This is a genomic window from Arthrobacter sp., assembly GCF_031988865.1.
GTDB lineage: Bacteria > Actinomycetota > Actinomycetes > Actinomycetales > Micrococcaceae > Arthrobacter_B.
This window is the reverse complement of record NZ_DALZXY010000020.1, coordinates 1-43,068: the sequence shown is the minus strand read 5'-3', so window position 1 is coordinate 43,068 and position 43,068 is coordinate 1. Positions and strand designations below refer to the sequence as shown.

37 protein-coding genes are annotated in these 43,068 nt (G+C 66.1%); 21 read left to right on the top strand and 16 right to left on the bottom strand.

What is annotated here, in order from left to right:
- Positions 1 to 1,057, top strand: a 1,057-nt coding sequence (locus tag RTN46_RS05850; protein ID WP_312179772.1) for a PLP-dependent aminotransferase family protein, incomplete at its 5' end; no start/stop codon positions are given.
- A 37-nt stretch (positions 1,058 to 1,094) separates the two neighbouring features.
- Here RTN46_RS05850 and RTN46_RS05845 read toward each other — a convergent pair.
- The gene (locus tag RTN46_RS05845; protein ID WP_312179770.1) at positions 1,095 to 1,778 is read right to left on the bottom strand and encodes a TetR/AcrR family transcriptional regulator C-terminal domain-containing protein; all 684 of its coding nucleotides are present in this window, start codon (positions 1,776 to 1,778) and stop codon (positions 1,095 to 1,097) included.
- A gap of 172 nt (positions 1,779 to 1,950) precedes the next feature.
- Between RTN46_RS05845 and RTN46_RS05840 the strand changes: the two genes are divergently transcribed.
- The 6 genes from RTN46_RS05840 (at position 1,951) to RTN46_RS05815 (ending at position 10,350) form a co-directional block, all read left to right on the top strand.
- The gene (locus tag RTN46_RS05840) at positions 1,951 to 3,648 is read left to right on the top strand and encodes an amidohydrolase family protein (protein ID WP_312179768.1); all 1,698 of its coding nucleotides are present in this window, start codon (positions 1,951 to 1,953) and stop codon (positions 3,646 to 3,648) included.
- On the top strand, positions 3,645 to 5,312 hold the full coding sequence (locus RTN46_RS05835; RefSeq protein WP_312179766.1) for an ABC transporter substrate-binding protein: 1,668 nt from the start codon (positions 3,645 to 3,647) through the stop codon (positions 5,310 to 5,312). The genes RTN46_RS05840 and RTN46_RS05835 overlap by 4 nt, the downstream gene beginning before the upstream one ends.
- Before the next feature lies 1 nt (position 5,313).
- On the top strand, positions 5,314 to 6,345 hold the full coding sequence (locus RTN46_RS05830; protein WP_312179764.1) for an ABC transporter permease: 1,032 nt from the start codon (positions 5,314 to 5,316) through the stop codon (positions 6,343 to 6,345).
- Positions 6,342 to 7,202, top strand: coding sequence for an ABC transporter permease (locus tag RTN46_RS05825; protein WP_312179763.1), 861 nt, complete (start codon positions 6,342 to 6,344; stop codon positions 7,200 to 7,202). The genes RTN46_RS05830 and RTN46_RS05825 overlap by 4 nt, the downstream gene beginning before the upstream one ends.
- Positions 7,199 to 8,806 carry an ABC transporter ATP-binding protein gene (locus tag RTN46_RS05820; protein ID WP_312179762.1) on the top strand — a complete coding sequence of 536 codons (1,608 nt, stop codon included), beginning with the start codon at positions 7,199 to 7,201 and terminating at the stop codon, positions 8,804 to 8,806. The genes RTN46_RS05825 and RTN46_RS05820 overlap by 4 nt, the downstream gene beginning before the upstream one ends.
- A 125-nt stretch (positions 8,807 to 8,931) precedes the next feature.
- Positions 8,932 to 10,350 (top strand): FAD-dependent oxidoreductase, encoded by a 1,419-nt coding sequence (locus tag RTN46_RS05815; RefSeq protein WP_312179760.1) that lies wholly within the window; start codon positions 8,932 to 8,934, stop codon positions 10,348 to 10,350.
- A gap of 213 nt (positions 10,351 to 10,563) precedes the next feature.
- Here RTN46_RS05815 and RTN46_RS05810 read toward each other — a convergent pair whose 3' ends face one another.
- From RTN46_RS05810 to RTN46_RS05800, 3 genes are read right to left on the bottom strand one after another with little or no spacing between them, the layout of a single operon-like run.
- Positions 10,564 to 11,229, bottom strand: coding sequence for a GntR family transcriptional regulator (locus RTN46_RS05810; RefSeq protein WP_312179758.1), 666 nt, complete (start codon positions 11,227 to 11,229; stop codon positions 10,564 to 10,566).
- Between the two features lie 4 nt (positions 11,230 to 11,233).
- Positions 11,234 to 12,205: a hydroxymethylglutaryl-CoA lyase gene (locus tag RTN46_RS05805; RefSeq protein ID WP_312179756.1), complete on the bottom strand. Its 972-nt coding sequence runs from the start codon at positions 12,203 to 12,205 to the stop codon at positions 11,234 to 11,236.
- Positions 12,202 to 13,410 (bottom strand): CoA transferase, encoded by a 1,209-nt coding sequence (locus tag RTN46_RS05800; RefSeq protein ID WP_312179754.1) that lies wholly within the window; start codon positions 13,408 to 13,410, stop codon positions 12,202 to 12,204. The genes RTN46_RS05805 and RTN46_RS05800 overlap by 4 nt, the downstream gene beginning before the upstream one ends.
- A gap of 260 nt (positions 13,411 to 13,670) precedes the next feature.
- Between RTN46_RS05800 and RTN46_RS05795 the strand changes: the two genes are divergently transcribed.
- The 3 genes from RTN46_RS05795 to RTN46_RS05785 are packed head-to-tail and all read left to right on the top strand — an operon-like array spanning position 13,671 to position 18,230.
- Positions 13,671 to 15,746 (top strand): hydantoinase/oxoprolinase family protein, encoded by a 2,076-nt coding sequence (locus RTN46_RS05795; RefSeq protein WP_312179752.1) that lies wholly within the window; start codon positions 13,671 to 13,673, stop codon positions 15,744 to 15,746.
- Positions 15,747 to 15,750: 4 nt separating this feature from the next.
- On the top strand, positions 15,751 to 17,625 hold the full coding sequence (locus RTN46_RS05790; RefSeq protein ID WP_312179751.1) for a hydantoinase B/oxoprolinase family protein: 1,875 nt from the start codon (positions 15,751 to 15,753) through the stop codon (positions 17,623 to 17,625).
- On the top strand, positions 17,622 to 18,230 hold the full coding sequence (locus RTN46_RS05785; protein WP_312179749.1) for an isochorismatase family protein: 609 nt from the start codon (positions 17,622 to 17,624) through the stop codon (positions 18,228 to 18,230). Before RTN46_RS05790 ends, RTN46_RS05785 begins: the two co-directional genes overlap by 4 nt.
- An 18-nt stretch (positions 18,231 to 18,248) precedes the next feature.
- On the opposite strand, the gene RTN46_RS05780 is transcribed toward RTN46_RS05785, so the two are convergent.
- Both RTN46_RS05780 and RTN46_RS05775 read right to left on the bottom strand, forming a co-directional pair.
- On the bottom strand, positions 18,249 to 19,064 hold the full coding sequence (locus tag RTN46_RS05780; protein ID WP_312179748.1) for a transporter substrate-binding domain-containing protein: 816 nt from the start codon (positions 19,062 to 19,064) through the stop codon (positions 18,249 to 18,251).
- Positions 19,065 to 19,200: 136 nt separating this feature from the next.
- Complete coding sequence (locus RTN46_RS05775) at positions 19,201 to 19,839, bottom strand: LysE family translocator (protein ID WP_312179747.1); 639 nt, start codon at positions 19,837 to 19,839, stop codon at positions 19,201 to 19,203.
- 128 nt (positions 19,840 to 19,967) lie between these two features.
- On the opposite strand from RTN46_RS05775, the gene RTN46_RS05770 reads away from it, so the two are divergent.
- The gene (locus tag RTN46_RS05770; RefSeq protein WP_312179746.1) at positions 19,968 to 20,603 is read left to right on the top strand and encodes a peptidyl-tRNA hydrolase; all 636 of its coding nucleotides are present in this window, start codon (positions 19,968 to 19,970) and stop codon (positions 20,601 to 20,603) included.
- Between the two features lie 5 nt (positions 20,604 to 20,608).
- Here RTN46_RS05770 and RTN46_RS05765 read toward each other — a convergent pair whose 3' ends face one another.
- Positions 20,609 to 21,052 (bottom strand): hypothetical protein, encoded by a 444-nt coding sequence (locus RTN46_RS05765; RefSeq protein ID WP_312179745.1) that lies wholly within the window; start codon positions 21,050 to 21,052, stop codon positions 20,609 to 20,611.
- A 139-nt stretch (positions 21,053 to 21,191) separates the two neighbouring features.
- Here RTN46_RS05765 and RTN46_RS05760 point away from each other — a divergent pair, with 139 nt between their 5' ends.
- The 5 genes from RTN46_RS05760 (at position 21,192) to RTN46_RS05740 (ending at position 27,281) form a co-directional block, all read left to right on the top strand.
- Complete coding sequence (locus RTN46_RS05760) at positions 21,192 to 21,794, top strand: TetR/AcrR family transcriptional regulator (protein WP_066301910.1); 603 nt, start codon at positions 21,192 to 21,194, stop codon at positions 21,792 to 21,794.
- A gap of 258 nt (positions 21,795 to 22,052) precedes the next feature.
- Positions 22,053 to 23,576: an ABC transporter substrate-binding protein gene (locus RTN46_RS05755; RefSeq protein ID WP_312179744.1), complete on the top strand. Its 1,524-nt coding sequence runs from the start codon at positions 22,053 to 22,055 to the stop codon at positions 23,574 to 23,576.
- Between the two features lie 65 nt (positions 23,577 to 23,641).
- Positions 23,642 to 24,583, top strand: coding sequence for an ABC transporter permease (locus tag RTN46_RS05750; protein ID WP_312179743.1), 942 nt, complete (start codon positions 23,642 to 23,644; stop codon positions 24,581 to 24,583).
- Positions 24,580 to 26,406, top strand: coding sequence for a dipeptide/oligopeptide/nickel ABC transporter permease/ATP-binding protein (locus tag RTN46_RS05745; protein WP_312179742.1), 1,827 nt, complete (start codon positions 24,580 to 24,582; stop codon positions 26,404 to 26,406). The genes RTN46_RS05750 and RTN46_RS05745 overlap by 4 nt, the downstream gene beginning before the upstream one ends.
- Positions 26,403 to 27,281, top strand: coding sequence for an ATP-binding cassette domain-containing protein (locus RTN46_RS05740; protein ID WP_312179740.1), 879 nt, complete (start codon positions 26,403 to 26,405; stop codon positions 27,279 to 27,281). Before RTN46_RS05745 ends, RTN46_RS05740 begins: the two co-directional genes overlap by 4 nt.
- A gap of 134 nt (positions 27,282 to 27,415) precedes the next feature.
- On the opposite strand, the gene RTN46_RS05735 is transcribed toward RTN46_RS05740, so the two are convergent.
- The 4 genes from RTN46_RS05735 to RTN46_RS05720 all read right to left on the bottom strand — a co-directional run bounded on the left by RTN46_RS05735 (position 27,416) and on the right by RTN46_RS05720 (position 31,532).
- On the bottom strand, positions 27,416 to 28,642 hold the full coding sequence (locus RTN46_RS05735) for a multidrug effflux MFS transporter (protein WP_312179739.1): 1,227 nt from the start codon (positions 28,640 to 28,642) through the stop codon (positions 27,416 to 27,418).
- Positions 28,643 to 28,700: 58 nt separating this feature from the next.
- Positions 28,701 to 29,687, bottom strand: a complete 987-nt coding sequence (locus tag RTN46_RS05730; protein WP_312179737.1) for an alpha/beta hydrolase — start codon at positions 29,685 to 29,687, stop codon at positions 28,701 to 28,703.
- A 38-nt stretch (positions 29,688 to 29,725) separates the two neighbouring features.
- The gene (locus RTN46_RS05725) at positions 29,726 to 30,733 is read right to left on the bottom strand and encodes an alpha/beta hydrolase (protein ID WP_312179735.1); all 1,008 of its coding nucleotides are present in this window, start codon (positions 30,731 to 30,733) and stop codon (positions 29,726 to 29,728) included.
- Between the two features lie 64 nt (positions 30,734 to 30,797).
- Complete coding sequence (locus RTN46_RS05720; RefSeq protein WP_312179733.1) at positions 30,798 to 31,532, bottom strand: SDR family NAD(P)-dependent oxidoreductase; 735 nt, start codon at positions 31,530 to 31,532, stop codon at positions 30,798 to 30,800.
- A 203-nt stretch (positions 31,533 to 31,735) separates the two neighbouring features.
- On the opposite strand from RTN46_RS05720, the gene RTN46_RS05715 reads away from it, so the two are divergent.
- On the top strand, positions 31,736 to 32,740 hold the full coding sequence (locus RTN46_RS05715; protein WP_312179731.1) for a methyltransferase dimerization domain-containing protein: 1,005 nt from the start codon (positions 31,736 to 31,738) through the stop codon (positions 32,738 to 32,740).
- A gap of 33 nt (positions 32,741 to 32,773) precedes the next feature.
- Positions 32,774 to 33,523: an alpha/beta hydrolase gene (locus tag RTN46_RS05710; RefSeq protein WP_312179729.1), complete on the top strand. Its 750-nt coding sequence runs from the start codon at positions 32,774 to 32,776 to the stop codon at positions 33,521 to 33,523.
- A gap of 27 nt (positions 33,524 to 33,550) precedes the next feature.
- On the opposite strand, the gene RTN46_RS05705 is transcribed toward RTN46_RS05710, so the two are convergent.
- The 5 genes from RTN46_RS05705 to RTN46_RS05685 all read right to left on the bottom strand — a co-directional run bounded on the left by RTN46_RS05705 (position 33,551) and on the right by RTN46_RS05685 (position 39,004).
- Complete coding sequence (locus RTN46_RS05705; protein ID WP_312179728.1) at positions 33,551 to 34,624, bottom strand: aryldialkylphosphatase; 1,074 nt, start codon at positions 34,622 to 34,624, stop codon at positions 33,551 to 33,553.
- Positions 34,621 to 35,691: a hypothetical protein gene (locus RTN46_RS05700; protein WP_312179726.1), complete on the bottom strand. Its 1,071-nt coding sequence runs from the start codon at positions 35,689 to 35,691 to the stop codon at positions 34,621 to 34,623. Before RTN46_RS05700 ends, RTN46_RS05705 begins: the two co-directional genes overlap by 4 nt.
- 3 nt (positions 35,692 to 35,694) lie before the next feature.
- Entirely contained in the window at positions 35,695 to 36,519 is an 825-nt protein-coding gene (locus RTN46_RS05695) for a molybdenum cofactor biosynthesis F family protein (protein WP_312179725.1), read from the bottom strand.
- Between the two features lie 24 nt (positions 36,520 to 36,543).
- On the bottom strand, positions 36,544 to 37,497 hold the full coding sequence (locus RTN46_RS05690; protein WP_312179723.1) for an aldo/keto reductase: 954 nt from the start codon (positions 37,495 to 37,497) through the stop codon (positions 36,544 to 36,546).
- Positions 37,498 to 37,564: 67 nt separating this feature from the next.
- A complete protein-coding gene (locus tag RTN46_RS05685; RefSeq protein WP_312179722.1) occupies positions 37,565 to 39,004 on the bottom strand; it encodes an amidohydrolase family protein in 1,440 nt (479 codons plus the stop codon).
- A 59-nt stretch (positions 39,005 to 39,063) separates the two neighbouring features.
- Between RTN46_RS05685 and RTN46_RS05680 the strand changes: the two genes are divergently transcribed.
- The 3 genes from RTN46_RS05680 (at position 39,064) to RTN46_RS05670 (ending at position 42,909) form a co-directional block, all read left to right on the top strand.
- Positions 39,064 to 40,173, top strand: a complete 1,110-nt coding sequence (locus RTN46_RS05680) for a zinc-binding dehydrogenase (RefSeq protein ID WP_312179720.1) — start codon at positions 39,064 to 39,066, stop codon at positions 40,171 to 40,173.
- 17 nt (positions 40,174 to 40,190) lie between these two features.
- On the top strand, positions 40,191 to 41,168 hold the full coding sequence (locus RTN46_RS05675) for an aldo/keto reductase (RefSeq protein ID WP_312179719.1): 978 nt from the start codon (positions 40,191 to 40,193) through the stop codon (positions 41,166 to 41,168).
- A 67-nt stretch (positions 41,169 to 41,235) separates the two neighbouring features.
- Entirely contained in the window at positions 41,236 to 42,909 is a 1,674-nt protein-coding gene (locus tag RTN46_RS05670; RefSeq protein ID WP_312179718.1) for an amidohydrolase, read from the top strand.
- Positions 42,910 to 43,068: the final 159 nt, after the last annotated feature.

Genomic DNA, 43,068 nt, shown 5'->3' with positions numbered 1-43,068 from the left:
CGTGGGCCGGGCCGCCCGCGGCGGAGCGGCGGTGGACCGGGTGCATCCCGCCGGTCTGCCCGCGCTGCGCAGCTGGTTTGCCGGAGAATTGACCCGGTCCCGGGCCGACGCCGCGCCCGTCAGCGCCGAAGACGTGCTCATCACCCCCGGCGGCCAGAGTGCGCTGGCCTCGGTTTTCCGGGCGTTGGCCGGACCCGGTGACGCCGTCGTCATGGAATCGCCCACCTATTGGGGCGCTATCGCGGCAGCCCGCCAAGCCGGGCTGCGGATCGTTCCCGTAGCCCGGGGTACGAGGGCACCGGCGGCCTCGGACCTGGACGAGGCGCTGGCGGCGAGCGGGGCACGGATCTTCTATGCGCAGCCGCACTTCGCCAATCCCACGGGCACACTATGGAACAGCGAGGAGCGGAACGCCATCGCCGACGTGATGCGCGCCCGCGGAGCCTACCTAATCGAAGATGACTGGGCCCGGGACTTCGGCATCGACGCGGATCCGGCGCCGTTGGCCGGTGATGACCCGAACGGGCACATTGTCTATATCCGTTCGCTGACCAAGAGTGTGTCTCCGGCGGTCAGGATCGCGGCCCTGGTGGCCCGGGGGCCTGCGATGGCCCGCCTGCAGGCGGACCGTACGGTCGATGACCTCTATGTCAGCGGACTGCTGCAGGCCGCCGCGGCCGAGGTGCTGTCGGCGTCAGGATGGGACAGCCACCGTTCCCGGCTCCGGACGGAGCTGCGGCTCCGCCGGGACGAACTGGCACATCAGGTCAGCACGCACCTCGGGCCGGATGCCCTCACGCTGCTCCCCAAAGGCGGGCTCAACCTGTGGATTCAGCTGCCGGACGGCACGGACACTGCGGTGCTCGCCGCAGGCTGCCGTTCCAAGGGTGTGCTGGTGGCCCCCGGCTCGGACTGGTTCCCCACCGACCCGGCCGGTTCGTTCCTGCGCCTGAATTACGCCGGAGCCCATCCGCACCAGTTTGGCCCCGCGCTGCGGGTTATTGCCTCGGTGCTCGACGCCGGGGTGCCGGGAGGGGCTGGACTTCCCATTCGGTGAGCATCTGGAACCAGCCAGGGGAAAACCAGGCAAACAGCTAGCGGCCTGCCTGCAGGCTTTCCCGCTCCGCGCTGTCCAGGATGGCGGACAGGCCCGCATGGAAAGCGGTGAGCGAATCCAGGCGGCCCAGTGCCGCGTGGTGCCGTTCCAGAAGCGGATAGCCGGACAGCCGGGCAAAAACACCCGGGCTCAGCCACGGGTCGCGGCCCCCTGAACCCGGCAGCCGCTGGACCTCCACCGAGATCCCCGTGCCGAGGGCCAGCATGTAGCTCTCCAGCGCGGCGTAGTAATGCACCACCCGCTCGTCAGAGAGGCCGGCGTCGGTGAGGCACTCCAAGACAAACTCGATGGCTTGGAGTTCGCCCGGACCATAAGTGTCGGTGGCGAAGGACTCGCTGCCCAGCGCCGGGTGCTGCAGAAAAGCCTTCAGGAGTTCGCTGCTGTAGGCCTCCAGCCGCGCGCGCCAGTGCCGCCCAGCACCGGTGTCCTGGGCGCGCTGCAGGGACAGGGTGAACAGCCTGTCGAGCGCCGCCCTGATGATCGCGTCCCGGTTCTTGAAGTGCCGGTAGACGGCGGTGGCATCGGCGTCGAGCTCCTGTCCCAGCTTGCGGACGGTCAGCCGCTCGCCCGGATCTTGGCGAGCCAGGCGCAGGACAGCGTCAACGATGGTGTCAGCGTCAAGCCGGTTGCGGCGATCCGGTGGCTGAGCCGGCTGTGCCATCTATTTGCCACCTTTCGATTCTGTTCGAAGTCTTATCACGGTACATGATCCAGGAAGTCGTACTTTCGCACGTCGACGCCGGTGACCGCAATGATGTCAACATTGTTGATTTTATGTGATCCACGCCATATCGTTTCTGCAGAGTTTGATTTTCCAACGAAAGGACACCTTGGTGTACGCGGAGACTCTCCTTGAGAACGGATGGGTGTACACAGGCAGCGATGCCGCTCCCGTCCAGGCCAGTTTGGCCATAGCGGACGGACGCATCCTCGCCGTCGGCACCGGTGATGAAATTGAAGCCACGGTTGGAAACGGAACCAAGCGGGTTGACCTTCAGGGCCAGTTGGTGGTTCCTGGGTTCCAGGACGCACATATCCATCCGATTTTCGCGGGCATTGAAATGCTCCAGTGCGACCTGACAGCTGCTGAAACAGCCGACGAGGTACTGGCGGCCATCGCGCAGTACGCCGAGGAGAACCCGGACGAACCGTGGATCCTGGGCGCCGGCTGGTCCATGGACATGTTCCCGGGCGGGACGCCGCTGCGCCAGCAGCTCGACGCTGTGGTCCCGGGGCGCCCGGTCTTCCTCCAGAACCGTGACCACCACGGGGCCTGGGCCAACACCGCAGCCTTCGAGGCGGCCGGGATTAACGCCGAGACCCCGGATCCGGAAGGCGGACGCTTCGAGCGCGAAGCCGACGGCACTCCGGCCGGTACCGTGCACGAAGGTGCCGCCGACCTGTTTAACCACGTCAAGCCCTCCATACCGTATGAGCTCGCGTACCAGGGCCTGCTCGCCGCCCAGCAGCTCCTGCTGGCACAGGGCATCACTGCCTGGCAGGACGCCTGGGTGCCCGTTCCCGAGGGGAACGACGCCGACAACCTCAAGGTCTACATGGACGCCGCCAAGGCCGGAGACCTCTTGGTGCGGGTCACCGCCTGCCATTGGTGGGACAGGACAGCCGGAATCGGCCAGCTGGACGCCATCCTGGAGCGCCGTAAGGCAGTCGCGGATGCCTTCGACCCGGCCGTGCTGAACGCCAACTCGGTCAAGGTCATGGTGGACGGCGTCGCCGAAAACTACACCGCGGCCATGCACCACGTATACCTGGACCACCATGGACACGACACTGACAACCGGGGCATCGAGTTCTTCGATCCCGCCGAAATGCAGGAATTCGTCACCGCGATCGACGCCGCCGGGATGCAGGTGCATTTCCACGCGCTCGGGGACCGGGCCGTCACGGACGCATTGGACGCTGTGGACGCCGCAAGGCAGGCAAACGGCGCTAACGATAACCGGCACCATCTGGCCCACCTGCAGGTGGTCCGGTCCGAGGACATCCAGCGTTTCGCCCCGCTGAACGCGGCGGCGAACGTGCAGGCGCTCTGGGCCTGCCACGAGGAGCAGATGGATACGCTGACCCTGCCGTTCCTGGAACCGGGTGCCGAGGACCGCCACTACCCGTTCGGCGAACTTGCGGCCGAGGGTGCCCACCTGGTGGCGGGCAGCGATTGGCCTGTCTCCACCGCCGATCCCCTGGCTGCTATCCATGTGGCCGTCAACCGGGCATCGCCCGACTCCGAATTACCGCCCCTCGGGCCGGAGTCCCAGAAGCTCAGCCTCAAGCAGATCCTGGACGCCTACACCCAGGGAACCGCTTGGATCAACCACCTGGACGCGCAGACGGGAACCCTGGAACCGGGGAAACTCGCAGACCTGGCCATCCTGGACACCAACCTTTTCGCCTTGGCAGCCGAGGACCTGCACCGGGCGGCCGTTACCCAGACCTGGATCGGCGGCAACTGCGTGTACCAGCGCCCGGCCGCAGAATCCGCAGTGAACCGTGAAGCCGGGGTGTTGAATTGAAGGCAGGAACAGAGGGTTCCCGGAGGAACCGGTCCCGCATCATCGCGGCAGGAGCCGCCGCCGTCGTCGTAGGCGTGGTCCTCAGCGGATGTTCGGCGGGTACGCAGGCTTCGGAGACTGGTCCCGACGGCGAGAAGTTCACGCTGAGCGCCTCCAGCCCGGAACCGGGCACGGAAATCGACAACATCAACTGGGGCATGTACGCAGAGCCCTTCTCACTTGATTACGCCTACGCCTTCGACTACCCGGATAACACCGTGCTCTCCAACGTCTGCGAGTCATTGTTCCGCTGGAACTCGGACCTGACGACTTCCCCTGGGCTGGCAACCGGTTTCGAGAACCCGGACCCGCTGACCTGGATCTACACCATCCGGGAAGGCGTGAAGTTCCACGACGGCACCGAAATGACAGCCGCAGACGTTGTGGCATCGATGACGCGGCACATATCACCGGAGGTGGGATCCTTCTGGGCTTCCTCCTACCAGAACGTGGAATCGATCGAACAGACCGGGGACTATGAGGTCACGGTGACGATGGCCCAGCCGGACTACTCGTTCAACGCGTCGCTCGTGGGCGCTCCCGGAGTCATCGCCTCGGCCAAGACGCTTGAAGAAGCGGGCCCGGACTACGGCAACTCGACCACGGGCGTGAACTGCACCGGCCCCTTCCAGTTCGAAAGCTGGGAACCCGGGGAGAGCATCACCCTTGATCGGTTCGCGGACTACTGGGACCGGGATCTGGTGGCCAAATCCAAGCAGATAACCTTCCGCATGCTTCCGGACGCCAACGCCAGGACCAATGCCTTCCAGACCGGCGAGCTGGACGGCGGGTTTATGATCCCCTCCAACGCCATCGACATCCTGCGCGCCAACAAGGACGCCGGCGACCTGTACTTCGGTACTGACAGCTCCGTCCAGAGCATGGTCTTCACCGATCTTGAAGGAACCTTCAAGGACGTCCGCGTCCGCCAGGCACTGATGATGGCCATCAACCGCAGCGCCCTGATCGATGCTGCGGAACAGGGGTACGCCAACGAGACCGATGCCCTGACCACGCGCAACGTCTGGAATGAAGCTTCGCCGGAGGTCGTGGATGAGGCCTTCGAGGCACTGCCGTCCATGCCCTACGACCTAGAGGAAGCGCGGAAGCTTGTCCGGGAGGCGGGAGCCGAGGGCAGCAAGTTCGTCTTCGCAACCGCATCGATCAACGCCGCCATGGACATCTCCGTCCGGGCCATCGCATCGGCCGCCAAGGAAATCGGCCTGGACCCCGAGATCCGGACCATGTCCAACGACAAGTACACGACCCTGTTCTCCGACCCGGAGGCACGGGACGGCGTGGACCTGCTGATTACCTCCTGGTACCTCTCCGCCAATGAGCCGCTGGAAATGTACAGCGTCCTGAGGACGGGAGACTTCAGCAACTACGGCGGCTGGAGCAACCCCGAGTATGACGACTTGGTCAATGCCGCCTTTGGCGTCCAGGATCCCGACGAGCGGGCGCTGCTCACCTCCAAGGCAGCAGAACTGGCCGCCGAGGAAGTCGTCTGGGGTCCGCTTTACGAAACCGTCACCACCATGTGGCTGGGTGATCGCATCACCGGAGCAGACCCGTCCATCAACTACATGTATTTCCCGTGGGCAGCCAAGATAGGGGGTCGCTGATATGACCACTGCAGTTCAGGCACCATCCGCAGCAGGCACTCCGGGACCGATCCCGGCGAAAAAGACAAAGAGCCGGGCCAGCCGGCCCCTTATCTACATCCTGCAGAAACTTCTCGTTCTGGTCGTCACGCTATTCGTAGCCTCACTGGCCGTGTTCTTCTCCCGCTTCCTGGTCCCCGGCGACCCGGCGCGTTTCCTGCTCCGGGGCCGCAGCCCTAATCCCGAAGCGCTGGCGGAGATCACCCGCCAGTACGGGCTGGATAAACCCGCCTGGGAGCAGTACCTGAACTGGCTCGGCGGGATCTTCCAGGGCGACTGGGGACGGTCCCTGACCTACCGCCAGGATGTATCGGAAGTCCTCCTGAGCAGGCTGCCCACCACGCTGCAGCTGGTAGCGCTGGCCGCCGTCTTCATCACCGTCCTGGGTCTGCTGGCAGGAATCCTGGCCAGCCTGAACAAGGGCTTCGGCGACCGGTTTATCCTCATTACCCTGACCGCTGCCGGCGCCGTTCCGCCATTTGTGGCCGCGATCGCGCTGGTGGCCCTGTTCTCCGTCGGTCTTGGCTGGTTCCCTTCCTTCGGGAGCGGCGACGCCGGCTGGGACCGAATATGGCATCTAACCTTGCCCGCCATGGCCCTGGGAATTACCTACATTGCCATGGTGGCCAGGGTGACCCGCTCCTCCATGAACGAACAGCTGGTCCGCGAGCACGTGGAAGTGGCAACGAGCCGCGGCCTCAGCCGCGGGGCAGTCGTGGCCCGGCACGTCCTGCGCAACGCCCTGGGACCCATCCTGACCGTCAGCGGTGTGCTGGTGGCCGGGCTGCTGGTATCCAGTGCCATCATCGAGCAGACGTTCGGCCTCGCCGGGATCGGGCAGCTGCTGGTGCAGTCGATTGACCGCCTCGACTTCTCCGTCGTGCAGGCGATCGTCATGGTTGTTGTGGCCGCCTTCGTCCTGGTCAACACCCTTGTAGACCTCCTTCAGCCCCTTATTGATCCGCGTATCGCGGCCGGAACGGAGACCCGATGACTCTGACACTCCGCCTGCCTCAGCAGGCTGGGCTGCGCCGCTATGCGCAGTACCTCTCACCCCTGGGGTGGGCTGCAGCGGTTTTCGCCGTCCTGGTGGTCTTTATGGCCGTGTTCGCGCCGTCCTTGGCTCCCTACGATCCGGACTACGTGGACCTGAACAACGTGCTCGCCGGTCCGGGAGCCGGGCATCTGCTGGGCACTGATGCACTGGGCCGCGACCTGCTGAGCCGGCTGATGTACGGCGGCCGGACCTCGCTGCTGGGGCCCGCGATCGTGATGGTGGGATCCACGGTCCTGGGCATGCTCCTCGGGCTGGCCGCAGGTTGGTCCCGGGGATGGCTGGGCCGGTTGCTCAGCCGGTTCTTCGACCTTCTCTTTGCCTTCCCGGCACTGCTGCTGGCCATGCTGGCAATCGCCCTGTTCGGCAAGGGACTCACCGCGCCCATTATCGCCATGACCATCGCCTACGTTCCCTACGTGGCACGCCTGACCCAGGCATTGGTGACGGCCGAACGGAGCCGTCCCTATGTCCAGGCCTATCAGGTGCTCGGCTTCCGGACGCCTTGGGTGGTCCTGGGCCGGGTCCTGCCAAACCTCATTCCCACCGTGGGAGCCCAATCCACACTCAACTTCGGTTACGTGCTGGCTGACCTGGCCGCGCTGTCCTTCATCGGGCTGGGCATCCAGCCACCAACCAGTGACTGGGGCGCCATGATCGAGGAAGCCCGCGGCGCACTGCTGGGCGGACACCTGCTGCCGGCCTTCTGGCCAGCCCTGGTGGTGGTCCTCGTGGTGGTAGCCGTGAACATCATCGGCGAGGAACTTTCAGATCGAATCGGAGGAAAACTCGCATGAGCCGGCTTTTGCAGATCCAGGACCTCACCCTCGGCTTCCCGGACAAGGCACCGCTGCTGGACAGCGTCTCGCTCCACGTGGATGACGGCGAGGCCGTAGCCCTGGTGGGAGAGTCCGGATCCGGTAAATCCCTGACCATCCGGGCAGCGCTGGGACTTCTCCCGGAGCGCTCGCAGGCATCCGGCACGGTCTCCGTCCGCGGACTGGATACCCTGACCGCCAGCCGGCAGCGCCTGATGGACCTGCGCCGCAAGGACGCGTCCATGATCTTCCAGGACCCCCGGGCCGGGATCAACCCGGTCCGTACCGTGGGGGACTTCCTGGGTGAGACACTGCGGTTCCAGGGGCTCTCCCGCGCCGAAGCCGCGCAGCGGTCAGTCGCCGCCCTGGAACAGGTGGGACTGCGCCGGGCCAAGGAGCTCACCGGCCAGCACCCGCACCAGCTCTCCGGCGGCATGCTCCAGCGCGTGATGATCGCTGCCGCCATGCTGAACTCCCCGAAACTCCTGCTCTGCGACGAACCCACGACCGCCCTGGACGTCACCACCCAGGCCGGAATCGTGAGTCTGCTGCGTGAGCAGCAGCAGGCACGGGGCATGGGCATGCTCTTTATCACCCATGACCTGAACCTCGCCGCCAGCCTCTGCGAACGTGTCTACGTGCTGCGCAATGGCCGGGTCGTGGAGCAGGGAGCGACGCAGGAAGTGTTCCTTGCCCCGCAGCAGGACTACACGCGCCAGCTGGTCAACGCGACTCCTGTCATCGAGCTGGACAGGGTTCCGGAGCCGGCCGCCGCGAAGGGGGCGCAGCCGCTGCTGTCCGCCACCGGCCTTTCAAAACGCTACGAACTGGCGCGCGGCGAGATACTCACAGCACTGGACGGTGCGGGATTCACCCTCCCCGAAGGCGGTTCCCTCGGTGTCGTGGGCGAGTCGGGCTCCGGTAAATCGACCCTCGCCCGGCTGGTTGTCGCACTGGAAACCGCCACGGAAGGCGAGCTCACACTGGGCGGGAACCTCCGGCCGAAGCGTCGGCTGTCCGCCGGAGAGCGCAAGGTGCTCGCCAAGGACGTGCAGATCGTTTTCCAGGATCCGTACCTCTCCCTGGACCCCCGCATCCCGGTGGGCAAAGCCGTGGCTGACGTTTTCCGCCTGCACCAAAAGCAGGGACGCCACGAGGCTTTGGCCAGTGCACGGGAACTCCTGGGGCGGGTTGGGATTGCCGAGGAACGCTGCGACGCGCTGCCCCGGGCACTCTCCGGCGGTCAGCGTCAGCGCGTGGCGCTGGCAAAAGCCCTCGCGGCGCGTCCGCGGCTTCTGGTCTTGGACGAAGCGACCAGCGCCCTCGACGTGTCCGTCCAGGCCCAGGTGCTCGATTTGGTGGAAGAGCTCCGGGACCAGTTCGGCCTGACCATCCTGTTCGTCACCCATGACCTGGCGGTTGTCTCCCGTCTCTGCTCTGAAATCCTGGTGATGAACCAGGGCAGAATTGTGGAACAGGGTCCGACCGCCCGGATCCTGGAAGACCCGGGCGAGGAGTACACCAGGAACCTCATTGGTTCTCGTCCCCGCCCCCTGTGGGACGAGCAGCCGGCAACGGCCTGAACCGGCCAGGAACCTGGTCCGGGCCAACGCTGGCGGCAGACCCTGCCGCCAGCGTTACCGCCGGTCCCTGCCTCCAGAAGACCCCCGGACGCGGTCTCAATGCGTCCTGAAACAGGAGAACACCCGTGAATACCACCGTTTTCGAACGGAACGTCCCCCAGGCCGCCGTCGTCACCAAGGCGTTGGAGGGCGCCGTTCACCGGCCGTTCTGGATCGACGATGTGCAGGACAGCGCCCCCCGCTACCCGGAGCTTGAGGGCAGCGCCAGCGCAGATCTGGTGATTGTGGGTGGCGGCTACACCGGGCTCTGGACCGCGCTGCGCGCCAAGGAACGGGACCCGAACCGGACCGTCATCCTGCTCGAAGCCGCGCGGGTGGCCTGGGCCGCCTCGGGGCGCAACGGCGGTTTCTGCGAGGCCAGCCTCACGCACGGCTACGAGAACGGCAAGAACCGCTGGCCGGGGGAACTTGAGACGCTGGAACGCCTTGGGCTGGAGAACCTGGACCGGATGCAGGAGGCCGTGGAGAAGTACGGCATGGACTGCGAATGGGAACGCAGCGGGGAGCTCAACGTCGCCGTGGAACCGCACCAAGTGGCGTGGCTCGAGGAAGACGACGATCCCGGGAGCGTTTTCCTGAACCAGGAAGAGGTCCGCGCCGAGGTCAACTCACCTACCTACCTGGCGGGCCGGTGGTACAAGGATTCCGTCGCCATGGTCCACCCCTACAAACTGGGGCTGGAACTGGCGCGGGTCGCCGTAGACCTGGGCGTCCGCATCCACGAAGGAACGCGGGTCCACGAGCTGAAGGACCAGGACGGCGGAGTCACGGTGGTGACCGAGCGCGGGCAGGTCCGGGCCGGACAGGTGGTGCTGGGCACCAATGCCTACCCGTCACTGCTGCGGCGCAACAAGCTGATGACCGTAACGGTGTATGACTACGTGCTGATGACGGAGCCCCTCACCGAGGAGCAGCTTGCGGCGATCGGCTGGAGCAACCGCCAGGGCATCGGCGACATGGCGAACCAGTTCCACTACTACCGGCTCAGCAAGGACAACCGGATTCTGTTCGGCGGCTACGACGCACTGTATTTCAGCGGCGGGCGCGTCAATCCCCGGCACGAGGACCGCCCGGAGACCTGGGCGAAGCTTGCCTCCCACTTCTTCACCACGTTCCCGCAGCTGGAGGGGGTGAAGTTCAGCCATAAGTGGGCCGGTGCCATCGACTCCAGCACGCAGTTCTGTGCCTTCTTCGGTACGGCACGCAAGGGCAAGGTGGCCTATGCCGCCGGCTTCACCGGGTTGGGGGTTGGAGCTACGGCATTCGCCGCGGATGTCCTCCTGGATCTTTTGTCCGGACAGGCCACCGAGCGCACCCGGATTGAAATGGTTCGGAAGCGGCCCCTGCCGTTCCCGCCGGAGCCTCTGGCCTCCGTGGGGATCAACCTCACCAGGTGGTCCATGGACCGTGCGGACCACAACGGCGGAAAGCGGAACATCCTCCTCAAGACGCTCGACGCCGTGGGCTTGGGTTTCGATTCCTGACCCGCTGCACCGCCCGCCCCATTAGGCGGGACCTCGGCCGGGCTGCCCGCAGGGCCGCCCGCCAGCCGAGGCCGGGCCGAAGCCGGTGATTTCCCGTGGGGGTGAAATCACCGGCTCCGGCTTGTGGGGGGGCTACTAGTACGTCGAGCTGTGGCGGGGGCCGGTGCACATGTCGGTGTTATCCAGGATCGAGGATGGCCGCGGCGGTACCGATCAGTCGCCGGCGTTCCGGGCGCTCGCTGCGTTGCGTGCGGCGAGGATGTGGGTGCGCATGACTGCTTCGGCCCACTCGCCGTCGCCCGCCCTGGCCGCTGCCACCAGTTCGGCGTGGTGGAGCATGCTCCGGCGCAGCGCTTCGGGACTGTATTTGCCGAAAGTGTGGGCTACGACGGCGGGCCGCATCAGGGTTTGGAGTGCGATGGCGAAGTGCCGGTTGCCGCAGCGGTCCACAAAAATGCCGTGGAACTCGCTGTTCAGCGCTCCCAACGCCTGCAGGTTCCCGGCAGCGGCAGCGTCCTCCATCTGGGAGTTCAGTTCCGCCAGCCGCTCGACGTCGTCCCTGCTCAGCCGCGGAACCGCCAGCAGGGCAGCGTGCGGTTCGAAGCCGGCCCGGACGTCGTACAGCCCTGCCACGTCCTCCGGGCTGAAGGACACCACCTGGGCGCCCTTGTTCCGGCTGATTTCAACGAGCCCCTCGGCGGCAAGCCGGTTCAGCGCTTCCCGGACGGGGGTGCGGCTGACCCCCAGCCGCTCGGCGAGGGCGGCCTCCCGCAGCCGCGTCCCCGGGCCGAGTGCGCCGGACGTTATCAGGGTGCGCAGCCGGGCGTACGCGCTGTCATCCAAGGGCTCTGCAGGGGCGGAGGAGGGGTCCATGGCCATAACGTTATCCCTTGCCAACGGCCGAATTCTCCGGAATTGGCCACTCTGCCGCGGCGAGCTCGGCGCGGGTGCCGCCACGGGAGACGAATGAAGCCGAAGCCCGTCCGGTGAGCTCCACAATCCGGTCGGAGGCGAGCATGTATTTTGGCAGGTTGATTCCGGTGGAAATGCCCAGACCGTCGCACAGATGCGCCAAATCCTCCAGGGCAGCGTTGCCGAGGACGGAAGGATCTCCGGGGAACCAGAGATCGCCGCCGAGCCCGGCAAAGGAACCTTCGAGCCAGTCGACACCGGCCTGCAGCACCGCCAGCGCGTTGGCGGGAGCAAATCCGTTGCGGTTATGCAGGTGCACGCCCACCTCCAGCCCGGGATGCAGGCTGCGGACTTCGGCCACGCCGTCGTACATCTCTCCCGGTTCCTCCTGCCCTGAGGTGCCGGCCAGATAGATACCGGCCGACCCCGCGGCGACGGCGGCCTCCACCACCCGCCGCCGTTCGGCCGCCGGGACAGGTCCCCGGGCGGGGGCGAAGAACGAACAGGCGACGGCGGTCACGAGCCGGAGTCCGCTGCGCGCGGCCAGGTCACCGATCCGGTCCAGGCCGGACAGGGCCTCGGCAACCGTGAGCCGCTGGTTGCGCAGGCTGACCGCTTCATCAGCGGAGACCACCACCACCAGTTCGTCCAGCCCGCAGTCGACGGCGCGTTCAGCGCCCCGGTAGTTCGGGGCGAGGCCACGGTAGCGGACACCTGGAACCCGGGGAACCGCGGCCATGACCTCGGCAGCGTCGGCCAGCTGCGGCAGGACCTTGGGATGAGCGAAGGACACGGCTTCGATTTCCCGCACGCCGGCGTCGATCAGCAGCCGGACCAGGTCCACCTTCTCCGCAGTGGCCAACGGGGTAGGGACGGACTGCAGCCCGTCCCGCAGCCCGACCTCCACCAAACGAACGTCGGCGGGCAGCCCCGGCAGGCTCATGCCACACCACGGGCCCGGAGGCCCGCCAAAGCGGTGTTGTCCACGCCGATGCCGGCCAGGACCTCAGCCGTATGGGCTCCGAGTTCGGGACCGGGCCAGCGGACGCTTCCCCTGGTCCGGCTCAGGCGGGGGAAGACGTTCTGCATGGACACCGTGCCCAGCACGGGATGTTCAACCTCAGTGATGGAGCCGCGGGCCTGGAAATGGGGGTCGGCGAACATGTCCACGGGACGAAAAATCCTGCCTGAGGGAACCCCGTGTTCTTCCAGCCGCGCCTCGAGGGCATCTGCGTTCAGTCCGGAGGTGAAGGCCGCTATCAGGTCGTCGAGTTCGCGCTGGCGTCCGCCGCGGGCACCGTGCGTGGCGTAGCGCGGATCGTCAGCCAGTTCCGGGGCATCCATGGCCTTGGCCAGGCGGGCGAAGACCGTGTCCTGGTTCGCGGCAATCAGCAGCCACTGCCCGTCCTTGGTGGGGTAGACGTTGCTTGGGGCGACGTTGGGGAGGATGGCGCCGGTGCGTTCGCGCTGGTAACCGGTGACCTGCCATTCGGGCACCAGGGATTCCATCACGCCCAGCACGGCCTCGTAGATCGCTGAGTCGACAATTTGGCCCTGGCCGCTGGCCTGCCGTTCCTGCAGGGCCGCGAGGGCGCCGATGGTCGCGAACAGTGCGGCGAGCGTGTCACCGATGGAGATTCCCACCCGCGACGGCGGCATGGAGGGATCTCCCACCACATACCGCAGCCCGCCCATCGCTTCTCCGATGGCGCCGTAGCCGGCCCGCTGCGCGTAGGGGCCGTCCTGGCCAAAGCCCGAGACCCGTACCATGATCAGCCCGGGGTTGGTGCTGCGCAGGTCCTCGAAGCCCAGGCCCCACCGTTCCATGGTGCCGGGCCGGAAGTTCTCAACCAGGATGTCCGCCTCGGTAATCAGCTGCCGGGCAAGGTCCTGGCCTTCCGGGTCCCGCAGGTTCAAGGTCACGGAGCGTTTGTTGCGTCCGACGACGGACCACCAGAGCGAAACTCCCTGCGGCAGCTGCCGTCCCCACTGGCGCAGCGGGTCCCCGCGCCCGGGTTCTTCGATCTTGACCACTTCGGCTCCCAGGTCGCCGAGCAGCTGACCGCAGAAGGGTCCGGCGAGGAGCTGGCCCATTTCCACGACCCGCACTCCCGCCAGTGGGCCGGCACTTCGTGGTGCGGATGTCATGGTGCTCCTCCCTGAGCCTGCAGATGCGAAATATGCATACAACTTTTCAGTTGACCTGCATGCTGTCAAGGACGGATTGAGAGCGTTTTGCAGGGTTGTATGCAATCTCTTGACAGCCTTTCTCCGCGCCCCTAGCCTGATGCCACCGAATGCGACACAGCGCGTGGCACTGGCAATGGTGTCGGCATTCCCAGCCCGGATCCTCCGCTGCATCACCGGCGCCCCAAACCCGCCGGGCAGCACCACCCCAAGGAGCACTGATGGCGTTTCGGTTAGGCGTGGATGTCGGCGGCACGTTCACAGACATTCTGCTGGTCAATGAGGACACCGGTGCGACACACCGGTACAAGACCTCGTCCACCCCGCAGGACCAGTCGGTCGGGGTGCTGCACGGGATAGCCCAGGTTTGTGCCGCGGCAGGGATCGCACCATCGCAGGTGCGGGACGTATTGCACGGAACCACCGTGGCGACGAACGCCATCCTGGAAAAGAAGGGTTCCCGCGTGGGCCTGGTTACCACCCGCGGGTTCCGGCAGGTGCTGCAGATCGCCAGGTCCTTTGTCCCCGGTGGTCTGGCCGGCTGGATCATCTGGCCCAAGCCCGAACCGCTGGCGGACCTGGAAGACACCGTGGAGGTCACCGAACGGGTCTCCACTACCGGATCCGTGCTCACCCCACTGGATGAGGACGACGTCCGGCGCCAGCTCGCCAAGCTCCGGAACAACGGAATCGAGGCCCTGAGCGTCTGCCTGATTAACGCCTATGCCAACGGAGACCATGAGGCACGGATCGCCGAAATCGCCGCGGAGGAACTGCCCGGTATCCCGGTGTCCCGGTCCTCAGTGGTGCTTCCGGAGCTGCGCGAATACGAACGGGCCATCACCACGGTTGCCAACGCCTACGTCCAGGGGCAGGTCTCCGGATACGTGCGGAACCTTGGGGCCCAGCTGGCCGGGGCCGGGATGGATGCCCAGCTGTCCATCCTGCGCAGCGACGGCGGACTGGTCTCCGGTGCGGTCGCCGCTGACAACCCGGTTTCCCTGCTGCTTTCCGGGCCCGCCGGTGGAGTCACCGGAGCGGCCTGGGCGGCCGAACAGGCAGGTTTCACGGACTTCCTCACCATCGACATGGGCGGGACCTCCACCGACGTGGCCCTGGTGCAGGATTTGCTGCCCCGGATTGGACGCCAAACCACCGTGGGTGACCTGACCGTCCGTGCCACGTCCGTGGACGTCAGGACAATCGGTGCCGGCGGCGGATCGATTGCGCACGTTCCGCCGCTGACCCAGGCGCTGCGGGTCGGTCCGCAGTCCGCCGGAGCCGTTCCCGGTCCGGCCTCCTATGGCCGCGGCGGCACGGCCCCCACTGTCACCGACGCGAACGTGGTCCTTGGCTACCTTCCGTCCCAGCTCGCTGGCGGCGAGATCGGGCTCGACGCCGAGGCCGCCGCCGCGGCGGTGAAGACGATCGCTGACGCGACTGGCCTGAACGACGTCGAACGTGCCGCCGAAGGAATCGTTCACATCGTCAACGAGAACATGTACGGTGCGCTGAAACTCGTGTCCACCCAGCAGGGCTTCGACCCGCGGGACTTTGCCCTGGTGGCGTTCGGCGGTGCGGGGCCGCTGCACGCCAACGCCCTGGGCAAGCTGACCGGCGCCTGGCCGGTGATTATCCCGCCCTCGCCTGGCGTGCTCTCCGCGTATGGGGATGCCACCACCAGCCTGCGCGACGAAGCGGCCCGCACCCTCGTCCGGCCTTTCAGGGACTTCACCGATGCCGACCTGGCCGGCCTGCTGGCGGAACTGGCAGCCACCGCCCGGGAAACCCTGCTGGCCGCGGGCCTGGGGGAGGAGGACCTCACAGTCAGCTACTCCGCCGACGTCCGCTACCACGGCCAGGGCTTCGAGATCCCGGTACCGGTGGACTTCGCCGCGTTCGCGGCGGGCGACGGCGGCGGCTTCGCCGGCCTGCGGACAGCGTTCGATGCGGAACACCAGCGGCTGTTCTCCTTCCTGCTGGAGAACGAACACGAACTGGTCACCGTGCGGGCCACCGTCAGCGGCCCGCACCCGGAAGTCGCCTCAACCACCCTGGAAGCCGGCGGCACGGACCCGTCCGCCGCGGAACGGACCAGAAGCAGCATTTTTGTTGACGGCAGCACTGTGGAGGGCACGGTCTACGACCGCGACCGGCTCCTCGCCGGCAACGTGGTGACCGGCCCGGCCGTGATCGCCGAAATGGACTCCACCACCCTGGTCCTGCCAGGACACACCGCGACCGTGCACCCGCACGGCAGCCTGCTCATCCGCCCCGCCGCAGATTCGAAGGAGTAGCCCCATGGCCCAGCTAGTGGAGACCGCCACCGAGCCACTGCACGCGGTGGACGTCGACGTCGTTACGCTCGACCTGATCGAAAACGCCCTGCGCAGCGCCCGGTACGAAATGGACGAGACCCTGTTCCGGACCGCATTAAGCCCCGGCATCCGGGAACAGCACGACGAGTTTCCGCTGATCGCCGACCCGTCCGGAAAAATGATCGTCGGCCAGTTCGGGCTCTCCATTCCGGACTTCCTGGCGAACTTCCACGGGACCATCGAAGAGGGCGACGTGCTGATGACCTCGGACCCGTATTCCTGTGGTGCGGCGATCAGCCATGCCAATGACTGGCTGGTGGTGATGCCGATCTTCCATGAGGGCAGGATCGTCGGCTGGGCCTCGCAGTTCGGTCACATGACCGACGTCGGCGGCAAGACTCCGGCGTCGATGCCGACCGATGCACGCACCATTTTTGAAGAGGGCGTGGTCATACCGCCGTTCAAGCTCTACCGCCGGGGCGAACGCGACGAGACCGCACTGGGCATCATCCTCAACCAGGTCCGCAACCCGGACTGGAACCGGGCGGATCGCAACGGGCTGGCCGCCGCCTGCAGCACCGCCTCACGCCGGGTGCAGGAAATGTGCTCGCGCTTCGGCGTCGACACCTACACGTCGGCGCTGAACGCGCTGCTGGACCGCAACTACCGGGCCATGAAAACCCTCCTCGCCATGGTGTTCGAGGAAGGGAAACCGCTTTCCTTCACCGATTTCATCGACGACGACGGCAGGGGTTTCGGGCCGTATGAACTGACGATGACGATCACCCGGACCGGGGACAAGGTGCTGATCGACCTCACCGGCAGCAGCCCGCAGGCGCAGGGGCCGATTAATTACTACATCAACGAGAACCTCATCCGGATGTTCTTTGGCATCTACATGATTACCGTCGCGGACCCGCAGATCCTGTGGAACGACGGATTCTATCCGCTGGTCGACGTGGAAATCCCGGAGGATTCCTTCTGGAAACCCCGCTACCCGGCGGCGCTGAACGGCAGGAACCATGGCATTGGGCGGCTGTTCGACCTGTTCGGCGGGCTGCTCGGCCAGGCTAATCCCGACCTGCTCAACGGGGCAGGCTTCTCCTCCTCGCCGCACTTTATGTACTCGGGGAACTACAGCTCCGGTGACCGGAAAGGGGAATGGTTCCAGCTCTACTCGATCGGGTTCGGCGGAATCCCTGGCCGTCCGGTGGGCGACGGCCCCGACGGGCACTCGCTCTGGCCCTCCTTCACCAACATTCCGTGTGAATACCTGGAGTCCTACTATCCGCTGGTCATCGACCGGTGGGAGACCATCGCCGACACCGGCGGTGCCGGCCTGCACCGCGGCGGCAACGGCGTCGACGTCGCCTACCGCTTCCTGGAGCCGGGAACCATCGCCATCCACGACGACCGCTGGCTGACCTATCCCTGGGGCGTGCGCGGCGGCGACCCGGGCGCCCGCGGAAAGAAATGGATTGACCGGGCCGACGGCACCACAGTGGTCCTGCCATCGAAAGTCCACGACGTCTCTGTGGGTCCGGGCGACGTCCTGCACTTCGTCACCTGGGGTGGCGGCGGCTGGGGGGATCCGCTGGAACGGGATCCCGAACTGGTGTGCAAGGAGGTCCGCCGCGGCCTGGTGACCGCGCAGGGTGCGCTCGCGTACGGCGTCGTCTGCACTGCGGAGGGAGTGCCCGACGCCGATGCCACCACCGAACTGCGGTCCCGGCTCCGCGGAGGCAGGGAGGGGGAGCTGCCGCTGTTCAACAGGGGCGGCGAAATGGCGGATTTGCTGGCCAACAGCATGGCCGAGACCGGCCTGCCGGCCCCGGCCCCGCCGGTGTCGCTGCCATGACGCGGTTCGCCGATGGGTTCGACGGGACGCTGGTCCCCGGAAACTCGCCAGCAGTGGTGTCCGTGGACCTGATGCGGGCCTACTTCGATCCGCAGAGTCCACTCTGCCTGCCGGAAAAACAATTCCTGGATGCCGCGGCCGCTGTCATCGGCTCTGCCCGGGCCAACGGTGTCCCGGTGCTGCACACCAGGGTCCGCTATGGCCCGGACGGCGCCGACGGCGGCGTGTTCGTCCGCAAGGTTCCCGCCCTGAGGCTGCTGATCGGGGACACGGAGCTGGGCCAGCTGATGCCCGAAGTTTCACCCGCCGAGGGTGAAACGGTGCTGGTGAAGCAGTACTCCAGCGCCTTCTTCGGCACGGACCTGGCCCAGCTCCTGCACACCTGGGCGGTGGACACGCTGGTGATCGTGGGCACAAGCACCAGCGGCTGCATCCGTTCCACGGCAGTTGATGCCATGCAGCACGGCTTCATTCCTATTGTGGTGGGCGACGCCGTGGGGGACCGGGATGACGCCGTGCACGACGGCTCCCTCTACGACCTGCAGGCCAAGTACGCCGAAATCTGGGACAGCGCCGACGTGCTGGACTACTTTCGGCCCGGCTAGGGTCAGGCTACGGCCGGCCTAGCCCCACCACGGCTGCTTCGCGGCGTCATAGGTCCCGTCATGGAACGCCATGGTCAGCCACTGGTCCACATACTCCTGGAACACTGTGTCGCCCAGCGGGAGCAGGTAGGCCTTCTGCGAGAAGTTGAACGGATCGTCCGGGCTCACGGCGCAGAGTTCCTCGTACTCGTTGGCCACCCACTTCACCTCCGAGGCATCTGTGGTCATCACGTCCGCCCGTCCGGCAACGATCTCATCGAAGATAGTGTTGTTGTCCCCGTAACGGATGATCTCGCCGTCCGGGTAGTGCTCATCGGCGAAGATCTCGTTGGTGCCGCCGATCGGGGTAATCGAGCGGACACCGGGTGAGTTGATCTCCTCCACGGTGTCGTAGAGCTCTTCCTTGCCGCACAGGGTGATCGGGGTCTTGCCCTCATCGAGGACAGCCGTGCTGAAGAAGGCCTGCTCCGCTCGGGCCAGGGAAATTGAAACGCCGCCAACACCGATGTCGCAGCCGGCCAGGAAATCGGGCATCAGGTCCTTCCAGGTGGTCTGGACATACTCGATTTCGACGTCCAGGCGGGACGCGAGGTCCTCGACCATGGTGATGTCGATTCCGCTCCATTCCCCGCTGTCCGGGTCCTTGTAAGTGAAGGGCCGGTAGTCGCCGGTGGTGCAGACCTTGAGGGAACCACGGGACGCGATGAGGTCCAGCTGGGACTCCGGCGGGCTTTGGCTTTCGGGCTCCTGCCCTTCGGTCGCGGCGCTCGCCGTGCAGCCGGAGACGAGCAGGGTCGAAAGAGCGAGGACGGGAAGCAGGGGGAATTTCGGCACTGGGTGGTACTCCTTGAGGACGCGGGCGGAGGGAATCTCCGGTCCCCAAGACCTAACAGGCCGCTTACGGCAGCGTCTGCCCTAGTCAGAGCCCAAGTAGTGCCGTGTTGCGGAAACGTTACCCGCGGGTGGGTTGCTAGTGCCGCACCGCGAGGGACGTGCCGAACCCGAGCAGTGCGACGCCCGTCAAGCGGTCTGTCAGCTTCACCGACCGGGGAGACTGGAGGGTATTGCGCGCCAGGTGTGCCGCGGAAATGATCAGCGCAAACCAGGCCACACTCAGCAGGACGTGGATCCCGGCGAGGGCCAGTCCCATCAGCAGGGGTGAGACATCCACGGGCATAAACTGCGGGATCATGGCGATGTAGAACACACCGACCTTGGGATTGAGGAGATTGGTTCCCAGCCCTTTCGCCCACGCCGTCGCCAGCCGTTCATGGCGGGGCGCCGGAACACCGTCCACCTCCACGGGGGTGTGGCGGCGCCGGAAGGATTTCCACAGGAGCGAGCCGCCGAGCCAGAGCATGTAGACGGCCCCGGCGAGCTTCAATGCCGTATAGGCGGTCTCCGATGCCGTCAGCAGTGCCGAGATACCCACGGCCGCTGCAGCTCCCCAGAGAAAAGCGCCGGTGTTGATGCCCAGACCGGTGGCAACGGCATGGCGCGGGCCCTGGCTGATGGCGGAGCGCAGCACCATGGCCGAGTCCAGGCCGGGCAGGATGGTTAGGAGGACGGCTACGGCGGTGAAGCCCAGCAGGGCCTGTTCAACGGTCACAAAAAGAATCTTAGTCCCCGGGCCTCCGCCCACCACAGCGGTGGGGTATGACCTGTACAGCCCGGAACCCACGGGGCAGCGCGCACCGGTGCGCGGGCTAAACGTGCCGGCCGTGGCAAGCTGGGGGAGTGCACCCCAGCGATACTGTCCAGCCGATACTCCTGCGCGTTGAAAAGGAAGAGCCGGCCGCGCACCGCGACGCGATAGCGGCGGCCGCCGTCGCCGGTGTGCTGGCCTATGCGAACCGGACCAGCGACGAGGCCTGGGAAGACTGGGTCGCCGGACGCTTCACGAAAACCGTGCGCCGTGCCGGGCCTAAGCCTTTTGCCAAACTCTGTGCCGCCGCTCCCTCCGGGATCGTCCGGATCGGCAAGGCGGAAGCCGCGGCATTCGAGCCGCAGCGCTACGAGGACATGCCGCGGGCGCTGCGGGCCCTGCAGGTTTCCGGCACTCAGCTGCCGGACACGGAGCCCGCCCCGTCGGCCGGGGTGCCGCTCATCCTCCTGAACCGGGACCTGGACATGTCCACCGGCAAGGCTGCCGCGCAGGCCACCCACGCGCTGCTGGCCTGGTATCTGGAACTGGACGCCGGGCAGCAGCAGGTGTGGGCAGCCCATCCGGGTGCAGCGGTGCGCGACATCCCGAAGGACAGTTTCCGTGAGCTGTGCCGGCGCCCGGGGTCAGGGCCGCTGATTGTTGACGCTGGACTGACCGAAATCGACCCAGGCTCACCCACGGCATTTGTTGCCGCTCAGGGCAGCTGAGGCTCCTAGGCGGAGGGGCTGCTCCCGGGAAACTCCTCCTCCGCTGCCCTGATGATGGCTTCCTCATCGCTGAGTACGTCGACCGGCCGCTTTCCCGACAGGGCTTTGTTCGAGCGGCAGAACCACAGCACCAGCTCCTCGTCCGTCCAGCCGGACAGCCTGCCTTGCCGGACAATGTCCTTGACCACCGGGATCATCCGCGCGCCCGCCTCGTCGAACTGGAAGCCCGGGTATAGGAACGTTCCCTTGTCCGCGATGGCAAGGACCCTGGCCTTGCCGGTGAGGTGTTTGGCCCGCAGGTTATCCGGCGCGCCGAACCGCAGCCGCAGCGCGAGTTCACTCACCGGGTACAGGCCGAACTCCCGGCCGATTGACCGCCACCGGTCGCCCGCCGAACTGAGCTGGCGTCCACCGCGGGGACGGGGTTTTTTTGGTCCCTGTGCAGTCATGGGGGCTACCGTACGCGCCCGCCCGCGGCGAGGGCAGACCCGGGGCGCAGATCACCCCATCCGGGATCGTCATTGCCTGGAGACGCGTGGCATAAACTGAGGGGCACCAGCCTCCCGAGACCAGGTAAGGAAGTCCCTCATGCCCAAGGTGATTGACCGCGATCAGCGCCGCCAGGACATTCTCGATGTCACCTGGAACCTCATCGTTAAGGGCGGACTGGAAGCAGCCACCATGCGGGAAATTGCCAAAGAGGCTGGCTTCGCCAACGGAGCCCTCAAGCGGTATTTCGACAGCAAAGACGTGATTGTGGAGGCCACCTACCAGCGGGCCCTGAAGATCATGGAGTCCCATGTAGCTGCGGCGCTCGGCGACAAGACCGGGCTGGACGCGCTGCGGCAGTTCACGCTGGCAGCCATGCCCCTGGACGAGGAGCGGATCACCGCCGGCCGGGTCCTGCTGGCGTTCTGGGAACTGTCCCTGTCGAAGGAAGCGCTGTTCGAGGTGTACCAGGCGCACCTGATGCGGTGGCGGAATTCCCTGCGTGAGTACATCCGCCAGGGCCGCGAGGACGGGGACATTGTGTCCCCCGAATCCGACGAACAGCTGGTTGACGAACTGGTCCTGCTCAACGCTGGGGCAAACATCATGAGCCTTGTGGGGCCGGACTTTTCCACGGTTGAACTGCAGCACCGGCACCTTGATTCCTTCTTTGACCGCATCACGCGGTCCCCGGCCGCCTAGCCTGCCAAGGCCCGTACAGCCCGCCTTTCACCCCTGCTGAGGGCGGTTTTCTGCTGCCCATTTTGCCGCTGCCAGCACCCGAAAAACAGTGCTTGATTTTCTAGTCAACAACTGTAGACTTACCCCACAACGAGTCGCAAAGTGATCCACAGCACACGGACACTGCGGCCGTGGGGCCCCGTTCGGACAATGGACCATGCGGGCTGGTCGACGGGCCGGCGTGCAGGCGTCACTCCACTGGCAATGAGAGAAGAACGCATGAAAAAGGCAACGACAGCAGCACTCCTGACTGTCTCAGCACTCGCGCTGTCCGCTTGCTCCAGCGGTGGCGACAACAACGGCAATGCCGAAGCGGCTGGCGGCAACGTACCCCTGAATATCGGCGAGTTCGCCGACGTCACTTCCTGGGACCCGTCCCTCGCCGACATCGGCTTCGACGGCCCGTACCTGTCCGCTGTCTATGATCCCCTGCTGGGCGTGGACACGGACGGAAACCCCACCCCCGCCCTCGCCACCGAATGGGAGGTCTCCGAGGATTTCCTGACCGTCACAATGGAGCTGCGCACGGATGCGGTCTTCAGCGACGGGGAGCCCTTCAACGCGGACGCTGCAGTGGCGAGCCTTGAATACCTCAAAGAAGGTGCGCGCTCCCAGGAGGCATACCTCTCGGTTGATTCGTTCGAAGCCGTCGATGAAGACACCATCGAAATCAACCTCGCCGAGCGGGATGACACCCTGCTGTACTTCATGGGACTTGGCCGCAGCTACATGATGTCTCCCAAGGCTATTGAATCCGGCACACTTGCCGAGGCACCCGTCGGGTCCGGCCCCTACACCATGGCATCGTCCAGTGTCGCCGGCGCCGAATACCACTTCGACAAGGTGGCCGATCACTGGGCTGCCGATCAGTTCAAGTTCGAACCGTTGGCGATTTATCCGATCCAGGATGCCACGGCACGCAACAACGCCATGCTTTCCGGGCAGGTTAATCTCAACTACGCCGACCAGGCCGCCCTCGACCAGGCAGAAGCGAACAGCTGGAACGTTGCCAAGAAGGTCTCCGGCTGGGTGGGCCTTCAGTTCACCGATCGGGCCGGGGAATCCTTCGAGCCCCTGGGCGACGAGCGCGTCCGCCAGGCCCTGAACTATGCCTTCAACGGCGCTGAAATCCTCGGCACCCTTGGCAGCGGAGCCGGCGAACCGACCAACCAGGTCTTCCCGTTCGGTATGCCCGGCCACGTCGCGGAGATCGATGAGCAGTACGCCGTGAACCTGGACAAGGCCAAAAAACTGCTGGCCGACGCCGGATACGCGGACGGCTTCGACATCACCATGCCGATGTCGCAGGTCTTCCAGGTCTGGCAGCCCTCAGTCGACCAGGTCTTCGGCGAGCTGGGCATCAAGGTGACCTGGGAAGACATGCAGTACATGGACTACCAGACCAAGGCCGCCACCTACCCGATGTTCGTCTCCTTCCTGTCGATGGACTCCCACCCCGTGGCCAACGTCCTTCGCCAGATCTCCACCCCGCAGTGGTACAACCCGAACCCGCAGATGGACCAGTTCCCCGACGTGCAGGCCCAGGTGGAGAAGGTCCTGACGGCGGCCCCGGCGGATCAGCTTGCAGAGGTCGAGACACTCAACCGGATGGTGACCGACAAGGCCTGGTTCTCCGTCTTCTACCAGGCGAACAACAGCTATGTCAGTGCGGAAAACATTGAGGTGACCCCGGTCACCGGCATGATGTTCCCGACGCTGCGCCAGATCAGCGTCAAGGGCTAGACCCCCTTGGTGGCGGGAGGGCCGCTGCGGCCGCCCTCCCGCCACCGTACTTTGAAGGACACTACATGCTCAGATTTACACTCAAGCGGCTTGCCTCGGGCATCATCCTGCTCGTGGTGGTGGCTACCGGAACCTTCTTCCTGGCCCACCTCGCCATTGGCGACCCGACGGCCGGACTGCTCGGCAACTCGGCCACACCGGCCCAGCAGGCCGCACTGGCTGAGAAGATCGGCATCGACCGCCCGGTCCTGGTGCAGTTCGTCGACTGGGCCCGGCACGCCGTCGTCGGAGACTTCGGCGACTCCTGGCGCAACTTCCAGCCCGTGACGGCCCAGATCGCCACGAAGCTGCCGGTGACCCTGTCCGTCGTGGCTGCCGCGATTCTGCTATCGGCAGTTTTCGGCGGCCTGCTGGGGGTTCTCGCGGGACTCAACCCCGGAACCATCATCGACAAGCTGGTCAAAGCGGCGGCGGTTGTCCTGTTCGCCCTGCCCGGTTTCTGGGTCAGCCTGGTTCTGGTGATCTGGTTCGGCGTGAACCTGAAATGGTTCCCCGCCGTCGGCTACGTCCAGCCCTCGATGTCAGTCGAGGGGTGGCTGCGGTCGATCACGCTGCCCGCGGTGTCCCTGGCCCTTGGTGCGGTCGTGATGATTGCCGAGCAGCTGCGCAACGCCTTTATCTCAGTCAACGGACAGGACTTCGTCCGGACGCTGCGCAGCCGGGGTCTCTCCCAGGCCCGCGTGGTGGTCCACCTGCTGCGCAACGCGGCGCCGGCGTCGATCACCATTCTGGCCTTGATGTTCGTTGCGCTGCTCAGCGGAGCCATCGTCGTCGAGCAGGTCTTTGCCCTGCCGGGCATCGGTGCCATGACCAATGGTTCCTCTCAGAACGGCGACATTCCCATCCTGCTTGGCATCACCGTTATCTCCGTGGTCTTCGTGGTGATCGTCAACTTCCTGCTCGACGTCGTCCTCGGCTGGATCAACCCGAAAGCTCGCGTGAAATGACAGCTCCCATCATTGACCCGCTGGACGCACGCGGTCCCCGCCGGGGCTCCCTGTTTGCCCGGTTCATCCGCCGTCCGTCGGGCGCGGCCTCCGCCGCCGTCTTCGCCGTCATCGTCCTGGTCGCGGTTTTTGCCCCGTGGCTGGCACCGCATGATCCCAACTTCGTTGACCTGTCGATCGCCAAGGCGACGCCGGGTCCGGAACACTGGCTGGGCGGTGACGCCAACGGCCGCGACATTCTCAGCCGCCTGATCTACGGTGCACGGCTCACGCTCATCGGAGCCGCGATCTCGATCCTGGTCTCCCTGGGCATCGGCGTTCCGGCCGGACTGGCTGCCGGCTACTTCGGCGGGACCTTCGATCGGATTGCCACCTGGATTAGTGACGCGCTCCAGGCAGTGCCCGGCATGATCATCCTGCTCATTGTCGCCGCCGCCACGCGGAACGACTTCAACCTCATCATGGTCACGGTGGGCGTTTTTATGGCGCCGGGCTATTTCCGGCTCACCAGGTCCACCACGATGACGGTCCGGAACGAGCCGTATATCGACGCCGCTCTGGTTGCCGGGCTGTCCAACGGCCGGATCATTGCCCGGCACGTGGTCCAGGCCGTGTATGCACCGATCATCATCCAGACGGCCCTGACGGCAGGCATGGCGATGGGTATGCAGGCCGGCCTGCAGTTCCTGGGCATCGGGGGAGCCAAGGACCCGGGCTGGGGCGCCATGATGAACGAGGGCTTCCGTGTGATGCTGACCGATCCGCTGCTGCTGCTGTGGCCCTCACTCGCCCTGGGCATTTCCATTGCCGCACTGGCGGTCATGGGCTCGACCCTTGGCGACGTCGTCAGCGTGCGCACTCCGGTGGCAAAGCGCGTCCGGCGTCCGCGCCGAAGCAACGCACCCGCTGCGGAAGCAGCGCCGTCACCGGCGTCGGCCGCAGCCGCAGTGTCCCTGGAGAACCTCAGGGTCACCTACCCGGGTGCGGAAACCGACATCGAAGTAGTCCACGGGATTTCCGTGCAGGTAGCGCCCGGGGAGGTCCTCGGTATTGTCGGGGAATCCGGTTCCGGAAAGTCCCAGACGGTCTTCTCCATCCTGGACCTGCTGCCGGCCGGCGGCGCCGCCACGATGGACGCGCTGTGGATCGGCGGTCAGGAAATCAGTTCCAAGAGCCGCAAGGAACGGCACAGGCTGCTGGGCGGCGTGCTGGGCTACATTCCCCAGGAACCCATGACCAATCTGGACCCGTCCTACACCATTGGCTATCAGCTGATGGAACCGCTGCGCACCGTGCACAAGCTCAGCCGCGCGGACGCCCGGCAGCGGGCGGTGCTGATGCTGGAAAAGGTCGGCATCGCGGATCCTGCGCGGGTTATGAGGTCCTACCCCCACCAGCTCTCCGGCGGTATGGCCCAGCGGGTCCTGATCGCCGGCGCCATTGCGGCCAAGCCATCGGTGCTTGTGGCGGACGAGCCGACGACGGCGTTGGACGTCACCGTCCAGGCCGAAGTGCTGGAACTGCTGCGTGAGCTGCAGCAGGAGTACGGGATGGCCCTGATCATCGTCACGCACAACTTTGGGGTTGTTGCGGACATCTGTGACCGCGTTGTGGTGATGAAAGACGGCCGGATCGTGGAAGCGGGAGACGTTTCGACAATCTTCAGCGCCCCGGAAAGTGACTACACCCGGGAACTCATCGCCGCTTCCCTGGACGATGCGGCCACCCGCAGCGAGCTTGACGACAACTACCGCCTGGCGGGTCCGGCAACCAGGCTGGATCCGGACGGCATCCCTGACCAGCGAAAGGCGGCACGCGCATGACCCCGAAGCCCGAACCAGCGGCGGACCCAGCCGGCCCGCTGCTGTCCGTCGATAAGCTGGCGATCGACTATTCCCTCTCCGGACGCAGGCCCTTCCGGGCGCTGGATGACGTTTCGCTGGAGATCAAGCCCGGTGAATGCCTTGGCCTGGTGGGTGAATCCGGATCCGGAAAATCCACGCTGGGCAAGGCCATCCTGGGGCTGGTCCCGGTCACGGACGGCCGGATCTCCTTCGACGGACGCGATATCACGCACCTTCGGAGGCCGGAACGGCGCAAGCTGTCCTCAAGCATCCAGGTGGTGTTCCAGGACCCGTATGGTTCCCTCGACCCGAGTATGACGATCGGGCAGATCCTGGCCGAGCCGCTCACCAGTTCCGGGTTGGAGCGCCGCGGCGCGGATGCCGCTGTGAAGGAGATGCTGGACCGGGTCAAACTGCCCGCCGGGGTGGTCGACCGGTATCCGCGCGAGTTTTCCGGCGGGCAGCGCCAGCGCATTGCGATCGCGCGCGCACTGGTCCGGAAACCGCGCCTGATTATTTGTGATGAACCGGTCAGCGCGCTGGACCTGACCACCCAGGCGTCCATTCTTGACCTGTTCATCGAACTGCAGCGCGATACCGGTGTCTCCTATCTGTTCATCACCCATGACCTCGGGGTCGTGCGCCGCGTCTGCCACCGGGTAGCGGTGATGTACCGGGGCGAGCTGGTTGAGGCCGGCACCGGGCACCAGGTCACCACGGATCCGCAGCACCCCTACACGCGGCGACTGCTGATGGCCTCGCCGATCGCCAACCCGGAGGCCCAGCGCCGCCGCCGGCAGGAGTGGCTGGCGCTCCGGAAGGAGCCTGAGGCGCTGGCTGTGGCCGGAAGCTGAAAGCCGGCCGTCAGCGGAAGGGAAAGCACCGGGAACTTCAGGTTCCCGGTGCTTTCCGGTTTAACGTCCGGAAGACAAACCCGTCCGCTAAAACAAACCCGTCCGCTAGGGCGGGGCCGGGTGCTGCCCGGGCCTTACCCGGAGACGGGGCTCCGCAGGAGGGGACGAACCCACAGGAACGCCAGCACCGCCGCGCAGGCAACGGCGCTCGCAATCATCGCGCCCATGGCCGCCGCCGTCGCGCCGCTGAGAGCGGCAAGCGGCGCTATGACCGGACCCACCACAAAGGATGCAGTACCAAAGAGTGCCGCGGCCGTACCGGCCCGCTCGCGGTGGCGGTCCATCGCCAGTGTGGTCGTATTCGGCGAAACCATGCCGCTGGTCATGAGGTAGCCGGCAAGGAATACCAGCAGGAGGCCCGGGGGCGCGGCGAGCATCGCACCGGAGAACAGGGCAGTCGCCGCCAGCAGGGTGAGCCCGTACCCCAGCAGATACATCCGGGCCGGACCGAGCCGCGCCACCAGGAACCTGCTGATCTGCGCGCCGGCCATGCTCGACAACGCATTTGCTGCAAAAACGAAGCTGAACAGCTGCGGAGTCAGCCCGAATTCGTTCTGCAGCACGAAGCTGGACATCGACAGGTAGGTGAAGAAGCCGACGCCGCCCGCGGCCGAAGTCGCAAGCAGCAGGACAAACAACCGGTCGTGGAACAGCAGGCCGAACTGCCGCACGGTAACCCGGATGCCTTCAGTGGAGCGCCGGTGTGCGGGGTGTGTCTCCTGCAGCGAGACGGCAGCCAGCACCAGAATGAGGGCACCGATCAGCGCCAGGACCCCGAACATTCCGCGCCAGTCCATCACCCGGGCCAGCTGGCCGCCGAGGACGGGAGCGATGATCGGGGCGGAGGAGCCGACGAGGGCGAGCAGCGACAGCATCCGGGACAGCTCAATGCCGCTGAACAAGTCGCGGGCCACAGCCAGGGCGATGACGACGCCGGCGGCCCCGGCGAGGCCCTGCAGGAACCGTGCCAGCAGAAGCAGTTCGATGGTTGGTGCAAAGGCGCAGGCGAGCGAAAAGACGGCAAACAGTGCGATCCCCGCCAGGAGCGGGCGCCGGCGCCCCAACCGGTCGCTCAGCGGTCCGGAAATGAGCTGGCCGGCACCCAGTCCGATCATGCACACGGACATGGTGGTTTGAGCCAGTGTGTCGCTCGTCTGCAGTGACTCAGCCAGATGGGGAAGCGCCGGCATGTAGAGGTCCATGGAGAGCGGTCCGAATGCCTCAAGGGTGCCCAGGACCAGGACGATTCGGCGTTTGCTCATGCCATGGGCCGGGGCAGTAGTGACGGATGAGGAAGACATGGGTTCCTGACTCTGACGGCCTGGCCGAGGGCCCGGACGGGCGGCGGAAAGGGGAAGGCTAAGCGGACGGGCCGAGGCGCAGGGTCCGGCAAAGCCAGCTCTCCCGCGCCTCCTGCGCCGCGCGGGACACTCTCGCTGCCGGGGAGGAGCCGGAGAAGCCGTGATAGGCACCGGACCAGACGTGCAGCTCGGCCGTGCCGCCGGCTGCCCAGAGCCGGGTGGCGTACGCCGTCGCTTCGTCGCGGAAGAGCTCAGCAGCTCCGACGTCGATAAACGCCGGCGGCAGGCCCGTCAGGTCCTTCGCCCGCGCCGCGGCGCTGTACGGATGCACGTCCGCAGTGCCCCGCGCCTGGCCGAGAACGGCGGTCCAGGCAGCTTCGTTGTTGCCGCGGTCCCAGATGCCCAGCCCGCTGTACTGCCGGCTGGAGACTGATTCATTGCGGTCGTCGAGCATCGGGGTGTTCAGCAGCTGCCCGGCCAGCCGCGGACCGCCCCGATCACGGGCCATGAGTGCTACGGAGGCGCTGAGGCCACCGCCCGCGCTGGCGCCCGACACAATAATCCGTTCCGGATCGACTCCCAGCCCGGGCGCGTGGGCGGCCAGCCAGGCTAAGGCCGCGTAGCAGTCCTCTGCCGCAGCCGGACCGGGATGCTCCGGGGCCAGCCGGTATTCCACGGCCACGCCGACGACGCCGTGCCGGTGGGCAAGGTCAATGAGTTCACCGGTACCGAAGAACCTGGTGCCCAGCACCATCCCGCCGCCATGGATACCCAGAACGGCGGGTGCCGGCCCGGCTTGGACGGCTGCCGGACGGATGACTGTCACCGTCACGTCCGGGGATCCTGCCGGTCCCGGTATCAGCAGGTCCGTTCCCGTCACGGGCAGAGACCCAATCTGCTCTTCCAACGGTGGAATCAGACGGGCGATGTGCCGGCGGCTGGGGAGGATGGTATCTGCCCGCAGGGGATACGGCTCGAACAGGGACTGGAAGGCAGCCAGGCCGGCCACCAGCTCCGGATCGTACGGGACCGGGCGAGTAGACACTGTTGCCTCCTTGAAAGTGGGCCGGTTGTCCAGGTCCGCTATGCGGGCTGGGGAAAGAGGAGCCGCTGGAGCCAGGAATCGCGGGACGCCAGTGCGGCCCGGGTCAGCTCGCTTTCCGGCGCGTAGATATCGAAGCCGTGGAATCCGCCTGACCAGACATGCAGCTCAGCTTCCCCGCCGGTGGCCCAGATGCGGGTGGCGTACTCGATGTCCTCGTCGCGGAAGGGTTCCGCCGAGCCGACTTCAATGAATGCCGGGGGCAGTCCGGCCAGATCGGCGGCGCGGGTGGGAGCGGCATACGCGGGTGCCTCGGAGCTGAACGCAAGGTCCGGGCCGAGGACACATTCCCAGGCGAGGAGGTTGGCTTCCCGCGTCCAGGTTCCCAACCCGGCATACTGCCGGTTCGAGATGCTGGTGTTGGTGTTGTCGATCATGGGGCAGAGCAGCAGCTGCCCGGCGATGGCCGGGCCGCGGCGGTCACGGGCCATCAGGGTCAAGGCTGCCGAGAACCCGCCGCCGGCGCTGCCGCCCATCACGACGATCCGGTCCGGGTCGATGCCGAGTTCCGCCGCGTTTTCGGACATCCAGGCCAGTCCGGCATAGCAGTCTTCGACGCCGGCGGGGTACGGGTTCTCCGGAGCCAGGCGGTATTCAACGTTGACGGCAACCACACCGTGCTTCTCGACAAGATCCACCAGGCGGCCGGTCTCCCAATCCCGGTGTCCTACGACCATGCCGCCGCCGTGGATGTTGAACAGGCCGGGAACGGAATGCCCGCCAGGAGCGGGAGTGCGGGGGCGCAGGATCGTGATCTCGAGGTCGGGTGCACCGGCGGGGCCCGGGATGATGCGTTCAATGGCTTCGACCGGGCGCTCGCCGATGACTTCTGCGGGACTGGGGAACATCCCTTGGCTGCTGCCGCGGGATGCTGCAATGGTTTCCCTCGACATGGGCGGCTGCGGGCTGGCAGCCATAGCTTGGATAACCGGTGCGAGTTCGGGTGCGAACGGAACCGGGGTAATTCCAACGGCAGGGGCCTGCTGCATCGGATCTTGCCTTTCTCTACGTCTTTGTCTTTTCGGCGGACGGCTGGCTGTGGACGGTGGTGGCTCAGGTGAGCAGCTGGCCGCCGTCGACGGGCAGGCTGATCCCGGTAATGTGCCCGGCTCCGGCCAGGAAGAGGACAGCGGCCGCGACGTCGGAGGTGGATGCCAGTGCGTTCAGGGGGATCCGGGATTCCCAGGCGCGGCGCGCCTCGGATCCTTCCGGCAGGCCGGCGCTCAGCATCGGAGTGAGGACCGGGCCCGGTGCCACCGCATTGACCCGGATGCCATGGGTGGCCAGTTCGATTGCTGCCCAGCGGGTCAGCGAATCCACGGCGGCCTTGCTGGATTCATATCCGCCCATGCCGGGTGTTGGCTGACGGGCGCCGATGGAGGAAATGTTGACGATGCTGCCCTGCCGTCCCGCGGCTATCATCTGCCGGGCAACCGTCTGCGTCACCACGTACGTCCCCAGGACATTGACGCGCAGAATCGACTCGTAGTCCGTGACACCGAGTTCAGTCAGCGCGCCGTGCACTGACAGCAGGCCGGCGTTGTTGACGAGGACGTCGATGCCGCCACAGGCACGGGCCGCCTCATCGAGCGCGGCCGGGGCAGAAGCGGCATCCGTGATGTCGACAGCGAGGGCAGTGCCGCCGAGGGACCCCGCAAGCTCGGCGGCTGCATCCCCATCCCGGTCGGCGATTACAACATGGTCGCCCAGGGCAGCGAATGCTTCGGAAACCGTGCGGCCGATACCGCCTGCCCCGCCTGTCACGAGGATATTTCGGGCCTTGCTCATCTGTGTCTGTTCCCCCTTCAGCGCGGCCACGTGCAGCGCATGGGGTTTAGAGTATACGCATGTAGACGCAAAAACCAGCACCTTAGATGCCCGGTGAACCTCTGGACATCGTGAGTCTACGAACGTAGACTCCTGCCACGGCCGCGCCCTTTTCCGGGCCTTCAGAACCAGGCGGCACCGCTTTAACGAAAGGTCTTGGACCCGTGACATCTGCAACCCAACCGGCCGCACGGACGGCCACCCCCGAAGCCATCGTCGACATCGCCATCGGCTTCATGGGGGCAAAACAGCTCTTCGCCGCCAGCAGGATTGGACTCTTTACCGCTGTTGCCGACGGCGCGGCAACGGTTGAGGAACTCTCCAATGCGACTGGCGTGCCCAGCCGCCAGGTACGCATCCTGGCCGACAGCATGGCGTCGCAGGGGCTGCTCGAGCGCAACAGCCGCCGCTACAGCCTGACCCCCGATGCCGCCGCCTACCTCACCGGCGCACACGCCGAGCTGGACCTTGCACCGTTCCTCGCGTTCCTGGGTTCCACCAGCTACGACCAGTGGCGGGGCTATGACAAGACTGTTGACACGGATGCCGCAGGAACCCTGGAACTCGACGAGGGCGGCTGGGCTGACTTCATGAAGGGCGTGATGACCTATAACGCCCTCCACGCAGAAATGCTGGCGCGCCACTTCGATTTCACCGGCTTTGGGTCGGCACTCGACCTGGGCGGCTTGAGCCCGGACTTCGCCATCAAGGCGATGCAGGCCAACCCCGACCTCAAAACCCGCTTTGTGGTGGCACCGGACTTCGCCGAGGGCGTCCGCCAGGCAGTCGAAGCGGCCGGCTTGGGCGGACGTGCGGTTGTTGAAGGCGCAGAGACCGAGGATGCGCAGCCCGGCGGCGCGCATGACCTCGTGATGGTCAATCATGTTGCCCACCGCTTCGGTGCCGCGGAGAACGCGCGCATCCTGGCAAATGCCCGGGCGGCTGCCGCTCCCGGCGCAACCCTGTTGATGCTCGATTTCTACCTTGACGATGACCCGGTCCAGCGCCGGATCGATGCGCTGCACGCCGGGGAGTACTACAACATCGACGGCACCGTGGTGTATCCCGAATCAGTGGTCCGGGAATGGCTGGAAGCTGCCGGCTGGGCCTTCCGGGAGATGATTTCCCTTCCCGGCAGCCCCCGGGTGATCGTGGCTGATGCAGTTTGATACCGGCGGATGTTCCCAGCGAAAGGCCAGGCTGTGACTGCTGATTCTCCCGTGGCTTCCCTGCCCTGCCGGGTCCTCACTCCGGAAAACGGAACCGGCGGGGTACCGGTGCTGCTGCTGCACACCTTTACCTCCAACGGTGCGGATGACTGGCCGGAGGCCGGGCTTCCGGCGGCGCTGACCGCTGCCGGCCGGCCGGTCTATATCCCGGACCTGCCCGGGCACGGCGCAAGCGCGCGGCCCGGGACGGTGGACTCGGTCAGCACCAGCAGCCAGGCTGCGGCCCTGGCCGCTGTGATCGCCGGTATGCCCGGCGACAGTGTGGACATCGTGGGCTATTCGCTGGGCGCACGGCTCGCGTGGAGCCTGGCCCGGATCAGCCCGCGGCGGGTGGGGCACCTGGTGCTCGGCGGCCTCAGTCCGTTCGAGCCTTTCGGTGCCCTCGACATGGGCAGCCTGACGGCGCTGGTCCGTGACGGTGCTGCGCCGCAGGATCCTCTGACTGCGATGATCGGAGGGATGATCACGGCGCCCGGACGCGACTCCGAGTCGCTGCTGTCCGTGATCGAAGGGCTCCGGGCGGAGCCGTTCCAGCCGGAAGCCTGGGCTCCGGATGTCCCGGTGCTGTTCGTTCGGGGCGACGAGGATCAGGTCGCTGCGGGAATGGAAGCCCTGGCAGCGGCGGTGAAGGGTTCCCGCATGCTGACCGTGCCCGGTGACCATATGCAGGTGCTGCACGGCAGCGCGTTCCAGCAGGCGGCGCTGGACTTCATCAACAGCTGATGCCCGTTCGCCGGACCGTTCCCATTCTTAGGGGCGCGGTTCGGCGAACGTCAGCGCCCGCCGTGGATTGTCGACCATAAAAGCCCGCAGAACGGCGTCGTCGATGCCCAGGGCGCCGAGCGCCGGAAGAAAATGGTCGGAGATGTAGCTGTACCCGTGGCCCCCGTAACGCTTGAGCTGGATCTTGGTGCAGACGTCCTGACCGAGCACGATCTGCGCGGCATATCCATCCTCGACGAGCGCCGCGATGCCCTGCCCCACCTTGAAGTCAGTGGTCGGCCACAGAGTGCCCCAGGGGCTTCCGGTGGTTCCGAGGAAATCGAACTCTGCGAACACACCCCGGCCCAGGAGCCGCCGCGCAAACGGCAGATCTTCCCCCAGGGCCCCGCTGTGACCCATCACGACCTGGGTGAGGTCAGCTCCTTCGTCTTCCAGGATGTCCAGGACCTGGAATTTTTCTTCCCCGAAACCGCCGAAATGGAAGGTGATGGGTGCGCCCGTCAGCCGGCTGGCCCGCCCGCTGGCACGGATGCTCTTGAGTTCGTTGGGCGTCAGGGGGTTGCCTTCCACTCCCACTTCGCCGATGATTCCCGCCCGGATACCCGTGCCGTCGGCCCCGCACACGATGTCCCGCACGATGACTTCGGTGAGGTCCTCGACGCTGCGGGAATCCATGTCCACCGGGTGGAAGGCTTCCGTGTACCAGCCCGCACCCATAACGATGTGCAGGCCGCTGGCGCGCGAAACCCGCAGCAGGGATTTGGGGTCCCGGCCCAGGCCGAGGTTGGACACCTCCACCATGCTCCCGCCCCCGGCGTACTTGAACGCCAGGATTTCCGCCAGCATCTCATCGAAGTCGCCCAGGAGGTCATTGTCGTTGTTGACGGCGCCCCGCCGGGTTTCAGCAAGGTTGGCCAGGGTCAGGGGCCGCGCTGCCTCGGCGGAGTCCTCGCCGGGGCGCAGGGCATGCCCAGGCCGGCGGATATTGACGAAGATGTGTTCGTGCATCAGCGTTTCGCCCAGGACAGCGGGATCGACCGGACCGGCGACGGTCAGGGCCTTGCCGGCCAGATTCGGAATGCTCAGGTCCTGGAGGTTCATGCCGGCTCCTGGGAAGTGAAGGTAAGGAACCGCTGCGGGTTCCCGGTGGTCAGTAGCCGCAGCTCCTCCTCGCCGGCACCGAGCCCGGCAAGGTAGCCCGTGAATTGCTCCAGGAGAAAGCCGTACCCGTTGCCGCCATACGCCTTAAGTCCGGTTTTGCGTGAGATGGAATGGGATACCAGGAGGCGTTCGGCATACCCGCGGCGGGCGAGTTCAAGGATGGCGGCAGCGACGTCATGGTCCGAGGTTCGGGTCTGGACCGAGGGGATCCTGCCCAGCTCGTCAAACTGAAGGCAGACACCGTAGGCGAGAACCTGCTCGGCGTCGTTGATGTCCAGTGCCAACCCTGCGCAGCGGCCGAGGCCAATGCGCCACGGAGGCACGCCCTCAGCGACCAGCAGCTTAAGTGCGGCATTCCGCTTCGCAGGATTTGCCGACCGGTCCAGGACCAGGGGTGCACCGGTCTCACAGGCTGCGGCAGCCGCGGCGAGGAGGAGAACCCGTTCCTCAGGCACAGCAGGATCCAGCGGACCCAGCGGCCCGATCAGTCCCGCCTGGACGCCGTCAACGCCGTCGCTGAGCTCCCTGATAATTTCCGCAGCCAGGCTCCCGGCACTGCGGCCGTGGATTTCCGGGCTCCAATCCGGATGGTGCCAGCCGGCGGCCATCACGATGTTCACGCCGGTGCTCCGGGACAGCTGCGCCAGCGCATTTGCGTTCCGCCGGTGGGAGCGGGTGGTGGCGTCCACGATGCTGCGGCCCCCCGCCCTGGTGAAACCAAGCAGCTCAGCTTCCGCCACCCCCATGTCGCCGAGGGACTCGTTGTCGCGGTTGGCGGCCCCAAGCGCGGCGGCGCCGAGCATGCCGATGCTCAGCGGGGTCTCGTAGAACCTGCGGTCCGCCGCGGCAACAGGCTGCCGCCGGCCGGCAGCCTGCCAGCCGGCGGGAGTATCCGACGGCGGCGCGAAGCTGGCGGCGAGGTGTTCGCGGACCAGCGTCTGGCCGAGCGTCCCCGGCTCGACCGGACCCAGGACGGTGACGGCCGAACCGCTGTGGATTAGCGCCACGGGCTACCAGGTAAGCGCGGGATCGAGGGCTGCCGGGTGGGATGTCCGGCTGAGCAGCCGCCCGTGGGCACCAAAGGTGAAATGCACCGGCTGGCTGCCGTCCTGGTGAAGCCCGAACAGGCTGCCGTGGGAGCGGAGGGCCGCGGCGTCCCGGTGGTCCGCGACCGTGACTGCGGCACACGGCACCACTTTCTCCCGCCATGCGAAGACGAAGATGCCTGGACGCAGCTCATAGGTGGTTTGCTGATCGGTGTCCGCGAGGCCGCGTTCCGGCCCGGACAGGCACTGCCAGGTGTACCAATGTGGGCTCAGATAGAGATGTTCGTAGGCATGTTCAGTGCTGTACTCCCACAGGACACGGCCTCCGACCAGAGCCGCAGAAGGAGCCGGTTCACTGCCGTCCACCTCAGCGCCGTCGATGGTTCCGGCGATGAACTGCTGGCCCACGGCCGTGTGTGCCGGGGAGGCTGTGCCGATGGTCGAGATGACGGAGAGAGCGCGGCCGCTGTCCAGGTCCAGGAAGAGCGAAACCGCTTCCTTCGGCGACGAGACATGCTGGAACTGTGCGTAAAAAAGCCCCGGGGCAACCTCGAAGGCCTCATAGGGATCTTCGCCTTCCTGCACGGCATGTCCGGGAGGCTGGAAGCTCCAGGCGACGGTCTCCGTGCCGAATTTATGCGCGATCCGTGTTCCGTCGGCCATGGTCAGGTTGATCCGGCGTCCGGCGAGGGCACCGGTCAGCGGCGCCTTGTTCGCGTCGAATCCCGGGGCCAGGCCGTCCAGGGGCAGCCAGGTCGAGGTATCTGCGGGGTTCTGGGTTGTTCTCATGCTGAATATCTCCTTGGTGCCGGGCTAGAGCCAGCTGCCGTCTGCCTGTACTTTGTTCCGGTCAACCCACAGGTGCTGAACGGCCTCACGGATGGCGCTGCCGTGCCGGTGGTAGAGCTCGAGTGCGGCCAGATTGTCTTCCAGCTGTTCGCGGCGGCTTACCCCAAACAGAACATTGGCAACGGCGGGGTTGGCGAGGCAAAAAGCGAGTGCCAGCTGCGGTGCCGTGGTGTTGAAGCTGGCGGCTACCTCCGCGAGCTCTGCTGCTGCCTCCCGGATTTCGCCGCGGATCCCACCCGGGTCGGCGCCGATCTTCCGCTGGGGGTGCAGCTTTCCGGCCAGGATCCCGCCTTCGAGGATGTCCGAGGCCTGCATAGCGAAGCTGCCGGAGTCGAAGAGCTCCTGGTAAAAGGGCCCCTCGGCCATCGTTCGGCGGACCACGCTGTATTTGAGCTGCGCGAAGCAGGGCGCCGGCAGGCCTTCCGCGCGGGCGAAGTCAATCGCCTGGTGGAGGTCGGCGGCAATCCAGTTGTTGACCCCCCATGCGTCAAACCGGCCGGCCCGGACCTGCTCGGCAACCTCGGTGACAATGGCCCGGACATCTGGCCGTTCCATGTAGTCGCCGACGACGACGAGGTCCGCCTTATCCACGCCGACCCGGTCCAGCGACTCGTTGAGCTGGGCCGCGAACCCCGCGGCGGGGTATTCCCAGAGCCAGAGCTTGCCGCAGAGCAGGTAGTCCTCCCGGGCAATGCCGGCTTCCCGGATGGCCTTGCCGAAGATCAGATCTGTCTTGGACTGTTCTGCGTGCGGCCCCATGTTGTAGTGGGCGACGTCGAAGAAATTGACGCCTGCGTCCACGGAACGCCGAAGGATTCCGACGGCGTCGTCAAACTCCATCCGGTCCCAGGTGTTCCAGGAGCCCAGGCCATAGACCGGGACCAGCGGACCATCCGCTCCAAGTTTCCTTTGCGGCATTTTCGTTTCTGCGGACAAGATAGTTCCTCCTTGGGCTACCGGTGAATTTTGAGTCTACGGCCGTATACTAAAAATGTGCAACGGTTGGATCCGGCTCTCCGGCCGCGGACTCCCGGTCATAGACAATGCGGCCGTCGACCACCGTCAGGTCCACCCGGACCCCGGGAAGGTCGCCGGGGGAGACTTCCAGCGGGTTATGTTCCAGGACGCACAGGTCTGCGGCCTTGCCGGGCTCCAGGGTGCCCTTCCAGGCCTCGGCTTTGTCCTGCCAGGCCGCATGGGAGGTGTAGGAGCTCAGGAGTCTGGTCATCAGTTCCCGGTTCCCCATTCCGTGGCCGGTTCCGACCCATTCTCCGGCCGCGGCGATTCCCTGCCGCCAGTCAGGGGACAGGACGGGTGCGTCCGAACTCAGGCAGAGTTTCGCCGGGCCGCCCATGGCGGACAGGATGGGCCAGGCGGAGGCAGCAATCTGGTCGGATAGAACTCCTGCCAGCATTGGGCCGGTGGCCACGGCGATGCCGGGCTGGATGTTGATGCCCATACCGAGCGAGCCCAGCCGCGCCAGTGCCGCCCCGCTGATCAGGTCCCCGTGGATGACATAGTGCCTGGCTGCCCGGGCGCTTTCCAGGCCGGTGGATTCGACAGCGTCCAGGAAGGTTTCAATGGACCGGTCTCCCGTGGCGTGCACGCCGATCTGGTGTCCGGCAGCATGGGCGCTGAGGATCATCCGGCGAAGATTGTCCTCCCGGGCGGCGGTATCGGCGCCCTCGACCAATAGATCCCCGCTCGATCCGTCCGGGTAGCAGTGGTGTGTCCAGGCGTTGTGCATCGGCGGAATTCCGTCCGCAAAAATCTTGACCCCGGCGAGACGCAGCCATTTCCGGTCCCCCTCATAGGTGCGGATGCCGCTGAGCCCGCGCTCGAATGACTCTAGATCGCTTGCTCCGTCCAGCTCGCCGAAGAGGCTCAGGACTGTTACCCGGGCGGTCAGATGGCCGGCGTCGGCCAGTTCCTTGTAGCTATCGAGGACGCCGCTGCCGAAGCAGCCGGTGGGTCCGTTGTCCTCGCCGGGGCCGAGTCCGGGTTCGGTGTAGCTGGTGATACCCAAGGAGGCCAGCAGCCTGCCGGTGCGCAGGATGGCATTCCGGCGGTCTTCGCCGGTTTCGAGCCTGGCGGCCGGGCTCTGGAAGCCGGCCCCGCCGATGATGGTGTCCGGCCAGAGGGCGCCGAGCCAGGCCCCATGCAGATGCGAATCATTGATGCCCGGGATGACGGCCCTGCCGTTCAGCTCTATGACCTGGGTGTTATTCCCCGCAAGGTGCATCGCGTCCTCGCTGGAGCCGACGAAGATGACCTCGTTGCCACGCACGGCTATGGCTTCAGCTTCAGAATTCCTGCCGTCCATCGTGATGACGGATCCACCGCGAAGGATGAGGTCCGCAGGGTTTCCGGGTCCGGCCGGGATCTGGCCCATTTTTGCCTCCAAGGCACTGGTGATTTCAGTCAACGTATGTAGACTAACTTCAAATTACGTGACCCACGCCATACCTTGGAGGAAAAAGGACCATGTCGCTTCCCGCAACAACCCGTGCTGCCGTCCTGACGGCTCACGGTTCCGCCTTGACGGTTCAGGACATTCCGCTGCCGGACAAACTGGAACCAGGCGCCGCGCTGGTTGAAATCACGTGCACCACGCTGTGCGGCACGGACGTCCATCTTTGGGCCGGGGGAATGACCTTTCCAGGCATGCTGCCCATGGTCCTGGGACACGAGATGGTCGGAACCATCGTGGCCGTGGGCGACGGCGCAGCGGATACCCTGGGGCGCCCCCTGTCCGCCGGCGACCGCATTGGCTGGTCGGAGTCCACCTGCGGGAACTGCTTTGGCTGCACAGTGCTGCGCGAGCCGGTTGCCTGCAGCGACCGCGGTTATGGCTTTCGCCAGCGGGCAGATACCTGGCCGTACGCCACCGGCGGCCTGGTTAAGCACTGCTATGTCACGCCCGGCGCGGCCAAGCTTCTCCTGCCCGACGACGTCAAGGACACCTGGGCGGCGATGGCCGGCTGCGCCGCCAAGACGGTGCTGCGGGCCTTTGACCGGGTCGGCGGGATCCGGCCCGCCTCAACGGTGGTGGTGCAGGGTGCCGGAGCACTCGGCATCTTCGCCACCGCAGTCGCCCGGATCGCCGGGGCGGGAAAGGTCATCACCGTTGGAGCCCCCGATGAGCGGCTGAGGATGGCCGGGCAGTTTGGGGCCGACGCCACCGTAAGTGTTTCCCTCGGTTCCGACGGTTGTGTCCAGGAAGTCCTGCGGCTGACGGACGGGAAGGGTGCAGACCATGTCTTCGACTTCGCCGGCGCACCCTCCGTGGGCAAGGAAGCCATCGCCATGGCAGCCCAGCGCGGCACCGTAGCGGTGGTGGGCAGCACCGGACCAGCTGATAACGAGGTGCCGCTGGGCACGGTGATGGGGAAGGAACTTAGCGTGGTTGGTTCCCTGAACGGCGATATTTCCGACTACTACCGGGCCATCCAGTTCTTCTCCACCTTCGCCGGCCGTATGCCCTGGGACGACCTGTTCAGCGAACCGGTGGGTCTTCAGGGCGCCTCGGCAGCCCTGGCAGCCATGTCGGAACTCAACCAGATCAAGGCCGTCGTCGATCCGCGGCTGCCGTAGCGAGTGAGGAAACAAAAATGACCATTTCAGCTTCAACAACGCTCCTGCCGAAACGCCGGATCGGCACGAAGGGGCCGATGGCCTCAGTGCTCTCGCTGGGCTCCTGGCACATTTACGACCGGATGGATTTTTCCGATTCGGTCGCCATGGTCCGCGAAGCCGCAGACCACGGCCTGAACATGTTCGACGTCGGTGTGTACGGCTTTCCGGGGCACCAGCCGCCGGTCTTCACGGACGTCCTCTTTTCAGCCATCATCCGGGCGGCAGGAGTGGACCGGGACCAGTACCTGCTCTCCTCCAAGCTCTGGCTGGAAGGGTACCCGGAGCAGAGCCTGCGCGCACAGCTGGAGAATGCCCTGTTCCGCGCCGGCACGGACCATGCGGACATCGCCGTGCTGGGGGACCTGCGGAAGGAAGGCATCGACCTGCGCCGGCTGGTCCTGGACCTCGCGGACCTTGAGGAATCCGGCCTGCTGGGGTGCTGGGGCGTCAACAACTGGTCCGCCGGCAACATTCAGGCGCTTCTCGACATCGCAGCGGAGGAAGGTGTCAGCGGCCCCCAGATGGCGCAGCTGAAGTACAGCCTTTCCCGGCGTTCCATCGCCGATGGTGAACCGTTTGCGGCGCTCTTCCGGCAGGGCCTGACCATGCAGGCTTCCGATGTGATGGAGGGCGGCATCCTGGCCGGCAAGCTGAACCCGGGGCGCGAAGTCGGCAGGGACCCGGGAAGCATCCGGGACCAAATCATAGACAGCTTTCCCGGCATCAAGGCGCTCAGCGAGGAACTCGGCACCACCCCGGCCCAGCTGTGCATCGCCTTCACCCTGACCCATCCCGCCAACGCCACCACCCTGTTCGGTGCGAGCAGCATCGAACAGCTGCGCTCCAACATCGCAGCGGTCGAGCTGGTGGAGCGGGTAGGTTCGGATGAACTGCGCCGCCTCGCCGAACCGTTCTGGGCAGACAAGGGCGTGGTTTCGCCCGAGGGCCCCTGATATCCGTTCGGCGGAAAACCGAACGGCCAGCACAGTAAAAACGCCCAGTGAGCGAAGGGGACAGCACATGGTTTCACAGCAGGCAGATCTGCTCTTGGTTAATGGCGTCATCGACACCCTCGACCCCCGCGCGCCACGGACACATGCCCTGGCTGTAAGCGCGGGCAAGGTCCTGGCGACGGGGGAGGAAGCCCTGCGCTCCCGGGGCCCGTCCACCGCAGTTCTGGACCTGGCAGGCGGATATGTAATGCCGGGTCTCCTGGATGTGCACAACCACCACCTGCTGGCAGGCCAAATGGACCTGTTCGAGCTGGACGTGCCTCCAACATTCGATCTCGACTCCTTGCTGGCTGCCGTCGCGGAGCACGCGGCAGGTTTGGGCCCGGACGAGTGGCTTCTCGGCGGCAGCTGGGGTGCCGGGCTGATGCAGGCCATCAACACGCCCGAAGCCCTGGCCCGGTTTGATGCGGCGACGGGTGGCCGTCCGGCGCTGCTGAAGGACGACAGCAAGCACAACCGGTGGGCTAACTCGCGGGCGCTGAAGCTCGCCGGCATTGATGCCCATACGCCGGATCCGGACGGCGGGCACATCCTGCGCAGCGCGGACGGGCGGGCCACCGGGGTGCTGGTCGAAGCGGCCGGCGTTTTGGTCGAAAAGACATTGGCGCGGCTGCAGCCCGTCTCCACCGGGGACCTGGCCCGGGCGGCAGCCCGCGGCATCGAGATCCTGCATACCTACGGCATCACCGGGTTCCAGGACGCGGCCACCTCCCTGCAGCTGATGCAGGCGCTCAAGGAACTTGATGACGCCGGCACCCTGCAGGCCTGGGTGGTGACCTCCATGCAGGCGAACGATTTCATTTTCGGCACCGAGCCCCTGGGCGAGGGGATCATTGCTCACCGCGGGGAGCTGCGCAGCCTCCACCACCGGCCGGATTTCATCAAGATCTTCCTCGACGGTGTTCCGCCGGCCGGAACAGCTGCCTTCATTGAGCCCTATCTGCCGACAGCCGGTTTCCCAGCGTGCCACTGCGGGGAAACCACACTGGACGCCGATGCCCTTGAAGCCTGGCTGCTGGGAACGGCGGCCCGTGGCATTTCAGCGAAAATCCACTGCACCGGAGACGCCTCCGTGCGGTTGGTGCTGGATACGGTCGCGACGGTCCGGGCCGCGGGCTGGGACGAGCCGAAGTACCACATCGCGCACGGCCAGTTCGTGCATCCGGACGATATAGCCCGCTTTGCCGAGCTCAACGTCACGGCCGATATCTCGCCGTCGTTGTGGTTCCCTGGAGTGATTTCCGAAGCTATTGCCACGGTCCTGCCAGCCGAAAGGGCGTCGCGGATGCAGCCCAACCGTTCGCTGCTGGATGCCGGCGCGCGGATTGCTGGCGGATCCGACTGGCCGGTGAGCGTTTCCCCGAATGTCTGGGAGGGTGTCTACGGGTTGGTTACCCGGCAGAATCCCCTGGGCGGGTTCCCCGGTGCCTTGTGGCCCGAGCAGGCGATCACACTCGAAGAAGCCATCCGTGTCTACACCACCGCCTGCGCCGAAGCCATGGGGATCGAGGACGTGGCCGGATCACTGATACCCGGTAAATCGGCAGACTTCGTCCTGCTGTCTGCGAACCCATACAACATCCCCATCGACGAGGTCCGGAACATCACGGCGCATCAAACCTGGTTCGCCGGCAGCCTCGTCTTTGACGCGGCAGTCGAGGCAGCGCCCCAACACGCCTGAGAATCAGTCCCGGATTTTCCGAACGGGGCTGGTTCAGGAACGGACGGGAGCGGCGCCGAGCAGGCGGGCGCCGCGGGCCCGGGCCTCGAGATCTGCGGCCGCCGGGGCGGGCAGCTCCACGATGCCCCGCAGCGCCCCCCGCAGGCTGCGGTAGGCGCC

Coding starts and splice junctions, on each gene's coding strand:
- RTN46_RS05735 (WP_312179739.1), bottom strand. CDS start 28,642: ATGTCTTCCTCATCCGTCACTACTGCCCCGGCCCATGGCATGAGCAAA.
- RTN46_RS05690 (WP_312179723.1), bottom strand. CDS start 37,497: ATGCCGCAAAGGAAACTTGGAGCGGATGGTCCGCTGGTCCCGGTCTAT.
- RTN46_RS05740 (WP_312179740.1), top strand. CDS start 26,403: ATGACCCCGAAGCCCGAACCAGCGGCGGACCCAGCCGGCCCGCTGCTG.
- RTN46_RS05705 (WP_312179728.1), bottom strand. CDS start 34,624: ATGAACCTCCAGGACCTGAGCATTCCGAATCTGGCCGGCAAGGCCCTG.
- RTN46_RS05680 (WP_312179720.1), top strand. CDS start 39,064: ATGTCGCTTCCCGCAACAACCCGTGCTGCCGTCCTGACGGCTCACGGT.
- RTN46_RS05795 (WP_312179752.1), top strand. CDS start 13,671: ATGGCGTTTCGGTTAGGCGTGGATGTCGGCGGCACGTTCACAGACATT.
- RTN46_RS05825 (WP_312179763.1), top strand. CDS start 6,342: ATGACTCTGACACTCCGCCTGCCTCAGCAGGCTGGGCTGCGCCGCTAT.
- RTN46_RS05675 (WP_312179719.1), top strand. CDS start 40,191: ATGACCATTTCAGCTTCAACAACGCTCCTGCCGAAACGCCGGATCGGC.
- RTN46_RS05810 (WP_312179758.1), bottom strand. CDS start 11,229: ATGGCCATGGACCCCTCCTCCGCCCCTGCAGAGCCCTTGGATGACAGC.
- RTN46_RS05765 (WP_312179745.1), bottom strand. CDS start 21,052: ATGACTGCACAGGGACCAAAAAAACCCCGTCCCCGCGGTGGACGCCAG.
- RTN46_RS05830 (WP_312179764.1), top strand. CDS start 5,314: ATGACCACTGCAGTTCAGGCACCATCCGCAGCAGGCACTCCGGGACCG.
- RTN46_RS05725 (WP_312179735.1), bottom strand. CDS start 30,733: ATGCAGCAGGCCCCTGCCGTTGGAATTACCCCGGTTCCGTTCGCACCC.
- RTN46_RS05760 (WP_066301910.1), top strand. CDS start 21,192: ATGCCCAAGGTGATTGACCGCGATCAGCGCCGCCAGGACATTCTCGAT.
- RTN46_RS05805 (WP_312179756.1), bottom strand. CDS start 12,205: ATGAGCCTGCCGGGGCTGCCCGCCGACGTTCGTTTGGTGGAGGTCGGG.
- RTN46_RS05720 (WP_312179733.1), bottom strand. CDS start 31,532: ATGAGCAAGGCCCGAAATATCCTCGTGACAGGCGGGGCAGGCGGTATC.
- RTN46_RS05845 (WP_312179770.1), bottom strand. CDS start 1,778: ATGGCACAGCCGGCTCAGCCACCGGATCGCCGCAACCGGCTTGACGCT.
- RTN46_RS05750 (WP_312179743.1), top strand. CDS start 23,642: ATGCTCAGATTTACACTCAAGCGGCTTGCCTCGGGCATCATCCTGCTC.
- RTN46_RS05755 (WP_312179744.1), top strand. CDS start 22,053: ATGAAAAAGGCAACGACAGCAGCACTCCTGACTGTCTCAGCACTCGCG.
- RTN46_RS05785 (WP_312179749.1), top strand. CDS start 17,622: ATGACGCGGTTCGCCGATGGGTTCGACGGGACGCTGGTCCCCGGAAAC.
- RTN46_RS05695 (WP_312179725.1), bottom strand. CDS start 36,519: ATGAGAACAACCCAGAACCCCGCAGATACCTCGACCTGGCTGCCCCTG.
- RTN46_RS05790 (WP_312179751.1), top strand. CDS start 15,751: ATGGCCCAGCTAGTGGAGACCGCCACCGAGCCACTGCACGCGGTGGAC.
- RTN46_RS05820 (WP_312179762.1), top strand. CDS start 7,199: ATGAGCCGGCTTTTGCAGATCCAGGACCTCACCCTCGGCTTCCCGGAC.
- RTN46_RS05670 (WP_312179718.1), top strand. CDS start 41,236: ATGGTTTCACAGCAGGCAGATCTGCTCTTGGTTAATGGCGTCATCGAC.
- RTN46_RS05745 (WP_312179742.1), top strand. CDS start 24,580: ATGACAGCTCCCATCATTGACCCGCTGGACGCACGCGGTCCCCGCCGG.
- RTN46_RS05800 (WP_312179754.1), bottom strand. CDS start 13,410: ATGACATCCGCACCACGAAGTGCCGGCCCACTGGCGGGAGTGCGGGTC.